Origin of the sequence: Brevibacterium siliguriense, from assembly GCF_900105315.1 — a bacterium.
GTDB lineage: Bacteria > Actinomycetota > Actinomycetes > Actinomycetales > Brevibacteriaceae > Brevibacterium > Brevibacterium siliguriense.
The window spans coordinates 2,700,833-2,758,503 of record NZ_LT629766.1 but is presented as its reverse complement, the minus strand read 5'-3'; the positions used below and the strand labels follow the sequence as shown (position 1 = coordinate 2,758,503).

The window sequence follows — 57,671 nt, the reverse complement described above, 5'->3', positions numbered from 1 at the left end:
GTCTCCGCTGTTGCCTGACCTGACTCTTTGGTGACGACGACTTCGAGGAGGTTGACCCCGGATTCCTCCAGCCACAGCTTCGACCAGCTCTCCAGATCGCGGCCCGAGGTGGCCTCGAGTTCGCTGAGGAGATCGGAGAGTTCGGTGTTCGACCATGCATGCTTGTCGAAGTAGCTCTTGAGGCCGGAGAAGAATTCGTCGCGACCGACCCAGGCGACGAGCTGCTTGAGCACCGAGGCACCCTTCGCGTAGGTGATTCCGTCGAAGTTGACCTCGACATCGGCGAGGTCCTCAATCGGAGCGACGATCGGGTGTGTGCTCGGCAGCTGATCCTGACGGTACGCCCAGGATTTCTCGATTGTGGCGAACGTCGTCCACGCATCGGCGAACTCCGTCGCCTCAGCTGTTGCCAGCGTCGACATGAACTCGGCGAATGATTCGTTGAGCCACAGATCGTTCCACCAGCGCATGGTCACGAGGTCACCGAACCACATATGAGCCAGCTCGTGGAGGACCGTGACCGTCCGGCGCTCGACCAGAGCCTCGGTGGGACGGGAGCGGAACACATAGTTCTCGAGGATCGTCACAGCTCCGGCATTCTCCATCGCGCCGGCGTTGAACTCGGGGACGAAGAGCTGATCGTATTTCTCGAACGGGTAGGAGACGCCGAATTCGCGTTCGAAGAACTCGAAACCGGCCTTCGTGATCCGGAACAGCTTCTCCGCATCGAGGTGCTCGAGCAGCGAGGCACGGCAGTACAGACCTAGGGGCACGACCGACCCGTCGGAGGACGTCAGCTGCGAATGCACGGATTCATAGGGACCGGCGATGATCGCGGTGATGTACGACGAGATCGGCGTGGTGGGAGCGAACTGCCACACGGCCATGCCCGGTTGTGGAGCCTCTCCGAGCTCGGCGAAGGTCTCCTTCGGATCGCTCGGCGTCGGAGTGGGGGAGTTCGAGACGACGGTCCACTTCTCCGGTGCCACGACGGTGAAGGAGTACGGAGACTTGATATCCGGCTGTTCGAAGACGGGGAAGACCCGGCGCGCATCGGGGACCTCGAACTGGGAGTAGAGGTAGACCTCGTCATCGATCGGGTCGACGAAACGGTGCAGGCCCTCACCGGTATTCATATAGGAGAAATGGGCGTCGACGATGAGTTCGTTCTCAGCGGCGAGGCCGGGAAGGGTGATGCGAGCCGGTGCGACCACCTCTGCGAGGTCGAGGTCGGTGCCGTTGAGACGGACGCGCTCGACGCTGGCGGTGATGGCGTCGATGAATGTCGTCGAATCCGCAGCTGCAGTGAAGCGGATGCGTGAGCGGACGCGGAAACTCTCACCAACTCCTGTGAGGATCAGGGTGTGCTCGTAGCTCGAGACGTCCACGTTTGCTGAACGTTCGCGTGCTTCGTCGCGGGTGAGATTGTGTTGCGGCACAGTGAGGTGACCTTCGCTTCGGGAACCGGGTGTACTCGGTCATTCTTTCATGGACATGCGTTCCTGGTGCGATATCGGCAGCACTGATCGGAATTCGACCGCTGTCCCCGCGTTCGGCAGGTATTGGTAGATTGAGCATCGACACCGAGGGCGCCCGACACGGTGCCCGCAACCGGATGAAAGAGGAGAGACAGTGAGCAGAGAAACACTCGACCTGTGGTTCGACACGGCCTGCCCGTGGGCTTGGATGACCTCCCGCTGGGGACTCGAAGTGGCCAAGGTCCGCAACGTCGACGTGAAGTTCCATCCGATGAGCCTGAACTTCCTCAACCGGGACAAGGACATTTCCGAGGACTACCGCGCACTGATGAACCGGGCCCTGGCCCCGATGCGCATCGTGACCGCGGCGATCGCCGAACACGGGGATGACGTCGCCGAGCCGCTCTACACCGCGATCGGCACTCGCATCCACCCGGGCGGAGAGAACGACTTCGAGAAGGCTGTGTCCGAGGCCCTCGCCGAGGTGGGACTGCCTGCCGATCTCATGAAGTACGGCGAGACCGACGACTATGACGCACAGCTTCAGGCTTCTCACGACGAGGCTCTGTCGCTGGTCGGCGACGATGTCGGCACACCGATCTGCCGCGTTGCCGGAACCGCATTCTTCGGTCCTGTCGTCACTCCCGCTCCGAAGGGAGAGGACGCCGGACGGCTCTTCGACGGAGTCCTCGCAGTCGCCTCGACGCCCGGATTCTTCGAACTCAAGCGCACGCGCGACCAGGGCCCGAACTTCGACTGAGACTCAACGGTCCGCACAGTCAGCGGACTCGACCGACCCACGCTCCACACGGAAAGGCAGACATATGAAGGTTCACCTCGGCACCGACCACGCCGGATTCGAATTCAAGGAGGTGCTCAAGTCTCATCTCGAGTCGGCCGGGCACGAAGTCGTCGACCACGGCGCTCATGAATTCGATGCTCTTGATGACTACCCGGCGTTCTGCATCGCTGCGGCACAGGCCGTCGTCGATGATCAGTCCGCTGGAGTTGAAGCGCTCGGCGTCGTGATCGGCGGATCAGGCAACGGCGAGCAGATGGCCGCGAACCTGGTCAAGGGCGCACGCACCGCACTGGCCTGGAACTCGGAGATCTCGAAACTCGCACGTCAGCACAACAACGCTCAGATCGTGGCTGTCGGTGCCCGTCAGCACCCCGAAGCAGAAGCGATCGCCATCGTCGATGCATTCCTGGCCGAGCCCTTCTCCGGCGATGAGCGCCACGAACGACGCATCAAGATCATGGCCGACTTTGAGGAGCAGGGCCAGCAGGCTCTGTGAGAGGGAGAACACTGTGAAGAGGTGGACACTGTGAAGATCCACGGCGCCGTGCTGCGGGAGATGAAGCGGCCGAGGCCCTTCGCCGGTTCGCAGCCGATCTCGATCGAGACTCTCGAGCTCGATGAGCCGGGCCCAGGTGAGGTGCTCATCCGGATGACGGCCGCCGGGGTCTGCCACTCGGATCTCTCCGTCGTTGACGGAAGCCGTCCCCGCCCGCTGCCGATGCTGCTCGGTCATGAAGGGGCGGGAGTCGTCGAGAAGCTCGGCGACGGTGTCGATGACCTCGAGATCGGCCAGCAGGTTGTCACAGTGTTCCTTCCTCGCTGCGGGGAGTGTGCGAACTGCCGAACCGACGGCAAACTGCCCTGCACTCCGGGCAGTGCGACGAACGGTGCCGGAACCCTGCCGTTCGACGGTCATAAGGTGCGTCTCCACGACGACTCCGGCGCCGAGGTGCTCCACCACCTCGGCGCGTCCGTGTTCTCAACTCATGCGGTTCTCAACCGCGCATCCGTCGTTCCCGTCGACGAGGATGTCCCCGCCTCCATCGCCGCTGTGCTCGGCTGCGCCGTGCTCACCGGTGGGGGAGCGGTCCTCAATGCCGGACGTCCCGGGCCGGAAGACGAAGTGATGATCGTAGGCCTCGGCGGGGTGGGAATGGCTGCACTCATCACCGCGCTGTCCATCGAAACTGCCGGAGTCATCGGCGTCGACGCGAACCCGGACAAACTCGTGCGGGCGAAGGAACTCGGTGCCGTCGAAGTCTTCACTCCCGAACAGCTGGGGGAGAGGAAGGCCCCGGTCGTCATCGAGTGCGTGGGGCATCCCCGTGCCTTCGAGACCGCGTTCAGGGCCACCGCCGTCGGCGGGACGACCGTGACTGTGGGACTTCCCGCACCGGATGCGCAGTCGAGCATCACCCCGGTGACCCTGACCGCCGAGGCGCGGACCGTGATCGGCTCATATCTCGGGTCCGCGGTGCCGAGCCGAGACATCCCCGTCTACGCCCGACTGTGGCGGGAGGGCAAACTGCCCGTCGAGGAGCTCATCTCCGACACGATCACACTGAGTGAGCTCAACGAGGCATTCGACGCCCTTTCCGACGGAACGGTCATTCGCCAGGTCATCGACTTCGAGGCGTAAGCAGGTGGCCGTGGTCGATCTGACGTAGGTGGAACGACAAAGCCGCTCGGACCAAGTGGTCCGAGCGGCTGAAGTCTGTCGGGATGACAGGATTTGAACCTGCGACCCTCTGTTCCCAAAACAGATGCGCTACCAAGCTGCGCCACATCCCGCGACGGCTCCTATCTAACCACAGGCGGGTCGGGACTTGCACCTTGCAAATCGAGCAAAGCCGCTAATGCGACGCACCTCACAGTGTGATCCGGCGGGTGACGCAGGTCACCGTATGTCGATTTGGAGGTCGAGGAAGTTCTCGACTATAGTCGAACTCGCAACACGGGGATGTAGCTCAATGGTAGAGCCTCAGTCTTCCAAACTGATGGTGCGGGTTCGATTCCCGTCATCCCCTCCACAAGCCGGTCTGACCCGAAGGTCAGGCCGGCTTTCTCGTGCCCGGACAGGTAGGATCCTCCTCATGACCACCGCCGTTCGGCCGCTGCAGGGCTCGCCCCGCGAGGTGCACGGAGCACCGCGCTGCCCAGCCGACGAGCGATTCTCACCGGTGCCGCCGTCGGGATCGGTGCGATCGGTTTCGGTTCGGCGATCACCGCAGCCCTCGCCGAGGCGGCCCGACCCGACCCGGTCCGCTCCGTCACATCCGCCTACACTTCCTCAGACCTGCGCGAAGCCGTCGATGCCGAAACCGCGCAGAGACTGCCCCGGCAGTCTCGAGTGATGTCGGGCCTCGCCGATCCTGGCCCGGAGCGGAGGCAGCAGGAGTTCCTTGACGCCTGTGAACCCTGGCTCAGGGCACTGCCGGCCGACCGTCGGGATCTGGCGATCTCTGCTCTGCTCGACCTGTGGGTGCTCAGCGACGAACTGCCTGCCACGGTCGCCGGATGGTCCGGCCCGTGGCGGTATGTCTGGCCCCGCGACGCTGCCTTCTCCGCAATCGCTCTGGCTCGAATCGGTCGGCCGGACTTGGCGTGGAGCCAGCTTCTCTTCCTTCAGTCCGCGCAGGCGGTCGACGGCTCATTCGCCGCCCGCGTCGACCCATCATCCGGCATGGCGCCGGATGACCGCGAATCGCAGTTCGACTCCCTCGGTCTCGTCCTCTGGGCGATCTCCGACGTCAATGCGGTATCCGCAGCGACAGCAGGGTCGTTCGACCTCGGTGCCCTTGACGATCTGCTGCGACGGACCACGCGGCGTCTCTTAGACCTCACCGCTCTCGGTCACCGTCTGCCTCCCGTCGGCCCGGACTATTGGGAGGTCGGAGAATCGCAGGTCTCGCTCGGTTTGGCCGGTCCGACCCTGGTCGGGATGAACTCGCTCACAGCACTGACGAAGGCGGATCCGGAACTGTGGGGCCGCCTCGGCGGTGATCCGGAAGCCGTCCGGCGTGCGGCGGATGACTATCGTGCGACGTTCACTCGGACCTTCGAGGCCAATGGGATGCAGCGTTACCCGACCTCGGGCGGGTGCGATTCGGCGATCGCCTACCTGCCCGCCGCCGGACTCGTGCCTAATGCGGCGGACGGGATCTACGCACTCGAACCTGAGCTCCTCGGCGAGGTCTGGAACCGTCTCGAACAGCCGGCAGGAGGGATCAAACCCGGGCATGGGTGGATCATCGACCGCTCCAGCTGGACCCCGTCGACCTCGCTCATGGGACTCGGTTTCGCCCGACTCGGGCAGGTGGAGAAGGCCGAGTCGATCCTCGACTGGCTCTCCGCGCACCGCACCAGCGCCGGTTCGCTGCCGGAGAAGATCAGCGCCGAGGGCGCCCCGGTCTCAGTGGCCCCGCTGTCGTGGACGGCGGCCAACGTCATCATCACCCTCGACGAGCTCTATGTGCACCGCGGTGGAGCGGGTTCGTGAAATCACCCTGTTTCGCGTAACGGGCGGGGTTTCGCGTAACATAGGTGATTGCGTCTTGCGGACGTGCGCGAACTATTCGTGGACTTTCGCTCCCTTAAGGTCACGAGATGACCGATCAGGCTGTGAGATGGCCGTTTGCGGTCACGAACCCGGATGATCAGGTCGGAGATGACCGAAAATGCATGACTGTCGAATTTGAAAGGTCACACTGTGAAGAGCTCCGTCGAGCAACTCGACCCCACCCGGGTCAAGATCAGCGTGGAAGTCCCATACGCCGAACTCAAACCGAGCGTCGACGAGGCATACAAAACCATCGGTGCCCAGGTCACCGTCCCCGGTTTCCGTAAGGGCAAGGTCCCCGCGCGCATCATCGATCAGCGCATCGGCCGTCCGGCCGTGATCCAGGAAGCGGTCAACAACGGTCTTGATGACTTCTACCGCAACGCGGTCGAAGAGCACGACCTCAAGCCGATGGGCCAGCCCGAGGTCGAGATCTCAGAAGTTCCCGGTCTCGACGGAACCGAAGACGGTGATCTGGGCTTCACCGTCGAGGTTGACGTGCGTCCCGAGGTCGAACTGCCTGCCTACGACACAATCAACATCGAAGTCGACCCCATCGAGGTCACCGATGCCGATGTGGATGCCGAGCTCGAGCAGCTGCGCACCCGCTTCGGAACCCTGGTCGCCGTCGATCGCCCCGCCGCCAAGGATGACTTCGTCACCCTCGACCTCGTCGCCACCATCGGTGACGAAGAGATCGACACCGCTTCCGACATCTCGTACCAGGTCGGTGCTGGAACCATGCTCGAAGGCATGGACGAGGCCCTCGACGGACTCTCCGCCGGTGAGACCACGACCTTCGAGACCACCTTCGCAGGCGGCGAGCACGCAGGCGAGCAGGGCACCGTGAAGATCACCCTGGGCGCTGTCAAGGAACGCGAACTGCCCGAGGCCGACGACGACTTCGCTCAGCTGGCCAGCGAGTTCGACACGATCGACGAGCTGCGTGAGGACCTGCGCGAGCAGGCCGGCAAGTCCAAGGAGACCGAGCAGGGCGTGCAGGCACGCGACAAGGTCCTCGAGCACCTCATCGAGACCCTCGACGTCCCGGTCCCGGCCAAGATCGTCACCGACGAGGTCGAGCGTCACCTCGAATCCGAGAATCGTTCGGATGATGACGAGCACCGCAAGGAGGTCACCGAGGAGACCGAGCGCAACCTGCGCACCCAGTTCATCCTCGATGCCGTCTCCGAAGCCGAGAACGTCGAGGTCAGCCAGCCCGAACTCATCGAGTACCTGATATCCGCTTCGCAGCAGTACGGGATGAACCCCAACGAGTTCGCCCAGATGCTCGACAGCTCCGGCCAGGTCAACGCCCTCGTCGGAGAGGTCTCGCGCCGCAAGGCCCTGGCCGCCGTCCTCGCGGGTGCCACGGTCAAGGACACCGCCGGAAACGTCGTCGACATGGAGGCCTTCACCTCGGCCGGGGACGACGCCGAGGATGCCGACGCTGACGCGCAGAGCGCGGATGCCGCAGACGAAGCACCTGCAGAGGCTGCCGAAGAGAACTGAGGGAGCCCCGCCTCGGCGGTGGAATCCTGATGAGACGGTGGGTACGGATCACGATCCGTACCCACCGTCTTCGCATCTGTGCAGGTGCCGATCACGCTGATGGCGAACACGGGCCTCGCCGCGGACTAAAACCCGGGGGAGAGCGGTTAGAGTCCATAGCAAGCCATCCACAGAACACAGGAGTGAAACGTGAGCGCATACGACATGACAGCTCCCGTCGGCCTCGACGCCGGTGGGGGAATGGGTCTGGACGACCACATCTTCAATCGTCTTCTCAAGGAGCGCATCATCTGGCTCGGTTCGGAGGTGCGTGACGACAACGCCAACGCCATCTGCGCGCAGATGATGCTGCTTGCCGCCGAGGACCCCGAAGCGGACATCTCGCTCTACATCAACTCGCCCGGCGGATCCGTCACCGCCGGTATGGCCATCTACGACACGATGCAGTACATCAAGCCCGATGTCTCGACCGTGGCCATGGGCATGGCCGCCTCGATGGGTCAGTTCCTGCTGTCCTCGGGCACCCCGGGCAAGCGCTACGCGACCCCGCACGCCCGCATCCTCATGCACCAGCCGCTGGGCGGCATCGGCGGTACGGCCACGGACATCAAGATCCAGGCCGAACTGATCCTGCACATGAAGAAGCAGATGGCGGAACTGACCGCTCAGCAGACCGGCAAGTCGCTCGAGCAGATCCTCAAGGACAACGACCGCGACCACTGGTTCACCGCCGAAGAAGCGCTCGAATACGGCTTCATCGACAAGATGGTCACCCGCGCGTCCGACGTCGAGAACAACTGAGCAGGAGTGAGGGAAGTATGAATTCAATGAACTTTATGCCGGGTTCCACGGCGTCGAACATGCCGCAGTCGCGTTACGTCATGCCGCAGTTCGAAGAGCGCACACCTTACGGCTTCAAACGCCAGGACCCCTACACCAAGCTCTTCGACGACCGTGTTGTGTTCCTCGGTGCGCAGGTCGATGACACGTCGGCCGACGATGTCATGGCTCAGCTGCTGGTCCTCGAATCGCAGGACCCGGACCGCGACATCACTCTCTACATCAACTCGCCCGGTGGTTCCTTCACCGCGATGACCGCCATCTACGACACGATGCAGTACATCAAGCCGGAGATCCAGACCGTCTGCCTCGGTCAGGCCGCCTCCGCCGCCGCCGTGCTGCTGGCTGCGGGAACTCCCGGCAAACGTCTGGCTCTGCCGAACGCGCGTGTGCTCATCCACCAGCCCGCAATGCAGGGACAGGGGCAGGGACAGGCCTCTGACCTGGAGATCCAGGCTGCCGAGGTGCTGCGGATGCGCGAATGGCTCGAAGGCACTCTGGCCAAGCACTCGAACAAGGAGGCCACGCAGGTCTCGAACGACATCGAGCGTGACCTCTTCCTCACGGCCGAGCAGGCCAAGGACTACGGTCTCGTCGACCAGGTGCTCTCTTCGCGCAAGAACGCGAACTGATCACCGCTCGGAAGGCTGGGAAACACCGAGAACGGGTTCGTACGATTGCGATCGTGCGGACCCGTTCTCCGTTCCTTCCTCCGACACACCGGGACGTGGCTGGGGGCTCGTGTCCGCCACGTATGGGAAGCTATTGAGGTACAGGAAACACGAGCGGTAGAGTTGGGGCCAAGCGTCCTGGCGAAAGGTTGTGACAGTGGCTCGCAGTGCGGACGGAGCAGACCTGCTCAAATGCAACTTCTGTGGGAAGTCTCAGAAGCAGGTTCGGAAACTCATCGCCGGACCTGGTGTTTACATCTGCGATGAATGCATCGGATTGTGCAATGAGATCATCGAAGAGGAGCTCAGCGAATCCAGTCCGGAGCAGGCCGAACTCGAGCTGCCCAAACCACGCGAGATCTTCGACTTCCTTCAGGAGTACGTGGTCGGTCAGGAACCGGCGAAGAAGGCACTGTCGGTAGCCGTCTACAACCACTACAAGCGCATCCGGTCCCTGCAGTCAGGTGACGAGAAGACACTCGGTGCCAGCGACTCCGAGGTCGAGATCGCGAAGTCGAACATTCTGCTCGTCGGCCCCACCGGTTCGGGAAAGACCTACCTCGCTCAGTCGCTGGCCAAGCGGCTCAACGTCCCCTTCGCCGTCGCCGACGCCACTGCGCTGACCGAAGCCGGCTACGTCGGCGAGGACGTCGAGAATATCCTGCTCAAGCTCATCCAGGCTGCGGACTTCGACATCCAGCGTGCCGAGCACGGAATCATCTACATCGACGAGATCGACAAGATCGCCCGCAAGTCGGAGAACCCGTCGATCACTCGTGACGTGTCCGGTGAGGGCGTGCAGCAGGCACTTCTGAAGATCCTCGAAGGCACTCAGGCTTCGGTTCCACCTCAGGGTGGACGCAAGCACCCGCACCAGGACTTCCTGCAGATCGACACGACCAACGTGCTCTTCATCGTCGCCGGCGCCTTCGCCGGAATGGAGGAGATCGTGGCCGGTCGCAAGGGCAAGCACGGCATCGGATTCGGTGCCCTTCTGCAGTCGAAGAACGACGAAGAGGACCTCTACGCGGACATCCTCCCGGAAGATCTGCTCAAGTTCGGTCTCATCCCCGAATTCATCGGTCGCTTGCCGGTGCTGGCCACCGTGTCGAACCTCGACCGGGCCGCGCTCATGTCGATCCTCACCGAACCGAAGAACGCACTGGTCAAGCAGTACCAGCGGATGTTCGAGTTCGACAATGTGTCCCTGACATTCGAGACCGAAGCACTCGAGGCCATCGCCGATCTCGCTCTGCTGCGCGGCACCGGCGCTCGCGGTCTGCGTTCGATCATGGAAGAGGTCCTGCAGCCGGTCATGTTCGATGTGCCCTCACGTGAGGACATCGCCGAGGTGGTCGTGACCAAGGACGTCGTCGAATCCAATGTCGCCCCGACCCTCGTGCCGAAGTCACGGAACAGGACGAATAAGAAGTCTGCCTGAGTCTCTGACACATGGGGCTCCTGGCTGACACGCGTCCACTGCGCTATGCGCCCTTCCGGCGACTGTGGGCAGCCAATATCGTCACCGTCATCGGTGCGCAGATGACGGTTGTGGCGATTCCCGCCCAGATCTTCCACATCACCGGGTCCTCCGGCTATGTCGGACTCGCCGGTGCGTTCGGTCTGGTTCCGCTCATCGTCTTCGGGCTGTGGGGCGGGTCGTTGGCTGATGTCATCGATCGGCGCAAGCTGCTCGTGATCTCGACTGTGGGGCTGATCGTCACGAGCGCGATACTCGCACTCATTGCGGTGCTGAGTGTCGACAACGTCTGGTTGCTGCTGTCGGTGTTTTCGATGCAGCAGGCGTTCTTCGGTCTCAATCAGCCTGCGAAGGGTGCTCTGATACCCTCGATCGTTCCGCTTGAGCTCCTGCCTGCGGCGAATTCGCTGAACATGACCGTGCTGACCTTGGGTGCAGTGATCGGGCCCATCTTCGGCGGAGCGCTCATCCCGCTGTTCGGGTACCAGCTGCTCTACGTCATCGACGCCGTGTTCCTGTTCGCCACGCTCTACGCGGTGATTCGACTGCCGTCGCTGCTGCCGCAGAAGCAGCCCGATACCCGGTCGGGTTTCAAAGGCATCGTCGACGGATTCCGGTATCTGAGGACGAACACCGTCGTCATGGTCTCATTGCTGGTCGATATCATCGCGATGGTATTCGGTATGCCTCGGGCACTGTTCCCGCAGATCGCAGCCGAAACCTTCGACGGACCGCCCGAAGGCGGAATCGTCTTCTCCCTGCTCTTCGCCGCACTGGCCGGCGGCAGCGCATTGGCCGGAATCTTCTCGGGCTGGGTCTCACGTGTGCAACGTCAGGGCTTGGCCGTCATCGTCGCCATTGCCATCTGGGGCGCGGCGATGACGGTCTTCGGAGTCTCTCTCGAGCTCGCACGCGGCTTCTGGCTGACGGCGCTCGTCTTCGCACTAGCTGCCCTCGCAGTCGGCGGGGGAGCCGATATCGTCTCCGGCGCTTTTCGGCAGACGATGCTGCAAGAGGCCGCCACCGATGCGATGCGCGGTCGGATGCAGGGAGTGTTCATCGTCGTCGTGGCCGGAGGGCCACGAGTTGCGGACGTCCTCCACGGCTCCGTCGCGGCGGTCACGGACACCTCGGTCGCCTCGGCGGGTGGAGGCATCGTCGTCATCCTCCTCGTGCTCGCCTGCGCCGTGATCTTTCCGACGTTCCGGAGATACCGAGTCGAGCGAGGCGACCGTGAGCACACCATCCCCACGCCCTGATTCGGCGGGAACGCCGGACAGGCGCTCAGGCCCCCGGATCAGCGTAAGTCGACGCCCTCGAGGACCTGCTCCATCGCAGCCAGAATTCCCGGCCACCCGGATCCCATGCCCTTGAAAGCCTGGAGGCCCAGCTGAGTGTCGACGTCGAGTCCGGAATGAGCTAAGAAGAGTCGGGTCCCCGTGTCTTCGGGGCCAAGCGTCCACGCCAGCGTCGAATCCAGGCTGCCTTCGGCGAACGTATAGGCGATGAGGCGCTGCGGATCGACCTTCGTGACCGTGCACGGCTGCTTCCCGAAACTGCCCATGTCGAGAGTGAAGGAATGTCCGACGACAGGAGCGATGTCACCTGCAGCCCACCATCGGGCCATAAGATCCGGTTCGGTGAGTGCTCGCCAGACGGTGGCCGGGGAGTGAGAGAGGAACTGGTCGACTTCGATGGTGCGTTCGTCGGTCATGATCTGTGTCCTAATCTGTGTCGAGATCGTCTGCGGATTCCGATTCTTCGAGCTCATCAAGCGTCTTGGACAGATCGCCGAGGCGGTCGCGCCAGTAGCGTTCGAAGGGACTGAGCCATTCTGCGAGTTCGGCGAACGGAGCCGCTTCGAGGTGGTAGATGCGCCTCTGTCCCTTATGCTCCTCGCGGACCAAACCTGTGTGTCGGAGGATTCTCAGATGCCCGGAGACCGCCGGACGGCTGAGCTCGAACAGTGCTGTCAGTTCGGAGACCGATCGTGGCTTGGTGCGGACCGCTTCGAGGATCGACCGCCGGGTGCTGTTGGCAACGGCCGAGAAGACATCGGAATTCACAGGGCCGACCTTATGTCGGTTTTCTTCGACATATCAAGAGATTCCGACATATCTGAGGTCCCATCATCTACGGGAGATGCTTATACGAACTTCGGGCCCGGGCAGATTGGCGGAGGCGACAACACCCCCGGCTCGCCGCAGTCGCGGCGGGTCGGGGGTGTATCGGAGTTGTCTGCCGACTCGGTGTTGGCACGCCGAAATCGAGAATTGTCAGTGCGTCAGCTGGTCGTCGCCGAGTAGACGGCGTTCTCTGCGGGCTGGACGACGACGAAGCCGGGGCCGTGGAAGGCCAGCTGCACGGACTCCCCGGAACCGCGGCCGAAGAACGTGCCGACGCTGACATCGGTCTTGATCTGCGGAGCCAATGCCGAGGACCAGCACACGGCGGCCTGCGGGTCGACGAAGGTCGGCTGTTGCGAGCAGTCGAGGACCATGGGCTCACCCTTGCAGCAGATGGCTGCGGTGCCATGTCCTGCGAGTTCGAGGTTGAACAGTCCCGAACCGCTGACCATTGCGCCGACGCCGCCCTTGATGCGCTTGATCTCCCAGCTGAGAGCGTCGTCGAAGGCAAGCAGATTCGCAGTGTTGACTGTCAGCGCGTCTTGCGGTCCCTCGAGCGCCATCATGAAGATGTTCGAGGCTTCCCGGGCGAAGAACACCTCACCGTGTCCCTCGACGCGCATGACATTGCCGCCCTCACCGGTGGCTGCTTTCTTCATGAACTGGCCGACCGACTTCGACCCCTGGTGGGTGAAATGGACATCGCCCTGGTAAGCGACCATGGCACCCTTGGTGGCGATCATCGGAGCGTTCGGCGTGACCACCGAACGCAGCATCTTGTTCGACTGGAGGGTCCACCGCTCCTGGTTCTGGACCTCGGCGTTGCGCTTGGAAAAAAGTTCGCTTCTCACGGTTTGGGGGCCTTTCATTCGGGGCGGATGTCGGTGCTTCTTCAATGGTCGAGAACCATATTACGGGGGAGGGGCCGCAGAACCGGGGCAATTCGTGTTTCCGATCCGGAACATGCGCAGAGCCCCACGGCATCCGCTGCTCCGACTCTGCGAAGGAACGGCTGCCGTGGGGCTCTGCAGGCTCTGATTTCGTTTCGAGCCGACCCGCAGGCCAGGCTCGAGTTGTGCTCAGTCCTGTTCGACGAAGCTGATCGCGGCGATGGTGATCTCTTCGCCGGCCTCCTCGGTCGTCAGGGACTTGATGCGGCCAGCGGCCGTGAGGTCGCCTTCTGCCGCCTTGATCGCAGAGACGACGGGAGCCGGTGCCTGAATGGTCACCGAAGCGACCTCGGTCTTCTGAGAGACCTTGGCCTCGGTCTTCGTACGGCGGATCTCGGTGAGTGCGGCAGCCACAGAAGCCAGCAGCTCGGGGTCGACGGACGATCCCGGGTGGCTCAGTGCCTCATCGGCCGGCCACGACGCACGGTGGACCGAACCGGTGCGCCACCAGGACCAGACCTCTTCGGTGACGAATGGAGTGAACGGCGCGAACAGTCGCAGCAGCACGTCCAGGGCAGTGGCCAGGGTGACGTGGGCCGAGAGCTGGTCGTCGGAGCCCGACGAACCGTACGAACGGTCCTTGACCAGCTCGACGTAGTCGTCGGTGAACTCCCAGAAGAAGCTTTCGGTCACGCGCAGGGCATGAGCGTAGTCGTAGGCGGCCATATGAGTTCCGGCCTGTTCGACGACATCGGCCAGCTTCGCCAGAAGAGCCCGGTCGAGATCGTGCGTGACGGCACCGAGCTGACCGATGAGACCTGAGTGCACGCCCTGAGCCAGAGCGAACTTCGAAGCGTTGAGCAGCTTCATCGCCAGACGGCGACCGATCTGCATCTGCGTGACGTCATAGGCGGTGTCGGCGCCGAGTTTCGCACTGGCAGCCCAGTAGCGGACCGCGTCGGGACCGAATCCCGGCTTCGCCTCGCCGAGGATGTCGGAGGGCACAACCACGTTCCCCTTCGACTTCGACATCTTCTTCCGGTCCGGATCGAGGATCCAGCCCGAGAGTCCGGCGTGCTTCCAGGGGGCCGCATCGTTGAGTGAGTTCGCCCGGACGACGGTAGAGAACAGCCAGGTGCGGATGATGTCGTGTCCCTGCGGGCGCAGGTCGAACGGGAAGACCTTGTCGAAGAACTCCTCATCGCGCGACCAGCCGCCGAGCAGCTGCGGAGTCAACGACGACGTCGCCCAGGTGTCGAGCACGTCCGGGTCCGCCGTGAAGCCCCCGGGCACATCCCGTTGGTCATCGTTGAAGCCGGCAGGGGCTTCGGCGATGGGGTCACAGGGCAGCGATTCCGGAACGATCGGATTCTCGTAGTCGGGCTGTCCATCGGCGTCGAGGCGGTACCACAGCGGAATCGGGACTCCGAAGAAACGCTGACGGGAGACCAGCCAGTCGCCGTTGAGATTCTCCACCCAGTTCTCGTAGCGGGAGCGCATATAGGCCGGGTGCCATTCGATCTCACGACCGCGGGCGATGAGAGCATCCCGCAGCTCGGCCGAACGGCCGCCGTTGCGGATGTACCACTGACGGCTGGTGACGACCTCGAGAGGCTTGTCGCCCTTCTCGTAGAACGGGACGGGGTGAGTGATCGGCTCGATCTCACCGATGAGGTCACCGGAGTCGATGAGCATCTGCGCAATGTCCTTGCGGGCGGAGAACGTGGTCTTCCCAGCCAGCGCCTCATAGTTGGCTTTCGCGTCGGGCTTGGGCGATTCGGCGATCCACTCGGGCACCTCGAGGTTGAGGCGTCCGCCGCGGTTGATGACCGCGCGGGTCGGCAGATCCAGCTCGCGCCACCAGGTGACGTCGGTGAGGTCGCCGAAGGTGCAGACCATGGCGATGCCCGTGCCCTTATCGGACTTCGCTAGCTCGTGAGCGCGGACTTCGACGCTGACGCCGAAGAGCGGCGAGACAACGTTGGTGCCGAACAGGGAGGCATAGCGTTCGTCATCGGGGTGGGCGACGAGCGCCACGACAGCGGGAATGAGCTCCGGGCGCGAAGTGAGGATGATGATGGGCTCCGCCGAGGTGTCGGCCAGGCCATCGGCACCCTCGGGGAAGAACTTCACCTTGTGATAGGCGCCTTCACGCTCACGATCCTCGAGTTCGGCCTGAGCGACCGCGGTGCCGAAGGTCACGTCCCACATGGTCGGGGCGTCCTGCGAATAGGCGTGTCCGTTCTTGAGATCGGTGAGGAAGGCCCGCTGACTCACTGCACGCGAATCGTCATCGATCGTGCGGTATGTGTACTTCCAATCCACCGACAGTCCGGTGGAGCGGAAGAGATCCTCGAACACCTTCTCGTCCTCGGCCGAAAGCTTCTCGCACAGCTCGATGAAGTTCTGGCGGGAGATCTTGACGAAGTCACGCGAATTCTTCGGCGCCTTCTCCGGCGGCTGGAAATCCGGGTCGTAATGCTGGCTCGGATCGCAGGTGACGCCATAGTAGTTCTGCACCCGCCGCTCGGTGGGTAGGCCGTTGTCGTCCCAGCCCAGCGGGTAGAACACGTTCTTGCCGGTCATCCGCTGGTAGCGGGCGATGATGTCGGTCTGCGTGTATGAGAACACGTGCCCCACGTGCAGCGACCCCGAGGCGGTCGGCGGGGGAGTGTCGATCGAGTAGACCTGCTTGCGATCGGTATCGACGTCGAAGGCGTAGACGTTCTGCTCGCTCCACGCGGCGTCCCATTTGTCCTGCAGGCCCTCGAGGGCCGGCTTGTCGGGCAGGTTCACTGACTCGTGCGTCGAGTCCGAAAAGGCAGGTGTGTTCATAGTTGCTGATTTTCTCACCCGGTTCGCGATCGGCCAAACCGGTTCACGCCCGCTGCCAGGCAGAACCTCCACGGGGCGAGAAGGCAGCGCAGCTGCTTCGGCTCGCCCCCGCCGATCCCGTGGGTCGGCTCACACACTGAAGACGGAAGGAGACGGCATCGTCGCAGGCAATGAGAATATGGACCCATGGCCCCTCTGGACCGAATTCCGACTGAGAACCCGCCGCCCACATCGACCGCGTGGATGAATCCGGCACGGGCGATCGCGATCATCGCCGTCGTCGCCATCCATTCCCTGGGCACCGTCGTCGAAGAGAACTTCGCGGGAATGGGTCCTGACTGGTGGGTGGCCAATGCCATCGACTCCGCCTGCCGCTGGTCGGTGCCGGTATTCATCATGATCTCCGGCGCTTTGGCCCTCGACCCCGAGCGGGGGAGCAAACCGCGGAATTTCCTGTCCAAACGGGTCTGGCGAATCGGCATCCCCCTCGTGTTCTGGACCATCGTCTATGTGCTCTTCCGGCGCTTCTACCTGCAGCCGGACGACGATTCCTGGAATCCGGGCATCGCGATCCTCACAGGATCGCCCTTCGTTCAGCTCTACTTCCTCTACGTCCTCGCCGGGCTGACCCTGCTCACCCCGTTCTTCCGGCTCCTCAGCGTCCACGGTTCGCGCCGACTGCAGTGGGGGACAGGCCTGATCTTCCTCGGCATCGGCATGACCGACCAATGGGTGTCGATGATCTTCGACGTCGGCGAAGCCAATATCGCCACCCGGTTCCTGCCGATGGCCGGCTTCTACATCCTCGGCTGGGTGCTGCGCGATATCGTCCTCTCCGTCCGCGGCGCACTGCTGGCCTGGGCGACGCTGATAGCCGCGATCGCCGGAACCGCCGTCTGGGCCGGCTTGGGACCCGGTGAGCAGCCATGGCTGTTCCCGTACGAGTACCTCGCCCCGGGAGTCGTCATCGCCTCCATGGCCGCCTATCTCCTCCTGCACTTCCACCTGCGCGAAGGCTTTGGACTGCTCCACCGCTTCTATCCCTATTCGTTCGGCGTATTCCTTCTCCACCCGCTTCTGCTCTACCCGGTGCGCAACGCCATGGGACTGCCGAACACCGTCCCCGGCGTCTTCCTCCATGCCGTCATCATGCCGATCGCCTATGCGATCGTCTGCGCCGCGATCACCTGGACGGCTGTGAAGATCCCCGGCTTCCGCACCGTCTTCGGCGAGGGCGGTCCCCGCAATCCTCATTCCCGAACGAGAACGTCGAGAGCCCCGGTCGACGGCGGCCCCGATCGATCCGACTCGGAGCACACCGATCGGGGGCGATCTCGGCGCAGCGGACGCCGCACCCGGACGGGATTCGACTCCGTAGACTGAAAACCGAACGGGGAGGTCTCGCGACCGCCATCCCGACTCGTCATTCCGACAGACCAGCAGACTCGACAGAGGAGAACTCAGATGGAAACTCTCAGAGCAGTAGTCACAGGAGCCAGCTCCGGAATCGGCGCCGCCACCGTCCGACAGCTGCGCGAGCAGGGCTGGGACGTCGTGGCCGTTGCCCGCCGTGAGGACAAGCTCAAGGCTCTCGCCGAGGAGACCGGAGCCGACTACATCGTCGCCGACCTCACCGATGACGCCGCCGTGGCATCCATGGCAGACCAGGTGCTCGCCGGGGGAGTCGTCCACTCCCTCGTAGCCAATGCCGGTGCCGCCTTCGGAACCGACACCGTTGCCGAGGCGTCTGTCGACGGATGGCGCGATATGTTCGATATCAACGTCCTCGGAGTCCTGCGCGTCGTCAAGGCCCTGCTGCCGGCCCTCATCGACTCCGGTCGCGGGGACATCGTCGTCATGTCCTCGACGGCCGGCCATCAGGCCTATGAAGGCGGCGGAGGCTACGTCGCCGCGAAGCACGGCACTCACTCGATGGCTGCGACCCTGCGACTCGAACTCGCTGGTGAACCCGTGCGGGTCATCGAGATCGCCCCCGGAATGGTCGCCACAGACGAATTCACGGTCAAGCGCGTCGGAGGAGACGAGGAGAAGGCCGCGAGGGTCTACGAAGGCGTCGAGAACCCGCTGACCGCGGACGACGTCGCCGACGCCGTCGTGTACACGCTGACCCGACCCCATCACTTCAACGTCGACCTCATGGTCATCCGACCCATCGCTCAGGCCGCCCAGCACAAGGTCGCCCGCAACCGGGGACTGTGAGCACTCACGGCTCCTGCCCGGGGCCGCCTCGGCGAATGGATCGCAATGTCCTGCCGGGTGGTCTCGGGCGGAGTCGTCGGTATACGATTGTCATGCGTCGATCCGGCCATCACCGGGGAGCATCCGGAAGAACGGAACCTAAGTTGCAAGCGCTGCGTTCTCAGTAGAACCGGACGGGTGGACCCGTCATCGTCTAAGTCAATGAGCGATCCGCTGATCGACCGGCACCGGTCGGAGAGCGGATAAGCGAGGTGGTACCGCGGCAGACTGTCGTCCTCGTGACAGTGACCGCAGTGACCCAGAAGGACGCTCATGACTCAGCCTCTCTATCCCAAGGTTTCGACCTCGACGTTCGGACTCTCCAACTCCCCGAACTTCCCCGCCATCGAAGACGCTGTGCTGCGCTACTGGCAGGAAGACGACACCTTCAAGGCCTCGATCGCTCAGCGCGACCCCGGCGAGAACGGCGAGAACGAATTCGTCTTCTACGACGGTCCGCCCTTCGCCAACGGCCTGCCCCACTACGGTCACCTGCTCACCGGTTACGTCAAGGACGTCGTCCCGCGCTTCCAGACGATGCGGGGCAAGAAGGTCGACCGTCGGTTCGGCTGGGACACCCACGGTCTGCCGGCCGAGCTCGAAGCCGAACGCCAGCTGGGCATCACCGACAAGTCCGAGATCGGCCGTATGGGTCTGGCCGCCTTCAACGACGCCTGCCGCTCCTCGGTGCTGCGCTACACCCAGGAATGGGAAGAATACGTGACCCGGCAGGGCCGTTGGGTCGACTTCGACAATGACTACAAGACGCTCAATGTCGAATACATGGAAAGCGTCATCTGGGCGTTCAAGCAGCTCTGGGACAAGGGCCTCGTCTACGAGGGCTACCGCGTGCTCCCGTACTGCTGGAAGGATGAGACGCCGCTGTCGAACCATGAGCTGCGCATGGACGACGACGTGTACAAGATGCGTCAGGATCCGGCGGTGACCATCGGCTACAAGCTCAAGGACTCCGACGAGTCGGTCCTCATCTGGACCACGACCCCGTGGACGGTGCCCTCGAACCAGGCAGTGGCCGTCAACCCGGAGATCCCGCTGGTCGCCGTGGTGCCCGGCGAGGACGGGGCCGAAGAGCTCCAGGGCAAGACCCTCATCCTCGCCGAGGCGCGCCTGGGTGCCTATGCTCGTGAACTCGGTGCCGAACCGCAGGTTCTTCGCACCTTCCCCGGCAGCGAACTCGTCGGTGCCGCCTACGAACCTCCGTTCCCCTACTTCGAGGGGCGGCAGGAGGAGTTCGGCGAGAAGATGCACACGATCCTCGCCGCGGACTTCGTCACCGTCGAAGACGGCACCGGCATCGTCCACCAGTCGCCGGCCTTCGGTGAAGAGGATAAGGAGCTCACCGACTCCTACGGAATCACCGCCGCCCGTCCCGTCGACGACGCCGGTCGCTTCGATACGACCGTGCCCGACTACGCGGGCCAGCAGGTCTTCGACGCGAACAAGGCGATCATCAAAGACCTGCGCAACCACACCGGCCCCCTGGACGGTCGGGCCGCGCAGCTGGTGCGTCACGAATCCTACGAACACTCCTACCCGCATTGCTGGCGCTGCCGGAACCCGCTGATCTACCGTGCGGTGTCCTCCTGGTTCGTCCGCGTCACCGAGTTCAAGGACCGCATGGTCGAACTCAACGAGCAGATCAATTGGGTGCCCGACAACGTCAAGCACGGACAGTTCGGCAAATGGCTCGAGAACGCCCGTGACTGGTCGATCTCGCGCAACCGCTTCTGGGGTTCGCCGATCCCCGTCTGGATCTCATCTGACCCGGCCTACCCGCGCACCGACGTGTACGGGTCGCTTGCCGAGATCGAAGCGGACTTCGGTCGACTGCCGCGCAACGACTCCGGTGAGGTCGACCTCCACCGTCCCTGGGTCGACGACCTGACCCGCCCGAATCCGGACGACCCCACCGGACAGTCGGTGATGCAGCGCATCCCCGAGATCTTCGACGTGTGGTTCGACTCCGGATCGATGAGCTACGCCCAGGTGCACTACCCGTTCGAGAACTCCGAATGGTTCGACAACCACTTCCCGGCCGACTTCATCGTCGAATACGTGGGGCAGACACGGGGCTGGTTCTACCTGCTGCATGTGCTGGCCACCGCGATCTTCGACCGTCCCGCATTCACGAACTGCATCTCACACGGCATCGTGCTGGGCTCCGACGGGCAGAAGATGTCGAAGTCCCTGCGCAACTACCCCGATGTCAACGAGGTCTTCAATCGCGACGGCTCGGATGCCATGCGCTGGTTCCTCATGGCCTCGTCGATCTTGCGCGGCGGCAACCTCGTCGTCACCGAACAGGGCATCCGCGACGGTGTCCGCCAAGTCGTGCTCCCGCTGTGGAACACGTGGCAGTTCTTCGCCACCTACTCCAACGCCGCCGACGGCCACGCGGGGGAGAAGACCGGCTACCAGGCACAGACCCGCTATGACTCGTCTCAGGTCCTCGACCGCTACCTGCTGGCCAAGACCCATGACCTCATCACCGAATTCGGTGAGGCGATGGACGGTCTGGACATCTGGGCGGCCTGCGAACTCGTCCGCAGCTACCTCGACATGCTCACGAACTGGTACGTGCGCCGCTCGCGCCGCCGGTTCTGGGACGGCGGTGCCAACACACACGAGTCATTCGACGTGTTCTTCACCTGCCTCGAAGCTTTCTGCCGGGTGGCGGCACCTCTGCTGCCGTTCACGGTCGAAGAGATCTACCGCGGACTGACCGGTGAGCGATCGGTGCATTTGGCCGACTATCCGGACGCCGCTGCGTTCCCCGCCGACGCCGACCTCGTTGCGGCCATGGACCTGACCCGCGATATCTGCTCTACGGCATCCTCGGTGCGCAAGGCCAACCAGCTTCGTGTGCGCCTGCCGCTATCACAGCTGACTGTCGCCACCGATACGGAGTTGAGCTCCGATTTCACTGAGATCATCGCCGATGAGCTCAACGTGCGTTCCGTCGAGGTCCTCGACGTCGCCGAGGCGGCGGCCGCCGGATTCTCCCTGTCCCAGAATCTCGTCGTCAACGCTCGGGCCGCAGGTCCGCGTCTGGGCAAGCAGGTCCAGCAGGTCATCAAGGCCTCGAAGTCCGGCGACTGGACCGTCACCGACGGCACCGTCGTCAGCGGTGGAATCGAACTCGTCGAAGGCGAATTCACCCTCGAATCCGTCGCCGAATCCGGCACGGACGGAATGGAGCTCGCTGCCCTCGACTCCGGCTTCCTTGCCCTCGACACGCGGGTCACACCGGAACTCGAGGCCGAAGGCATGGCCCGCGACGCCGTGCGAGCCATCCAGGGCATCCGCAAACAGCTCGACCTCGACATCTCCGATCGGATCGCCGTGACCATCGAAGCCAGCACCGAGGTGACCGCTGCGCTCGAGCCTCACACCGACCTCATCGCCGGTGAGACCTTGACGATCGCTCTGACCTTCGGACCGGTCGATGCCGACTCCGAGGTCTTCAGCCCGGAAGAGCTGCCCGGCGGCACCCGTCTGGCGGTGAAGCCGGCATGAGCGACGACAACACCCCAGCCGAGGATCCGGCGGCCGAAGCTGAGGAGCTGCTGGCCGCTGTCGAAGGTCCGCAGATCGCGGAAGAGGCGGAGCCGGAACCTCTGCCCGAACCAGTCGTCGATGAGGCCGCTCGGGCCGAACTCGCGCGCGTGTACGCCCTGCTGCTGGCTCGGGCGGGGGAGACGCAGGTCGAACTGCGCCTCGATGCGACCCGGCGGGCTTGTGAGGTCCTCGGCGACATCCACACCGCTGCCCCGACGATCACGATCACGGGCACGAACGGGAAGACCTCGACGGCGCGGATGATCGATTCGCTCATCACCGCTCACGAACTCCGGGTTGGCCGGTTCACCAGTCCGCACCTGCATTCGGTGACCGAACGGATCTCGGTGGACGGGGCACCCGTATCCGCACATACCTTCGTGCGCATCTATGACGAGATCGCCCCGTACCTCGAGATCGTCGACACCCAGCTCGAAGCCGAAGGCCGCGCGAAGCTGACTTATTTCGAAGCACTGACCGTCCTGGCCTTCGCCGTGTTCGCCGATGCCCCGGTCGATGTCGTCGTCACGGAGGTCGGCATGGGCGGAGCATGGGATTCGACGAACGTCGCCGACGCCCAGGTGTGCGTGTTCACGAAGATCGGTCTCGACCATCAGCTGTTCCTCGGCGACACCATCGAGGAGATCGCCGCAACGAAGGCCGGAATCCTCGACCGCAGCGTTGAGGACAGCCCGGCTCCGGAGCCGGTCGCCGTGTCTGCCGTCCAGGACGAGGCTGCCCAGGCCGTCCTCGACGAGGAAGCAGCCCGACGAGGGGTTCCGCTGGCCACCGAGGAACGCGATTTCCGCCTCCTCGACCGGCAGCGGGCCGTCGACGGTCAGCTCATCACCGTTCAGGGCCGCAGAGACGTCTACTCCGACCTCTTCCTGCCTCTGCACGGAGTCCATCAGGCCCACAATGCCGCTGTCGCGATCGTCGCGGCCGAGGCCTTCCTCGGTGCCGAGGACAAGCCGCTCGACCAGGAGACCGTGGCCGAGGGGCTGGCCCGCGTGACATCACCGGGTCGCGCCGAACTCGTGCGGACCGGCCCCAGCGTTGTCGTCGACGGAGCCCACAACTCGGATGCCGCACATGTGCTCGCCGAGACCCTCACCGAGGCGTTCGACTTCGACTATGTCGTCATGGTGTTGGCGATGCTGGCCGACAAGGACAGCGACGGCGTCATCGAAGAGCTCCACCGCAGCGCCGATGTGTTCGTCGTCAGCGAGAATCTCAATTCCCGTGCGCTGCCGGTCGACGACCTCGCCGAGGCGGCCCGGGAGTGGGTGGACGAGGATTCCGTCATCGTCGCCTCCGACCTCAATGCCGCCCTGATGAAGGCCATCGACCTGGCCAACAGCGTCGACGCGAAGAGCCCGGGGATCGTCGTCACCGGTTCCATCTACACCGTGGCCGAGGCCCGCCTGCTGCTGGGACGAGGGGAGGAGCGATGAAGTCGAAGTACCCCGTTCTGTGCGGATCGATCCTCATCTGCGAACTCGTCGTCGTCTACTTCGCAGTGCTCACGACCTTCGGACTGTCGGTGAAATCTGCCCAGACCCTGACCTTGACGCAGCTGCTCATCGGCGCCTCCGTCGTCGCCGTGCTGGCGATCGTCGCAGTCGTCCTGCTGCCCCGACGGATCGGGCAGAAACGTCCCGGCGTGATCCTCGGCTGGGTCGTCCAGGTGCTGCTGCTGGCTTCAGGCTTCGTGCTCACCTCGATGTTCTTCGTCGCAGCGCTCTTCATCGCCCTGTGGGCCGTGGCCGTCTACTGGTCGGCCCGCATCGATCGTGAGGTCGCAGCGCGCGACTGAACCTCATCATTGCCCAGGCGGGACCGCCTCGGCGCCCGGGTAGACTGTGGACCGACGTCCACACGAAATTGGAAGGACCGGAATGGAACGTACGCTCATTGTCATCAAGCCCGACGGAGTCGCTCGCGGACTCGTCGGACAGATTGTGGCCCGAATCGAAGCCAAGGGCTACGCGATCGACGCCCTGGATCTCCGTTCGGCCACCGCCGCCGAACTGGCAGCCCACTACGCCGAGCACGAAGGCAAGCCGTTCTACCAGCCGCTCGTCGACTTCATGTCCGAAGGGCCGATCGTCTCGATCATCGCCTCCGGACAGGGTGTCATCCCCGGCTTCCGGTCTCTGGCCGGTGCCACCGACCCGACGGCTGCGGCTCCGGGCACGATCCGCGGCGACCTCGGCCGCGACTGGGGTGAGAAGGTGCAGAAGAATCTCGTCCACGGATCCGATTCCACCGAATCGGCCGAACGCGAGATCGGAATCTGGTACCCGGCCGAAGACTGACGGCCGACACCAGATCGAGAACGATCGATCGACGACCGAGTCGCGCCGATCGAATCAGTGAGGGCGCTCCACCAGAAGGTGGGGCGCCCTCACTGTATGTACGCAGTCAGAGCTCAGAACAGGTTGGAGAAGAATGCCCAGAACTGCACGACGATGCACGCGAGGATGATGAGCAGCCACAGCACCGACAGAACGATGTTCTCCTTGGCCAGGACCCGGGCCACGGCATTGCCGGCGGCTTTCCGGCCGAATGCTCCGGTGAGAAGATTGCGGGCTGTGACGGCCATGAACATCGGAATCGTCACGGTCCACACGATGATGCACCACGGGCAGCCGACGCCGATCTTATAGATGGAGACGTAGAACAGGAACATCACCAGCGCCACTCCGCAGGCCAACCCGATGTTCAGCCCAACCATCACCCAGCGGGGCAGGCGAGTTCCGGACAGGATGAGCACCCCGAGCAGCAGCGGGAAGACGAATGCCGCGATGCCCATGAGCTGATTGGGGAAGCCCAGAAGCTCGGCCTCGGCATGCTCCATGACCGAACCACATGAGAAGAACGGGTTGAGGTCGCAGGAGAGCACGACGTCCGGATTCGCCAGTTTCTCGTACTTCTCCGCCGACAGCGAGAACGAAGCCAGGAAGCCGATGACGGAGGCGATGATGAGGAAGATGCCGAACGGCACCGATCTGAGCACCCACGACGAAGTGGTATCAGCGGTCTCGAGATCATCGGAGTGAGTCAGTGTGGTGTTCACTCCTCAAGAATGCCTGGCCGCGTCCCGTGCGGCAAACCCCGCACCCCACGAAACCTCAGAGCAAGTCACTTCTGTGACATAATGGTCGGACGGATACCTGTTCTCACACCGAGCAGGAGAAGTGCCTCCACCGAGTCGAGGGTATGACCTCGCAGGTCGACAACAAGATGAGGCAGTGCGGAAGGCCTACGCGCTGAGCGCGAGCCGGACGTGCCATCCACTGGTTTCGGTCCATTGCGGACCATGCAAGGATCCGAAGATCCGTATGGTGTGGACGGCGTCTTCGGACTGGGAGATACGATGAACGATACGTCGAACGACGGCACGGAGTCGACAGATCCGACCGAAGGCATTCTCGCGGACCTCGCGAATCTGCAGCAGTCGGCAAGTGCCAAGAACGCCGAACACGAGGACGTCGACGACAGCGTGCGCGCACGCCTCGACGACATCGCCGAGGCGGCCGAATCGCTGCGCATCGGCGACGCCGATGGCGACGAAGAAGAGGAAGAGGAACCCGCCCCTCGCAGAGGCGGCCCGAAATCGGCTGCCGATGCCGTAGCCAATCGGGGACTCGTCTTCGAGGAGTTCGTCCGCGGAGACTCGGACGACGACGATGATTCCGATGACAACGATGACTCCGATGACGAGCCGACGACTGCGGAGACCGCGCCGAGTTTCGACCCTCGCAATCCCTTCGCCGCGCCGGCACCGGCGGCCGCCGCACCCGAACCCCGAACGGCCCCTGCAGTGCCATATGACGGCGGACTGATCTTCCAGGTCCCGAAGGCCGAACACGCCGAGGTCGTCAAGGTCGAGGACGACTCCGACGATTGGGACGATTCCGACGACACCGATGACGACGCCTCGACCTCACAGGAGAACAGGCATAACGACAGCGACGAGGACGAGAGCTCGAACGGTCCGCGCCGTCGCCGAGGCGGTCGCGGTCGTCGCTCGCGCAACCGCGGCGACTCCCACGACGATTCCTCGGACTCCGCCGATGACTCGAGAGATTCCGCGGACGACTCCTCGGACTCCGCCGACAACCAGGATTCGAAGCCGTCGAAGCGCGGTTCACGATCGAACAACAGCGGTTCGAAGCAGAGTTCCGACTCGGACTCCGAGGACTCACACTCGAAATCGGATAGCAAGTCGTCCGATCACAAAGACTCCGACGACTCGGATTCCGACGACGGTGATGACGATTCCGACAGCGGTTCACGCCGTCGCCGCCGTCGCCGATCCCGCACCCGCAGCACCGACCGCGACGAGGTCACCTCGCTCAAGGGTTCGACCCGTCTCGAAGCCAAGCGTCAGCGGCGCAAGGAGGGCCGCGAAGCCGGACGCCGTCGCCCCATCATCACCGAAGCAGAATTCCTCGCGCGGCGCGAGTCCGTCGAGCGCACCATGCTGGTGCGTGAGAGCGGCGACCAGACACAGCTCGTCGTCGTCGAAGACGGAATCGCCGTCGAGCACTACCTCAAGGAGAACCGCCAGCAGTCCTCTCTCATCGGCAACGTGTACCTGGGCAAGGTCCAGAACGTGCTGCCGAGCATGGAAGCGGCATTCATCGACATCGGCAAGGGCCGCAACGCCGTGCTCTATGCCGGTGAAGTCAACTGGGACGCACTCGGCGTGGACGGCAAGGCGCGCCGCATCGAAACCGCGCTGAGCCCCGGCGATGCCGTGCTCGTGCAGGTGACAAAGGATCCGATCGGACACAAGGGTGCGCGGCTGACCAGCCAGATCTCTCTGCCCGGACGGTTCCTCGTCTACGTGCCCGGCAATTCGATGACCGGAATCTCGCGGAAGCTGCCCGATAACGAACGTGCCCGTCTGAAGAAGCTGCTCAAGCAGCTCGTCGGCGATTCGAACGGCGTCATCGTGCGCACCGCCGCCGAGGGTGCCACTGATACCGACCTCTCGCGCGATGTCGAACGTCTCGCCAAGCGGTGGGAGACGATCGAGAAGAAATCCAAGTCGACGAAGGTGCTGGCTCCCCAGCTGCTCTACAGCGAGCCCGACATGATCGTGCGCATCATCCGCGACGTCTTCAACGAGGACTTCAGCTCCCTTGTCATCGACGGCGACAGCGCATGGAACACGATTCACGAGTACGTCGAATCAGTGGCCCCTGACCTGCTCGATCGCGTCCACAGCTATGACGAGGACGAGGACATCTTCGACCACTACAGGATCGAGGAGCAGGTCCAGAAGGCACTCCAGCGCACCGTGAATCTGCCTTCGGGTGGTTCCCTCGTCATCGACCGCACCGAAGCGATGACGGTCGTCGACGTCAACACCGGCAAGTTCACCGGCTCCGGAGGCAATCTCGAGGAGACGGTGACCCGCAACAACCTCGAGGCCGCCGAGGAGGTCATCCGGCAGATCCGTCTGCGTGACATCGGCGGAATCATCGTCGTCGACTTCATCGACATGGTGCTGGAATCCAACCGTGATCTCGTGGTGCGCCGCCTCGTCGAATGTCTGGGCCGTGACCGGACGAAGCATCAGGTCGCCGAGGTGACGTCGCTTGGCCTCGTGCAGATGACGCGCAAGCGCATCGGCACCGGACTCGCCGAATCTCTCGTCAGCGCCGGTGAGGACCTCACCGGTCGGGGACTGCTGCTGCCAGGATCGGAAGAAGACGGCTCGAAGGCGTACCGCGGCAACCGCTCGTCGAACCACGACAACCGCCGTAACCGCAAGCGTCGGGGCGACTCCGGCTCGAAGTCCAAGCACAACGAGGCCGAGTCGACGGAGGAGACCGTATCGTCGGACGCTTCCCGGTCGGCCGTCGCCGCGATCGCGAAGGCCACCCTGAAGAAGGACGAGGCCGAATCGGCCGAGTCGAAGCCTGAGACTCAGTCTCAGAGTGCCGACTCCGAGGCCAACGACGAGAACGGCAAGTCCAGGTCGCGTTCCCGCAACGGACGGCGCCGTTCCCGCTCGAACCGGAACGACGATTCGCAGACGGAGACGCCCGACGAGAAGTCGAGTGGCGATGAGCACGCACCGGATGCCGAACGGAAGCCTGCAGCGGAAACGAAGCCTGCGGCCGAAGAGCCGAAGGACCTGCCGCTGATGATCGGCGCGAACAGCGAAACGAAGGTCGCTGCCGCAGCACCAGTCAAGAAGGCCCCGGCGAAGAAGAGCGAGCCGGAGAAGAAGGCTCCTGCACCTAAGCAGGAACAGCTGCCTGCCTCGTTCGTCATTATCGGTGAGGACTGAGCGCCACACTCTCGCTGAGACACGACTGCGCCCCGCCGACGTCAACCGTCGGCGGGGCGCAGTCGTACGGGGCCGTCCTCGCTCCGGACAGTCAGCCTGCTGACTGCTGATTGCGGGTGGTGCTGATGGTCGGCTGCGCCGCCTGATCCCCGCAGAGGACGATCATCAGGTTCGACACGAGATCGCTTCGTTCGGACTGTCCGAGCCTGACGATCTGTCGCCCTTCGATCTCCTCGATCGCGGTCTCCACCATGCCGACAGCTCCTTCGACGATGAGCTGACGGGCAGCGACGACTGCCGTGGCCTGCTGACGCTGGAGCATGGCACGGGCGATCTCCGGAGCATAGGCCAATTGGGTGATGCGGGATTCGATGACCGTGACGCCCGCGGCCATCACTCGGGCTGCCACCTCGTCGGAGAGCCGCGAGGTGATCTCATCGGCATTGTCACGCAGCGACATTCGGCGAGGATCCGAGGAATCGTAGGCATATGAGTTCGCGATGTGGCGGACGGCGGTCTCCGCCTGGATCGCGACGAACTCTTCGAAGTCATCGACCTCGAACATCGCCTGCGCAGTGTCCCTGACCTGCCATACGACCACTGCGCCGATCTCGATCGGATTGCCGTCGAGGTCGTTGACCTTCAGCGTCGACGTCTCATGATTGCGGATCCGCGTCGAGATCTGATCCTTCGTGAAGAAGGGATTGACGAACCGCAGACCCGACTGCCGGACGGTTCCGACGTACTTCCCGTAGAGCTGCAGGACGACGGCATGTCCGGGCGCCACCGAGGTGCACCCCTTGAACAGGAACATCGAGGCGATGAAGCACAGGACGGCGACGATGAAGAGGACCACTCCGATAACGACCTGGGCGAAGGTCATGACGAAGCCGACGATGCCCAGAAGCACAGCGACGAGCAGCAAGACGATGGCGCCGACGATGGCGAAGTAGCCCGAGACCCCGCCTGCCGGCTTCTCGCGGGCCTTTTCGCCATCGGGGGAGACGATGCGGGTGGGGGCTGGGTTCGGTCGACCAGGGCCGGGGGAGCCTTGGGCCGAGTGAGGCGTCTGCGGTGCAGAGCGTCGAGGCCCGTTGTCCGATGCCTGCGACGGAGCCGGCCCGGAACCGGAGTTCGGCCTTGGGCCCGAACCGGAATTCTGTCCGGCGGTACGACGGTTCTGCGGTGCCGGGGGCAGGGGCGAGCCTTCGCCGTGGTGCGGCGGAGCGCCTGTGTTCGCCTGAGCTCCGGCAGGCGGACCATACTGTGCTGTCGATTCCGAACCGCCGATCGACCCGGACTGAGCGCCCTGAGACCCGTAGTGACCATTGGGATTCGTCACTGCCTCCGCCCCGGGATACGCGGCGGGTCGGCTGTGACCGGTCTGGATATGTGTGCTCGGATCACCGCTGGGGACCGGGCCGCGATCGGGGTTCGGATTCGACGATCGGTTCGGTGGCTGACCTGGCTGCTGAGGGTTCTGAGTCATGCATTCAGTCTAGGTCAGGTAATGAGACGCGAATCTCAAAATCTCATCGAACGCGCTATTTGGTAACGGTTCGATAACTGAACTCGTCCCACAACGTGGAACGCTTGAATGTGACCCAGGTCTCAGTATCTTTTCACACTATGAATAATCTTCATATCTCAGCAGCGCCGGTCTCGCCGGTCGACGATGCCATCAACTCTTGGTTCGACCCGATCGCGACATGGTTCGGCAGCATGATCTTCTTTCCGATCACCATCGGAGCGATCTCGTTTCCCTTCGTCGTCCTGTGGCTGATCTTCGCGGCAGCGGTCTTCACCGTCTACTTCGGCTTCATCCAGGCTCGAGGGGCGAAGCTGTCTCTCGAGATCATCCGCGGAAAGTTCTCCTCGAAGTCCGACCCGGGTGAGGTCACCCATTTCCAAGCACTTGCCTCTGCTCTGTCGGGCACCGTGGGCCTCGGCAACATCGCCGGTGTCGGCGTAGCCATCGCTCTCGGCGGCCCCGGAGCGACCTTCTGGATGATCGTCGCCGGCCTCCTCGGCATGTGCACGAAGTTCGTCGAATGCACCCTGGGGGTGAAGTACCGTGAGATCGACGAGAACGGAGTCGTCCACGGCGGGCCGTTCAAGTACCTCCCCGTTGCGTTCCGACGCTTCTCGAGACCTGTGGCGACCGCTCTGACCGGACTCTTCGCCATCGCGATCCTCATCTTCGGTGTCGTCGGCGGCGGCATGTTCCAGGCCAATCAGACGTTCGCCCAGGTCCGCACCGCCACCGGTGGCGATGACGGCTTCCTGGCCGGCCCCTTTGCCTCACTCGTATTCGGACTCATCTTCGCGGGGCTCGTGGCCCTGGTGATCCTCGGCGGCATCCGCTCGATCGCAAAGGTCACCGACAAGCTCGTCCCTGGAATGGCCATCTTCTACGTCGTCTCATGCCTTCTCGTCCTCGGACTCAACTACGCGAACATCCCGAACGCCATCGGCGAGATCTTCGCCGGAGCCTTCAACCCGCAGGGAGTGGCCGGCGGCATCGTCGGTGTCATGATCATCGGCTTCCAACGTTCGGCGTTCTCCAACGAGGCAGGTATCGGCTCCGCGGCCATCGCCCACTCCGCAGTCAGGACCCGTCGCCCCATCTCCGAAGGATTCGTCGCCCTGCTCGAGCCCTTCATCGACACGGTGATCGTCTGCACCATGACCGCGCTGACGATCATCGTCGCCAACCAGGCCTCCTACCGCAACGACCTCGGTGAAGGTGAGATCGGCGGTGTCGCTCTCGCCTCGGACGCCTTCTCCACCGTCGCCTCGTGGTACCCGATCCTGCTGGCCATCGCCGTTGCCCTCTTCGCGTTCTCCACTCTCATCACATGGGCGTACTACGGCGAACGGGCGTGGAGCTATCTGTTCGGACGCTCGAAAGCCACGATCATGATCTTCCGCACGCTCGTCTGCCTCTTCGTCGTCGTCGGCTGCATCGCCAGCTTCTCCAAGGTCGTCGAATTCGCGGATGCAGCCCTGTTCATGTGCGCCTTCATCAACATCCTCGGCCTCTACATGCTCATGCCGGTGGTCAAGAAGGAGATGAAGAAGTACCTCGCAGACCGCAAGGCGGGCACCCTCAACGACCCGGACACCGTCGACGCCGTCCCGGTCGAAGAACCCGCCTGAGACTCTATCTCTTCCTCGCGATGAGGGGGACAGCCACGATCAGGGATGCCTGTGCGCCGCGTCCGAATGGGCGGGGCGCACAGGCATGTCCGGCCATCGATAGACTGGGGGAGTGGATGAGAACAGAGACGACAGAATACGCGCAGTCGACCGGCTGCAGGAGCTTCGGGGCAGCATCGACAATATCGATGCCTCCCTCGTCCATCTCCTCGCCGAGCGCTTCAAACTCACCGAGCGCGTCGGCGAACTCAAAGCCGATCACGGACTTCCTCCGGCCGACGAGTCCCGGGAAGCCAGGCAGGTTGCCAGGCTGCGGGAGCTCGCCGAGGAGTCCCACCTGGACCCGGAGTTCGCAGAGAAGTTCCTCGCGTTCATCGTCGCCGAGGTGATCCGCCGCCACGAACGCATCGCGGAGTCACGCGAAAGCTGAGAGAGCTGCGGAGCTCCCATGCTGTGCCTATCATCGAGAGATGGCTCACAATGAGCAGATCGACCGCTCGCGCATAGGTGATGGGTTTGCCGATGCTGTGTGCTCTCGACTAGAATCGATCGTCGGTGCGCGTGACGCGCCACGGCTGGTGATTCCTCTCAATGGGATGCCTGTGGGACTTGTTCTGCGGCAGCCAAGGGACAACCGCCGTTCGTTTGTTTTCAACAGAAAGAGGGTTCGACCATGGTCTATGCCATCGTCCGCGCCGGAGGCCACCAGGAAAAGGTGAGCGTCGGCGACATCATCACAGTCAACCGAATGAAGGCGAAGGCTGGAGACAGCGTCGAGCTCGATGCCGTACTTCTTGTCGACGGCGAGACGGTCACGACCGATCCCGACGCTCTGTCGAAGGTCTCGGTCACCGCTGAGGTCGCCGGTGAGCTCCGCGGTCCCAAGATTGTGATCCAGAAGTACAAGAACAAGACCGGGTACAAGAAGCGTCAGGGCCACCGCCAGGACCTCACCCGCCTGAAGATCACGAACATCAAGTAAGAGGAGACTTCTCACATGGCAAGCAAAAAGGGAGTCAGCTCGACCCGCAACGGTCGCGACTCGAACCCACAGTACCTCGGCGTGAAGCGCTTCGGCGGCCAGGCCGTCAAGGCTGGCGAGATCATCGTCCGCCAGCGCGGAACCAAGTTCCACCCCGGAGCCAATGTCGGCCGTGGAGGAGACGATACTCTCTTCGCTCTGACCGCCGGCGCCGTGGAATTCGGCACCCGCAACGGTCGTAAGATCGTCAACATCGTCGGAGCCTGATCCTCTCCGGATCCGATCCGTCGTCAATATGATCTCTCCCTGATGAAGGGAGCATGAAGGGTGAGTCGAACGACTCACCCTTCATCTGATATAAGGACATTATGGCCACCGAGTTCGTAGACCGTGTCACCGTTCACCTCGCCGCAGGCGCAGGTGGGAACGGGTGTGCCTCGATCAGGCGTGAGAAGTTCAAACCGCTCGGCGGACCCGATGGCGCCGACGGGGGCAACGGCGGGAACATCATCTTCCGAGTCGACCGCCAGACCACGACCCTGCTTCCCCTGCACCACCGTCCGCATGTGCGTGCCGACGACGGCGGGATCGGCAAGGGCGATCTGCGCCACGGCGCCGATGGAAGAGATCTCATCGTCGACGTTCCCGAGGGAACAGTGGTGAAGAGCACCAACGGCGACGTCATCGCCGACCTCGTCGAAGACGGAACCGAATTCACGGCAGCTGCCGGAGGCCGCGGCGGTCTCGGCAACGCCGCGCTGGCGTCGACGAAGCGCAAGGCCCCCGGCTTCGCACTTCTCGGGGAACCCGGGCAGACCGTCAGCCTCGTGCTCGAACTCAAGACGATCGCCGATATCGCCCTTGTGGGCTACCCGTCGGCGGGCAAGTCGAGCCTCATCGCCGCTCTCTCCGCTGCGAAGCCGAAGATCGCCGACTATCCGTTCACGACGCTCGTGCCGAACCTCGGAGTCGTCCAGGCAGGGGACACCCGCTACACTGTCGCCGACGTCCCCGGACTCATTCCCGGCGCATCTGAGGGCAAGGGACTCGGCCTCGAGTTCCTCCGCCACGTCGAACGCTGCGCAGGTCTCGTCCACGTCATCGACATGGCCACATGGGAGCCCGGACGCGATCCCGTCTCCGACCTCACGATCATCGAATCCGAACTCGCGGCCTACGCAGTCGACCTCGACGATGGAAGCGGACTCCTTCCGCTGTCCGAGCGCCCGAAGCTCGTGGCACTGAACAAGGTCGATATCCCCGACGGCCGCGACCTCACCGACATCGTCCGTCCCGACCTCGAAGCCGCCGGATACCGGGTCTTCGAGATCTCCGCTGTCAGCCACGCCGGTCTGCGGGAACTCTCGTTCGCCATGGCCGAACTCGTGCTGGCCGAACGGGAACGCCGCGCCGAGGTCGAAGCGACACCGCAGCGCATCGTCATCCGTCCGAAGGCCGTCGACGATCGCGGATTCGAAGTCCATTCCGAAGGCTCCTCGGACGGACCGCTGTTCCGAGTCCTCGGCGACAAGCCCCGACGTTGGGTACAGCAGACCGATTTCGGCAACGACGAAGCCGTCGGCTACCTCGCTGACCGGCTCGAACACCTCGGTGTCGAGGAGGCTCTGTTCAAGGCGGGAGCCAAACCCGGCGACACGATCGTCGTCGGCGGAGACGACGGTGTCGTCTTCGACTGGGACCCCACGGCGGTCGGTGGTGCCGAACTGCTGGGCTCCCGCGGATCGGACGCCCGCCTCGAAGAGGAATCGCGCGCCACACGCAAGGAGCGCAAGGCCGCCTATCACGAGAAGATGGACGCGAAGGCCGCGACTCGGGCCGAGTTCGAACAGGAACGTCTGGCCGAACGAGCGAACCGTGAGAGCAGCTACCGGTCATCTGCGACAGAGTCTGCTGAGGGGGCCGGCGAGGAGTGAGCGCGGCAGTTCAGGCGGACTCATCCGCAGCGTCGTCGCGTGACGATATCGCGCATGCCCGCCGTATCGTCGTCAAGGTCGGTTCGTCCTCGCTGACGACGATCGACGGGGGACTCGACGAAGCCAAACTGATCGCCCTGACCGACGTCATCGGCGCCCACCGATCGGCCGGACACGAAGTCATCCTCGTATCCTCCGGCGCGATCGCGGCGGGCCTGGAGCCGATGGGGTTGAAGAAGCGCCCTCGCGACCTGGCCAGCCAGCAGGCTGCCGCCGGGGTCGGACAGGGGCTGCTGATGGCCGCATACACGCGAGCCCTGGGGCGCTACGACCTCGTGCCCGGTCAGGTTCTACTCAGCGCCGATGATCTGATCCGGCGTACCCGGTACAAGAACGCCCAGCGTGCCATCGACAAACTCCTGGCCCTGGGCACCTTGCCCATCGTCAATGAGAACGACGCGGTGGCCACCGAGGAGATCCGCTTCGGAGACAACGACCGCCTCGCCGCTCTCGTCGCTCACTTGGCTCACGCCGATGCGCTCGTGCTTCTGTCCGATGTGGACGCGCTCTACTCCGGGCCCCCGGACCAGCCCGGCTCGCGGCTGATCGACCGCGTACACGGTCCCGGCTACCTCGACGATCTCGCCATCGGCGGTGTGGGGACGGCAGGGACCGGCACCGGAGGAATGGCCACGAAGGTCGACGCCGCCATCATGGTCGCCGATTCGGGGATCCCGGCAGTGCTGACCTCGGCATCGCAGGCCGCTTCGGCGCTGGCAGGGGAGCGAGTGGGTACGTACTTCGCGGTCACCCACAAGCGCCGGGGCACTCGACTGCTGTGGCTGCGCCATCTGGCTCGGACCTTCGGAACGGTCACGATCGACCGAGGGGCCGAAACCGCCGTGCTTTCCCGCGGGACTTCTCTGCTCGCAGCTGGGGTCACCGCCTGCAGCGGGAACTTCGAAGCGGGCGACCCGGTCGAGATCCGCAATCTCGACGATGAGGTCATTGCGCGCGGTATGACGAACTTCTCCTCGGACGAGCTGCCGCTGATGTTCCGATCCACGACCGAGGAACTTGGCACCCGTCTGGGAAATGACTACCGTAAAGAGGTCATCCATCGAAACGATCTCGTTCTCACACAGGTGAGCGGGGGGAGATAGCCCATGACAGCAGCAGCCGAGATCCACCCGAAGACCGTGCGCGGAGTCACCCGCATCGTGCGCAACGCCAAGGCCGCCTCGAGTCTGTTGGCGACGGCCTCGACCGCGGAGAAGAACGCAGCGCTCGGTGCCATCGCCGAAGCGCTGCGCAGCAACACCGACCGCATCGTCAAAGCCAACGACGCGGACATCGCCGCCGGCACCGAGAACGGGATGAGCGACGCTCTGCTCGACCGTCTCCGCCTCGACTCCGATCGCATCGCAGCGATCGCCGATTCCGTCGAAGACGTCATCGACCTCGCGGATCCCGTCGGCAATGTCGTCGTCGGCCGTACTCTGCCCAACGGCATCCGCCTCACCCAGAACCGCGTGCCCATGGGTGTGATCGGCGCGATCTACGAAGCCCGTCCGAACGTCACCGTCGACATCGCCGTCCTCGCCCTGAAATCCGGCAACTCCTCCGTCCTGCGCGGAGGTTCGGCTGCTCAGAACTCGAATACGGAGATCATCTCCATCCTCCGTCGGGCTGTCGAATCAGCGGGATTGCCGGCCGACTCGATCAGCGGCATCGACCAATACGGACGCGAAGGCGCACATGTGCTCATGCACGCTCGCGACTACGTCGACCTGCTCATTCCCCGAGGCGGCGCCGACCTGATCAACATGGTCGTGCAGGAATCTATCGTGCCCGTCATCGAAACCGGTGTGGGCAATGTGCACATGTTCATCGACTCGACAGCCACGGTGAAGACCTCCGTCGACCTCGTCCTCAACTCGAAGACGCACCGCCCCAGTGTGTGCAACTCGCTCGAGACCCTGCTCGTCCATGAGAAGGCCGCGAAACGCGTGCTGCCGAAGATCCTCGAACGCCTCGACGGCGCCGGAGTCATCGTCCACGCCGACTCGGACGTCTCAGCGCTGGCGCCCGCGGGGATGAAGGTCCGGCGGGTGTCGCGACGTGACTGGGCCAAGGAGTACCTGGGCCTGGAGATCGCGATCAAACTCGTCTCCGGGATCGAAGAGGCCATCGACCACATCCGCGCATACAGCTCTGGTCACACCGAGGTGATCGTGACGAAGGACCTCGACAATGCGGACACCTTCGTCACCGCCATCGACGCAGCGGCGGTGGGAGTCAACGTCTCCACACGATTCACCGATGGGGGAGAGTTGGGCTTCGGCGCAGAGGTGGGCATCTCCACTCAGAAGCTGCATGCCCGCGGTCCCATGGGGCTCGAGCAGCTGACGACCACGAAGTGGGTGATGATGGGCAACGGACAGGTCCGTTCCTGAATTCGAATCGGCTCCGAGACTCCACGATCCGGGCACGAACCGCCCGACCAGGGGAGACCTCGGATATGTAAGAAGTCATGTCGATGCCGGATTCCCCGGTCGTTCATGAGAAAATGAGAAGGTAATGACCCCGAGGCGCTTCGTGCGCGTCGGATCACTGAGTAAGGAGAAATGACGTGAACGCAGCCATTATGGCCGCCGCAGCCGAAGGTGGGGAGCACGCAGCCCACGTCGAGCTGCCGATGGATCCGATCTGGTACGGACTCATCACCCTGGCGATCTTCATCACGATGGGCCTTGTGTCTCGGTCGTGGAAGGGCATCTCGCACCGCCACTGATATGGCAGAGCACAGACGCAGAGTCGGTGTCATGGGTGGCACCTTCGACCCCGTCCACAACGGCCACCTCGTCGCAGCGAGTGAGGTTCAGGCGACCTTCGACCTCGACGAGGTGGTTTTCGTCCCCACGGGGCGGCCGTATCAGAAGGACGTCGAAGAGGTCAGCAGCGCCGAACACCGGTATCTGATGACAGTCATCGCCACGGCGTCGAACCCGCGATTCACCGTCTCCCGAGCCGACGTCGATCGCCCGGGTCCGACCTACACGATCGATACGCTGCGCGACCTCACCCGCAGCTACGGTCCCGATACCGAGTTGTTCTTCATCACCGGCGCGGACGCTTTGGCTCAGATCTTGACATGGAAGAATGTAGATGAGCTGTTTTCCCTGGCGCACTTCGTCGGGGTCAGCCGGCCCGGTCACGAACTCCACGGTGAGGGACTGCCGGTCGATCGGCTGAGTCTCGTGCAGATCCCTGCGCTGGCGATATCGTCCACGGATTGCAGACAACGGGTGATGGATGGTGCACCCGTCTGGTACCTCGTACCGGACGGCGTAGTGCAGTACATCGCGAAATACGAGTTGTACAGGAGTGAGAATGGCTGAGGAGCAGTTCACGTCACGTCGAGCACGGCGAGAAGCCGAGAGACTGGCGGCGGAACAGGCGTTCGAAGCAGGAGAGGTTCCTGAGCAGCCGAAGGAGGCTCCGAACTCCCGCGCCGGACTCCTCAGTCCGCTGCCACCGAAGAAGCCCGACGCGAAACCCGCTGCCGAGGGCAGCGATGACACTGCGTCGCGCATCGACCCCGATCCGTCGCCGCGGACCAGCCACGAACGCGGTGCCCTGGCATCGGACCACCCGCAGGAATCGCGCCCACCGGTACAGGCCGAGGACCGACTCGACCCGACACGTGCACCGTTGCCGCACTTCCAGACGCGCGCTGAGAAGAAGCGGTACCTGCGCGAAAACGGACTGTCGCTGTACGGCGATCTGTCCACCGGCGCACTGCCCGTTGTGGCAGATGAGAAGGAGCTGGCCGAACGCCGGGCCGCAGCCGAGGGCCGACTGACCGGACCGATTCCCGAGGTCTCGGATTCAGGATCCGCGGACTCGCAGCCAGAATGGGCGAAGCCGGAATCGGACACCAACGATGCAGAAGCCCCAGCGGGGACTCCGGACGAGTCGTCGTCCGGCTCGAAGGCGGATGCGAAGTCCGTCGGGACCGAGCAAGAGTCCTATGACACTGCTGGTTTCGGTGGAGCCTCCGAAGAGGTCGCTGCCCGCGACTTCGAAGCCCCTGTCACCTCTGACTCCGCACCGCGCCCCACCACCTTGGACGGCGAACCCTATGACGCGCTGTCGATGCCGTATTCGGCCCTCGACGGGGACGCTCCGGCACTCGGCACCAAGACCGAGCAAGACCAGTCTGCTGACAAAGAGACGCCTGCCGACCGCACCGACAGCGTTCAGCCTGTCGGCCAGGACGAGGGCGAGAAGCCCTCAGCCTCGGCAGATGAAGACAAGGCTGCCGGCGAGGCTGACAAAGGTGCGCCTGCCGACCGGGTCGAGAACACAGGGCTTTCCGACAGAGCTGGGAACACCGACTCCGCAGACGAACCCGAGCCCACCTCCCGGTCGCGTCGGATGCCGATCGTGCAGCCGCCCTCGACTTCCGGTGTCCGCGTCGTCACCGCCGCATCGGCACAGACCCCCGCGGCCGACGGAACCCGCAAGAGCGATGCTCGTGGTCCGCAGTCGCCGGAATTCGGTCGTACAGACGAGGCCCCATCCGGCTCGGGCGCCACTGGCGCCGGTGAGTCGGCCGGTGAGGCAGGTTCCGATGACGCGGCACGTGCCCTGGCTGCGAACCCGGAGACCAGGCCGATGGACGCAGTGCCTGAGACCTGGTCGCTGCCGAACGCCGATTACGAAGACGAAGAGACCGTGAACCCTCCCGGCTCACGCATCCGCGCCAGCTCGGTGACCGGACAGGACGGGCAGATCCTCATGGGCGAAGAGCCGTCGAAAATGCCCTATATCGTCCTCGGCGTCGCCGCATTCTTCGCCTTGGCCCTCATCGTCGTCGCCCTCGTCATGTTCCTCTGAGCATCACCGGGTTCCCACCACCTCCACAACCGCATCCATGCGAAAGGATCTTGTGAGCGAGATCGCCGAATCCACCCAGCTGCTTCGAACCGCGGCCAAAGCCGCGGACGAGAAGCTCGGAACCGACATCATCGGTCTCGATGTGAGCTCGACGCTTTACATCACCGACGCATTCCTCATCGTCTCCGCCGACAACGAACGCCAGATCGGTGCGGTCATCGATGCGATCGAACAAGAGGTGCAGCTTGTTCACGACCGCACCCCGCTGCGCCGTGAAGGCCGGGGAGGGGACTGGGTGCTGCTCGACTTCGGAGAGATCGTCGTCCACGTCTTCTCCGCTGAACAGCGCGAATACTATGCACTCGAGCGACTTTGGAAGGACGTCCCGGTCATCGATCTGCAGCTGCCTGAATCTGGCTCGGACGCATGACGAAGACCGTTCTGTTCTGGCGTCACGGACAGACGGACTTCAACGTCGCCGGCCGCTTCCAGGGACAGTCCGACGTCCCCCTCAACGACACCGGCCGGACACAGGCTGAACTGGCCGCCCGCCGCCTCGCCGAACTCGGACCAGAACTCATCGTCTCCTCCGACCTCTCGCGCGCCGCTGCGACGGCCGACAGCCTGGCGGCGCTCGTCGGTCTCGATCCCGTTCGCGACGAACGGCTGCGCGAGACCGCCTTCGGCGAATGGGAAGGCTCCACCCGCGCCGAGGTGGCCGAAACCTGGCCCGAGGAACTCGCCGAATGGGCCTCCGGTGCCGATATCGCACCGCCCGGCGGGGAGTCCCGCTCCCAATCGGGCAGTCGAGTCGCAGGCGCGATCACCGACATCATCCAGTCCGCCGAGGCGTCGACGATCGCGATCGTCGCCCACGGTGCTGTGCTGCGCGGCGCTGCCGAGATCCTGATGGAGATGAACGGGACCGGGCGCCTCGGCGTCCTTGGCAACTGCGGTCACGGAGAGTTCGGATTCACCGGCGACAACTGGATCCTGCGCAGCTGGTGCACACATTCCCGCTGAGCCGGTCGTCCGCGTCCCTGCGGACTCAGCCGTCTGACATCCTCGCCCCCTGCGGTATCATCCGTCGGACTCTCGGTTCGCCGCGACCGACCTGATGAGCTCGACCAGCGACTCTGCCGACTTCGTCCAGTCGAAGACCTGTGATTGCCGCTGACCTGCCGCGGACTGCTCCGCCCATCTGCCCGCATCCGTGAGACGGGTGATCGCCTCCGCGACCGACTGCGGATCCTCCGGGTCGAAGTATTCGGCCGCCTCGGCGGCGATCTCCCGGAAGATCGGGATATCCGAAACGGCGACAGGCACTCCCTGAGCCATCGCCTCGATGACGGGCAGACCGAAGCCTTCCTCCCGTGAAGCCGTGACCAGGGCCGTCGATTCCTCCAACAGGCGCGCATACACCTCATCGCTGATGCCACGGTGGAAGACGACCTTGGCCCGGCCGGGGATGAGAGCCCGCAGCTGAGCTTCCCGGCGTCCATCAATGCGGCTGGCGATGTGCAGAGTCCACCCCGGCAGGTGCTCGAGAGCGCGGATCAGGGCCTCGACGTTCTTGTACGGCAGGAAAGCGCCCATGTAGATGAGGGTATTCGCATCGTGCCGGTTCACGGTCCGTGCAGCGGTGGCGGGCACCTCGGCGGCATTGGACACCACCTGTACCGGACGGTCTGTCAGTCGGTGGGCGGCGATGAGGTCCTTCGTGGTCTCGGACACCGCCGCCACGGCATCGGCACGGTTGAGCAGCAGCCGCTGAGGGGCGAAGCTCAGGTGATACGCCCGCCACAGCAGGCGGATCGGCAGCGGCAGGTCGCTGGGCGGCTTCGGATGGGAGTAGTAGATGAGGTCGTGGACGGTCAGGATGAGTCCGTAGCGGCGACCGAACGAGCCCATCGTCTGCATCGTCGAGAACACGACATCGGCGCCCAGCGCGTTGAGCTTTCCGGCAACGGTAACCTCGGCAGGGGAGGTCGGATCGTTCAGCTCAATCCAGGAACAGTCGGGAAGCAGCGCCAGCTGGGCCTGATCGCTGATGATCACGGTCACGTCGATCTCGGTGCCTTCGACGGCTGTCAGCAGTGCCGAGAGCAGACACGAACCGTACCGTGAGATCCCGTCGTGATGGGTCGTGCGAGTGAAGCGTGCGTCGTAGAAGACCGACAGCCTCGGGGACAGGTGAAGGCTATTTGTGCTTTTGCTCATGGAACTCCGAGTCGATAGTCTGAATCTTCGAAAGTCTGTGTCTGTCTGTGCGCGCATTCTGCGATGAAGGATCAGTGAGTGAAGGAAACATCACCTGTGCCCGAGGCCATTGAGGCCCGCTCATGATCCTAACTCTGATCGCCCTGGCTGCACTCGTCGTTCTCACTCCATTCATCACCCGATTCGCCGGCCGGGAGAGCGGCTGGCCGCTCGCCGTCGCCTATCTGGGCGTGGCGGCGCTGTACACCCCCATCGCCGCTGAGGTGATGGCCGGGAAGAACCCGGAAGTGTCCTATCCGTGGATTCCGAGCCTCGGTGTGGAACTGGCTCTGCGAGCCGACGGCATCGGCGTCGTATTCACCTATATCGCCCTGATCATCGGGGCGATCGTGTTCATCTATTCGACCCGCTACCTCAGCCCCGGACGCAACACGAGCTTCTACTGGCTGATGGTGATCTTCACCTTCTCCATGGTCGCGCTCGTGCTCACCAACGATGTTCTCGTGCTGTTCGTGTGTTGGGAACTGACGTCCCTGGCGTCGTTCTTCCTCATCGCCCGGTCGGGATCTCCCGGACAGGCACCGGCCCTGCGGACGATGTTCTTCACCTTCATCGGCGGCCTCAGCCTCCTGGTGGCCACCGGAGTGATCATCGCCGTGACCGGGACGACGAACCTCGCCGAAGCCATCAGCTCCCCGGTGTGGGCGGGCCAGCCGGAGGTCACGACGCTCGTGGCTCTGCTCGTCGGCGTCGCAGCCATGACGAAGTCCGCTCAGTTCCCCTTCCACCCGTGGCTGCCCGATGCGATGGCAGCCGCCACGCCGGTCTCGGCCTATCTGCATGCTGCCGCGGTCGTCAAAGCCGGCATCTTCCTCATGCTCCGGTTCTCTCCGACGTTCCACGCCACACCCGCATGGAACGTCCTGCTCGTGACGGCGGGCCTCCTCACCGCCTGCCTGGGCGGCTGGTTCGCACTCAACCAGCATGACGTGAAGAAGCTCATGGCCTATTCGACGGTGTCCCAGCTGGGTCTCATCACCGCCGTCATCGGCGTGGGCACAGAAGCCGCGATCGCCGCCGCCACCCTCCACGTCATGGCGCATGCACTGTTCAAGTCCGGTCTGTTCATGATGGTCGGAGTCGTCGACCACCTCGCCGGCACCCGCGACCTGGCACGGATCCCGAAACTCATGCGCAACGCCCCTGCGGCGTTCACGGTGATGATCATCGGCTGTGCGTCCATGGCCGGGATCCCGCCGCTGTTGGGGTTCGTGTCCAAGGAAGCTCTGTTCACTGCGCTCGGGGAGACCCCGGGCGGGCCTTGGGTCGGTTGGGCGACTCTGCTCGTCGCAGTCGGCGCGTCGGTGCTCACCTTCGCCTACTGTGCGAAGACCGTGTGGGGCAGCTTCATCGACGGTCGCGAACCCGAACCGCGTCGCATCCACCGGGGTTCGCCCATCATGCTCATCGCAGCGGCCTTGCCGATCCTCGCCTCGATTCCGCTGAGCTTCGTCCTCTTCCTCTTCGACACTCCGCTCGACCACGTGGTGCGGGCAGCGGTGCCGAGCTCCTCGGAGCCGGTCCACCTGGCCCTGTGGCACGGAGTCAACATCGAACTGGCCGCCTCGGCGCTCATCATCGCCATCGGCGTCCTCATCATCTTCCGCCGCTCACGCGTCTTCGTCTTCTTCCACAAGGCCACACTGCCGTTCGACGGAGCCGATGTCATCGACGCGCTGACGGCGGGGCTGAAGAGATTGGGCCACGGCCTCTCCGCCTTCGTCCGCCCGACGAACTCCGGGCCTTACCTCGCACTGTCTCTGGGCGGGCTGAGCGTCCTCGCCATCGGTGCGATTCCGATCGTCTTCGCCGATCTGCCCCCGCTGCAGAACAACCTGAGCCGTCCCGTGGACGTCATCCTGCTCATCCTCATCACCGTGGCGGTGCTCGTCCTGTGCACCTCGCATTCGCGACTGACCACGGTGGTGGCGCTGTCTGCCATCGGAATCCTCGCCACCGTGCAGATCCTGGCTCTCGGCGCCCCCGACGTCACCCTGACCCAGCTGCTCGTCGAAGCGATGACCATCATCGTCATCATGCTCGTACTCCAGAAGCTGCCCCGGTCGTTCTGGAGGTACCCGAAGCGCAAGCAGACTCCGCGGCTGACCCTGGCGATCATCGTCGGCGCGAGCGTCGCGGGACTGACTCTGGCGCTCAACGGCCGTCGGGAACGATCCGCCCTCGGCCAGTACTACCTCGACAATGCTCCGGACATCAGCGGCGGTAAGAACATCGTCAACACGATCCTCGTCGAATTCCGTGCCCTCGACACACTCGGTGAGCTGACCGTTCTCGGCATGGCCGGAATCGCGATCGTCGCGGTGATGTCGACGGTCAAGGACACGTTCATCGACCCGCCGGCCGAGAACATCCCGGAGCCACCCAGGCCCCCATGGGTGTCGATCCGGCCCAAGGGCACCACCGCGTACCGTGCCGTCCACGAGGCGTGGCCGAATGTCATCCCGCTGCAGCTGACTCTGAAGGTCCTCGGCCCGCTGCTGGCAGTGAGCTCACTGCTGATCTTCTGGCGCGGTCACAACTCGCCGGGAGGCGGATTCATCGCCGCCCTCGTCGGTTCAGCCGTCATCGGCCTGGCTTACCTGTCCACGCCGAAGGATCGGGCGATCGGCCCGCCGCGGGCGCCCCTGCACCTCATCGGCTCCGGAGTCGCCACGGCAGTGGTCACGGGAATCATCGGGCTCCTGTTCGCCGGTTCGTTCCTCCAGCCGCTGCACACCGAGTTCGCCGGTCAGCACTGGACGACATCGATGCTCTTCGATGTCGGCGTCTACTTGGCGGTCCTCGGCCTCATGCTGCTCTCGTTCAACATCCTCGGCGTCTCGGACTCCGCAGCCACGCCGGCCGGCGACGATGTGCTCACCAACGGAATCATCCGGCGCGACGTCGAACGCACCCGAGAACGGGCCGATGAACTGCTATACGGTGAGCTGACAGGGCCGATGGAAGCCATCCGCGGTGAGCGTCCCGAACGCAGCCGTCGCCGCGGAACCGAAGCATCCGCGGAAGCGAAGGTGCGCGCGAACTCGACGCATATCCTCCGTGGGGACCCTCCGGCCGACGGAGACGAGGAGGAAGCATGATCCTGGCACTGACGATCGGTGTCCTCACCGCCGGCGGCGTCTACCTCATGATGCAGCGCTCCATGGTCCGCGGAGTCTTCGGGCTCACCCTCATCTCCCACGCTGCGAACTTCATCCTGCTGTCGGCAGGAGTCGGCGCGTGGAGAGGCGAACCACTGGCCGGACGCGGAGACCTCTCCGAGGCGGCCGACCCGCTGCCTCAGGCCTTCGTCCTCACCGCCATCGTCATCACCTTGGCGGTGACGATCTTCATGCTCGCTCTGGCCGTGCTCGGCCATGATGACGACCAGAAACGCAATCCCGAGACGGGGGAGGAGCGCGACTCATGAACTCCGCACTGCTCCTCCTTCTCATCGGCATCCCGCTCCTGGCCTCCGCATTGAGCGTGCTCATCACCTCACGCACCTTCGACCGTCTGCTCCTGCTTGCGGTTCCGGTGCTGGTCGGCGGCAGCGGCATCGCGCTCCTCGCGGTTCACGCCTCGACCCCGGTGATCGCCCACTCGGTCGGCGACTACGTTCCCGGCCTGGCGATCGTGTTCGTCTCCGACACGTTCACCGCACTTATGCTCGTGCTCACTTCGCTCGTGGCGTTCGTCAGCAGTCTGTTCCTCGTCTCCACAGGAGAGGACCAGTACCGGTTCGTCCCGGCACTCATCCTGATGATGCTCACCGGTGTCTACGGTGCGCTCCTGACCGGTGATCTGTTCAACTTCTTCGTCTTCGTCGAAGTGATGATGCTGCCCGCCTATGCGCTCATCGCCGTCACCGGCACCTGGCGCAGGCTCGGCATCGGACGACTCTATGTGATGGTCAACCTGCTGACTTCGACGATGCTGCTCATCGGGGTCGGATTCGTCTACGGCGCCACCGGCACGGTCAATCTCGCCGTGCTGGCAGATCAGGGACGCCCGACAGGCCAAGCCGCGATCGCTCTGGGCGTGGTGCTGCTGTCGCTGTTCATCAAGGCCGGCGGCGCGCCCTTCCACGGGTGGCTCGTCCGCAGCTATCCGAACACCTCGGCGGGCATGATGTCTCTGTTCTCCGGGCTGCACTCGAAGGTCGGGCTCTACGCCATCTACCGCATCTACACCACCGTCTACGGTGAACCTGCCGCGTGGTCAACCGTCATCCTCATCGTTGCGGTGGCGAGCATCCTCATCGGTGCGATCTCCGGATTCGGGCAGGTGCGAGTGCGCAACGTGCTCGGATTCCAGATGACAGCCGGCGTTGGTCACATCCTCCTCGGCGTCACCCTGCTGACCTCGGCGGCCCTCGGCGCCGGTGCGTTCTACATGATGCACCATATGATCACGATGTCCGGTCTGCTGCTCATCATGGGAGCGGTCGAACAGACCTACGGCTCCGGTTCGTTCCGCAAGATCTCCGGGCTCGCCTCACGCGAGCGGTGGGCGACCATCCTCATGGTCCTCGGACTCTTCTCCCTGGTCGGTCTTCCGCCGACTTCGGGACTGTGGGGCAAGGTCGGCCTCATCAGGGCCTCGACGGGGGCCAGCGGCGGCTTCGGATGGGTCCTTGTCGCAGCCATCGTGGCGGGCGCGCTGATCAGCCTTCTGGCGCTTCAGCGCACCTGGCGCAACACCTTCTGGGGACCGCCGATGCAGACCTACCGCCCGGACTCGGCGGAGACCGGGCGTGCTCCGGCAGAACCGATCCTGCGCACCGTGCGCATCCCTGCGCGTCTGCTGGTGCCCGCCACGGTCATGATCGGACTCTCCGTGGCACTCTTCTGCTTCCCGGAGCCTCTGCTCGACCTCACGCACCGGGCCGCCGAGGGTCTGCTCGACCACAGCGACTACATCGAGGCGGTGATGGCACCGTGATGCGCCTCATCCACGGAATCTCCTACGTCGGATTCATCGTCTGGGCGGTCATCACGGGGTCAGCGACCGTCGTCTCCCGTCTCTTCCGCACCGACTACGCGCAGCCGATGATCGTCGAACTGCCGATGCGCTGCGCCACCGACCTCGAAGTCACGCTCTTCGCGTCATCGATCACCATCACACCCGGCACCCTGGTCACAGCGATCGCCGCCGGAACATCGACGACCCCACCTGTGATCTTCGTCCACGCCCTGTTCGAGGAGTCGGAGGAATCCGCCCTCGACGGGCTCATCGATATGGAGTCGCGTCTGCTGGCCATGACCCGCGGACGGGCACCGGGACCACACGCCGATCCGCAGGGAGGACTCTCATGATCGTCATCGCCGGCATCTGCGCGGTCATCCTCGCCGCCGCCATCATCATCGGACTCATCCGCGTGCTCACCGCACGCGATCAGGGCTCACGCGCGGTGGTCTCGGACCTCATCTACTTCTCGGCCATCGCGATCGTCACGATGCTCGGCATCGCAGTGTCCTCGTCGATCGTCCTCGACGTGATCTTCCTGTCTTCCATGGTGGGGATCCTCGCCACGATCGCTCTGTCCCGCATCCTCACGAGGGGGCACCGCTGATGAGTGAAGCACTGGCCACGACCCTCGTTGGGATCTTCGGAATCACGGGATCCCTGCTGCTGCTCGGCTCAGCATTGGCGATGTTCCGGGTCCGCGACGCCCTGTCCCGGATCAACGTGTTCTCTCCGGCCACAGGGCTGGGCATGCCGTTCATCGTCATCGCCGCTTTCATCTTCGATCTCTATTCGTCCGGATTCTCCTGGGTCTCATTGATCATGGCCGTTATCGCCGTGCTGTGTCTGATCATCGTGTCCTCAGTCGCCAGCAACACCCTTGCCCGGTCGGCGGTGCTGTCCGGTCAGCCGGTGTTCCGGAAGACGTCACCGAATCGGCTGGCAGCGCCGCCGGAGGGCGTCGTCGACGTCGACCCCGACGCACAGGACACCTGAGTCGACGTTCCCTGAGGACGTCGGTTTCAGGCGCGCCGGTCCGTCACTGTCGCCGCGGTGGGACGCTCAGTCTCGTGGTCACGTCGTTCAGTCCCGTCCGGTTGTGCGCATCGTGATGTTGATCCTGCCACCGCCGAGGAGGTCCAGGCGTCCGGCATCCGGTGCGGTTCCCGGTTGGATCGACTTCACCCCGTGATAGGCGAAGCGCGCAGGACCGCCGAAGACGAAGGCATCGCCCGAGGCCAGCCGCAGATCGTCGAAGGGCCGATTGCGGGTCTCGGTGTTCCCGAACCGGAAGAGGCACGTATCGCCCAATGACAGGGACACGACCGGGGCAGGATCGAATTCGTCCTTGTCCTGGTGCATGCCCATCTTCGCGTGTTCGTCGTAGTAGTTCACGAGCGCCACGTCCGGGTGGTAGCCGGCAGGGTCGAATCCCCACGCCGAGGCGGTTCCCGGGGCGAAATCTGCGCTGTCCTCGACGAACTTGACCGCGGACTCCAGCACCTGGCGGCCCAGGCGGGTCATCCAGTCGGGGAAGGGCAGCACCAATTTGTCGTTGACGTCGACGGCGCGACGATCATAGCGACCGGGCTGCCAATGCCAGCCCAGACCGATCGTCGTCACACTCATCGGATGGCCCGCGATCGTCGTGGCATGCGGTGGAACCGGACCGGACTGCCACTGCGCATAGCGGGCGATGATCCACTGCTGCGCCTCGGCCGAAAGGAAGCCTGGCACCCAGACTGCACCGGGGGCGACGATTCTCGGTCGGCGGTCGAAGGCCTCATCGGCGAAGAGCGAATCCATGTCTACCAGGATGCCAGAGCCGGGACAGAAACCGCGGGGCCGGTGACGTTCGGATCACCGACCCCGCGGAGGAGTCACGGTTCTAGGGCTGAGCGGTCCGACTCAGCGGCCGTCGGACTCGGAACCAGTCCGTTTCAGAGTTCGCCGACAGGCACCTGTTCGTAGGCGAGGCGATCGGCAGTGACTTCCTTGCCGATGAGAGCGCGGAGCTCGTCGCCGTACTCCCAGACATTGACGTTCATGGCCGCGGTGACCTTGCCGTCACGGTGCCAGAACACGATGAATTCGCCGCTGGACTTGTCGCCGCGGATGATGACGTCGTCCTCGGGACCGCCGCGACCGACGTATTCCATTCCGAGGTCGAACTGGTCGGTGTAGAAGTAGGGCTGCCAATCGTAGGTCTTGGTTCCGCCGCTGATCGTCGAGGCCGCGACCTCGGCCTGGCGCACAGAGTTGTCCCAGTGCTCCACGCGCAGACGTTCGCCGCGCAGAGTGTTCTGCGCATTGGCGATATCGCCGATCGCCAGCACGTTGCCGTCGGAGGTCCGCATCTGATCGTCGACGACTACGCCGTTCTCGGTCGTCAATTCCGCCGAGGCGGCCAGATCGATGGCGGGATCGGCACCGATTCCGACCACTACGAGATCGGCGGGGACGCTTCCGGCAGACGTTTCGACGGCCTCGACAGCGGAGTCACCGGTGAACGCGGTCGTGTTCGCGTTCTTGAGGAAATTCACTCCGTTCTTGCGGTGCAGATTCTCGAAATATTCTCCGAGTTCGTGTCCGAGGACGGCAGAGAGCGGGGGTGCGTCGGTGTTGAGGATGACAGTGACATCGCAGCCGTTGGACTTCGCCGCTGCCGCGACTTCCAGGCCGATCCAACCGCCGCCGATGATCGCGACCTTCTTGCCGTCGCCGAACTGGGAGCGGATGGCCACTGCATCTCCGGCATCGCGGAGAGTGTGGATATTGCCCAGCTGAGCGCCGGGGACGTCGAGTGTGCGGGGCACCGCTCCGGTTGCGAGGATCGCCTGACCGTAGGACAGCTCCTGACCGTCGTCGAGGGTGACTTTCTGCGCATTCGCGTCGAGGGCGGTCACCGAGGTGCCGAAGTATGTCGACACGTCGTGAGCGGAGTACCAGTCTTCACCTCGGAGAGCCGAATCTGCGGGATCCGAACCCTCGATCATCACCTTCTTCGACAGGTCCGGTCGGTAGTACGGAGCCGCGGGGTCGGCACCGACGAGCGCGATCTTCGCTGTGTACCCGGCGTCGCGCAGCGATTCGACCACTGTGCCTCCTGCCAGGCCTGCGCCGATGACGACTGTTCCGAATTCTTCTGCCATTGTCGGTCCTTTCGTAGAGGGGGACTCTTTGTCGACTGTACTCGGGGAAACCAACGGTGACCAGGGAATCCGGACGAGCTCGACCCCCGGTGGGAGTAGGGATCGGTCATTGCGAGGGCCGTTTTGGTCAGCGCTCCGGTCAAGGCGTAAACTTATGTCCTGCAAGGGGCTATAGCTCAGTTGGTAGAGCGTCTCGTTCGCAATGAGAAGGTCAGGGGTTCGATTCCCCTTAGCTCCACAATTGTCCTTGCCGCACTGGACGGTGCCGGTCTGACTGGCCGTGCGTCCTCCGTCAAACGGCAAGGATCCATGTCACCGGAAGAGTCGGCCCAACGATGAAGGTTCAGACAGGCATCATGTCCGGACTCCTCGGAGCCGCCGGGATCACACATTTCATTCGGCCAAGGCCCTTCGACTCGATCGTCCCTCCTCGGCTGGGGAATCCGCGCTTCTGGACCTACGCCAGCGGCATGGCCGAAGTCGGCTGTGCCGCGCTGCTTGCGGTGCCTGCCACTCGGAGACTCAGAGGCATAGCCTCAGCGGCGCTGATGGTCGGGGTCTTCCCCGCCAATATCTACACCGTGGTCAGACATCGACACGAGCCAAGAGCCCGTGCCATCACGATCGCTCGGCTGCCGCTCCAGATCCCACTTGTATGGATGTCGGCGAGCGCCGCCTCAGACACGCACCCCCCGCCGATAGTGAATCGGCGATCGGGCACTCTAGTCGGCATCTGAGGCGTACTCACTTCCACGGTCGATACCGAGGGTTGCGACCAGATCTGCGTGCAGTTCGAACCAGACTCGGTGACAAGAATCCTGGTCGGTCTTGTCAATCAGATCAGACTCACCGGACGTGGCCCTGCTCAGTGCGGAATCCAATCGGGGCGAATAGCCGTCGAACCTTGAGAGAACTGCAGTGAGGCGCTCGATCTGCGGACCGAGGAGTCGACTGAGGGCGGCGAGTTCATCGAGAATGCATGTGTCCCAGTCGTCGTCGGTATGGTCGTGGGGTGCCCCTATATTTATTCGTAGGCCCCGGACGGGGTCTGGTCGCTGGTCCTGGTATGGCTGATTTGCCCTGTCATGAATGATCCGGGGGGCGCCAGGAATCCAGGACGCGCGTTGACTGCTAATAGGGGCTCGGCCCAGCTTCGTCTGAAGTCTCGTCGTAACGTGGGTGCCAGCATCGGGTGTCATGACAAACCTGCGGCCACTGGTTTGGATGGTCGAGGAGGACTGTCATGAACACCCAATACGACGTCTGGCTCGGCCTCGACGTCGGCAAAACATCTCATCACGATTGCGGACTGGGGCCGGCAGGTGAGCGGGTCTTCGACCACGAACTCCCGCAGGATGAAGCAGCACTCCCGGACGTGATCACGACCCTGCAGGACGAGCACGGTCATGTGCTCGTCATCGTCGATCAACCGAACACGATCGGTGCGCTACCCGTCGCGGTCGCCCGGGATGGTGGAGCCGATATCGCCTACCTGCCCGGGTTGGCGATGCGCAAAGCAGCCGATCTGTATCCGGGGCAGGCGAAGACCGATGCCCGGGATGCGTTCATCATCGCCGACACTGCGCGTACGATGCCGCACACGCTACGCTCGGTGGATCGGGAGTCGGATGTGCTGGCCAATCTCAAGGTGTTGGCTGGCACCGACGAGGACCTGGCCCATGACATCACCAGAGCGATCAACCGGCTGCGGTCCCTACTGCTCCAGATCCACCCAGCGTTGGAACGTGTCTTCAAAGGCACCGTGCTGACCAGGAGCATCGTGTTAGATCTGCTGATCCGGTACCGGGGTCCGGCCGGGCTGCGTGGGGCGGGGAAGTCGGGGGTGAAGTGGTGGGCGAAGAACCACACCCGCAAGGACCCCTCGGTCTTGATTGATGCGATCTTCGATGCGTTGGCCGAGCAGACGGTGACCGTGCCCGGCACGGAGGCGTCGGAGTCGGTGGTGCCGCGGCATGCTGCCCGTATCAAGGCGTTGAAGGCTGAACGGGCCGAGATCGAGGCTGAAGCGGAGGAGTTGGCTGATTCGCTCCCTCTTCTTCAGGTCTTAACATCCATGCCGGGAGTCGGCGTTAAGACCGCGTCCCAGATCCTCCTGGCAGCCGGTGATTTCTCCGCGTTTAAGACCGCCGGGCATCTGGCTGCGTATGCCGGAATCGCCCCGGTGACCAGGCGGTCGGGGACATCGATTCGCAGGAGTGTTCCCGTCCCGGGCGGGCAACAAACGGTTGAAGAACGCGTTGTTCCACTCGGCGTGGGTGGCGTCGTGTCATGATCCGTTGTCGAAGGCCTACTACGACCGGAAACGGGCCGAGGGTAAACGGCATAACGCGGCGGTGATGTGCCTGGCTCTTCGCCGACCCGCTCCTGCTGGGAACTTATCCCGATCTCAGTGGCTTGGAGGTCGGAATGCCGATTGCAGACGGCGATATGGACCTCATCTCCGCTCCGAACGCGGTCTACGGCTTCAACTACTACAACCCCACCACTGTCCGAGCCTCTGAGGGGCCCGCACCGTTCGAGATGGTGCCCACTCCCGGAGCGCCCTTGACCGGGTTCGGCTCGCTGTGGCCGATTCGCCCGGATACGATGCGAGACTTCCTCATGGACATCGCGCAGCGCTATGGGTCGGCGTTGCCGCCGATCATCTTCACCGAAAACGGAGCTTCGTTCCCGGAACCGGATACCACGGAAACGGAGATCCGAGATTCCGAGCGGATCGACTATCTGCGCGACCACCTCGGCGCGGTGATCGAAGCGAAGGCCGCAGGTGTGCGCATCGACGGGTACACCGTCAGCCCTTCACCTCACCGAGGCGGCCCTGCCGTTCGAGCACCAGTCTCGGTCGGGCGGATGGTGTGGTTCACTCTCGCCTGGCTGGCGATCTGGACGGTTCAGCTGGCACCGATCCAACTCCTGCTGCCGCTGCAGCTCGACACTCAGTGCGGGCACTGGATCGACGGAGTCGTCTGGTCCAGACTCGTGTTCTGTGCTGGAGGTCTGGCCGGGATCATCGCCGTGCCTATGGCCGGACGGTTCTCCGACCGCCCGCGGTCCCGCTTCGGCAGGCGTCGTACCTAGGCAATCGGGGGATCGGTGCTTGCCGCGCTCGGCCTCGTGCTCACCGGCAGGGCAGAGGGGCCGCTGTTGGTCGGTGCCACCTGGCTGGTCACTTCGGTGGGAGTGTCCGTGGCATCGTCAGCACTCTCACCGCGATCCTGCTTTCCGATCCGCCGCTGCCGCACGAGGCCGTGCTAGAGTTCCCCGCCGCCGATGCCGAGAACAGTCTGCTCATCCTCATCGTCATCTACATCGTCTTCGTGGTGGCCGCCTCGGTCCTCGTCGGCATGGTCACGGACAGACGAGGCAGCAGACGCCTCTGGACAGCCGTTTCGGCACTCGTTCAAGCCTGTTCGGGAATCATCATCCTCATCAGCCCGAACTTCACGACGACAGCGGTGGCTGCCGGAGTGATGGGAGCCGGATTCGTTGCCCTGGTCGGCGGCTTCTGGCTGCTGTTCGCTGCGGGCTCCACAACCGGATTGAAGAACTCAGGCGCCGCGATCAGACGTCTGCTCCGGTGTGTGAGCGGGCGTGCTTGGGCGTCGTGATCGGGCGCGTGCCAGGTCACGACAGTCCGAGGAGCTTTCCGCTCTTCGACAGTTCCGGGTCCGTGCATGAGGACAGGTCGAAGCAGCAAGGACGACGTTTGCCTGATTCGAGCTTCGAGATCGCGACCTCGACACGGCGAGCGCGCGTATCGGCGTTCTTCGTCGCCTTGATCCAGCGCACCCATTCCCAGCGGGCCATCGGCGTCAGGCCGGACCACACGTCATCGAGGTCGCCGGCAGCATCGAGTGCTGTGCAGAGGTCCGAGGGAACCGTCACCTCGGGCCAGGTCTTCGTTGGAGTCAGGCCGACCTCGACCTCCGCTCCTTCATTCTTCCCGAGCTTCGCCCACTGGTCATCATCAAGGCTGATCCAATGGCCGCGAAGACCGTCGGGTTCGATGACAGTGCTGAAATCGGTGCCATCGAGGGTGCCGTCGACGGCGACCTGTCCGCGGGAGGGCAGCTGATCGCTGGCTTCCTGAGGCAGGCGCAGGATCGGGCGGTCGCCCAGCACCTCGGTGTTCGCAGTGAACGTGACGTCTGCAGTCGTGGTGGTCATGGTGACTCCTCGTAGATCGGATGCTCGAGGCGAGACATCCGGCTTGGACTGAAGCGATGTCATTCAGAATAGCCCCCTGAGCCCGGCATGACTTCTCGATTCCTGACGAGTTCATACACTGCGTGAGCCAAGCGGACCGGCAGATCTCATCACTGCCGGTCCGCTTGGGGCTCCGATTGATCAGCTGCCTGCGCAACCGAGGGTGAAGGTTCAGCCGATCGAGCGACCGACCCATTCCGGGTGTTGCGTGTCGATCTGTGCGAGCCTCTCCGCTACGACATCCGGGAAGGGCACGACTCGGTCCGAGGTCTGATCGACATGGAGGGCCATGATCTCCTCGGTGGACACGAGCCGATCCCCGACGTACATCTCATAGGCCAGGTGCAGCTTCTTCTCTCCGGTGCTGACGAGATGCGGGACGACGGTGAGTCGGTCGCCGAGTGCCGCCTCGTCGAGGTAGCGGACATGGGATTCGACAGTGTAAAGGGATGCCTTCTCCGATTCCCTGTAGGCGGCATCGAGGCCGAGCTGATCCATCACCTGGTCGGTCGCGAAGCCGAAGACGAGGACGTAGAAGGCTTCGGACATGTGCCCGTTGTAATCGATCCACTCGGGCACGACCTCGGTGCTGAACGTGCTCAGTGCTGACGTCGAGGCGGTCGCCGACATCTGCGCGTCGGACGAATGGGCAGGCGTGGCAGTGGGGGAGGGCTGGTGCCCCGCAGCACCGTCCGCAGACGGAACATCACCAGGGGCCTCCGGAGTGGTGGCCAACTGGTCGGTGAGGCGACGCAGAGCGATGATTCCGGCATCACGGTGGGCCACGAGGTCGGCAATGGAGCGTCCATCGGCCTCGATATCGCAGCCGGCTACGACGTCATCTCGCAGCTGCTGGCTGAGCTCCGGGGCGGTCAGGCGCGTCCACGGCGACTTCAGCGAGGGACCGAAATGGTCGAGCATATGCGCCATTCCGCCCTCACCGCCGGCAAGGTGGAAGGTGAGCATCGGTCCCTGGAACGGCCACCGCAGACCGGGGCCGTCGGTGATCGAGCGGTCGATCTGCTCGACCGTGGCCTCACCCTGCTCGACCATGTACAGAGCCTCCCGCCACTGCGCCTCCTGCAGCCGGTTGGCGATGAATCCGGGGACCTCACGGTCCATGCGGATGACGGACTTGCCGATTCGGGTGAAGAAGTCTGCGGCCCAGTCAACAGCGGCAGCCGAGGTGGACTGACCGCCGACGACCTCGACCAAGGGGATGAGGTAGGGCGGATTGAACGGGTGGCCGACGACGAGTCGTTCGGGGTGAGTCGCCTCGGTGGCCATTTCGGTCATGCTGTAACCCGAAGTCGACGAGCTGATGACGATATTCGGCGGGCAGGCTTCGTCGATCTGAGCAAGGAGGCCGCGCTTGAGCGCGAGATCTTCGGGAGCAGACTCCTGGACGAACCCAGTGCCGGCGACCGCCTCGTCGAGGTCGGTGTGGATCGACCACGCGGTCCGGTCGGCTCCGACGACCATGTCGAGTTCTGCCAGGGCCGGCCATGCCGCATCGAGGAGACGAGCGAACTTCTCACCGGCGTCCGGAGCCGGATCCCAGATCTTCACCCGGTACCCCTGAGCGAGGAAGTACGCGGCCCAACCGCCGCCGATCGTTCCGGCGCCGACGCATGTGATCGTGTCGATCGCATCGAAAGCGGGGAATGCAGAGGTGGAGTCGTTCACAGATCGCCTCCTGCGATGGTCGGTGTCTGCACGCGCAGATCGAGGATCTCGCGGGCCTCTTCGGGAGTGGCCACGGACGAGCCGAGGTTGGTGATGATCTCGACGGCGCGAGCGGTGAGGTCCGCGTTCGTGGCCTTGACGCCCTTGGACATGTAGAGGTTGTCCTCGAGTCCGACGCGGGCGTGACCGCCCGCGAGCACGGAGTGGGCCACCCATGGGAGCTGGTTGGCACCGATGGCGAAGGATGTGAACTGTGCGCCCTTGGGCAGCATGTTCACCATCGCTGCCAGCAGACCCGGATCGGCGGGAGCACCGTAGGGGATGCCCATGCACAGCTGGTACAGCGGCGGGGCGTCGATGAGCCCCTCTTCGACGAGGACGTTGGCGAACCACAGGTTTCCGGTGTCGAAGATCTCCATCTCGGGACGCACGCCCAGGGTCTGGATGCGCTTCGACCCCTCGCGGAGCATGTCCGGGGTCGAGACGTAGAGGTTCGACCCTTCGCCGAAGTTGAGGCTGCCGCAGTCGATCGTGCAGATCTCGGGCAGCAGCTCCTCGACGTGGGGGAGTCGGTCGAGGGCGTTGATGAGGTCCGTGCCCGGCATCGTGGTCAGCGGATCCTGCGGGTCGACGACGAGGTCACCGCCCATTCCGGCAGTGAGGTTGATGACCGGATCGACGTCGGAGGCACGGATGCGGCGGACGACTTCGCGGTAGTAGGCGACCTCTCGTGAACCCTGCTTCGTCTCGAGGTCGCGGACGTGGATGTGGACGACCGACGCCCCGGCCCGGGCGGCCGCGATGGCATCGTTCGCGATCTCTTCGGGGCTGACGGGAACGTGTTCGCTCTTGCCGGTGGTGTCTCCGGCTCCTGTGACGGCACAGGTGAGGATGACCTTGCGATTCATGATGACTCCTTCAGTCGATCGGTGGATGTATCGGTTGTGCGTTCTGTTGTGGTCGTCGCCGCCGCTGCCGGGTGCATGACGGCACGGTCGAGGTAGGAGCGCAGCCGCAGTGAGAGGGTCTCGGTGTCCATCACTCCGGTGAGCACCTTGATGCCGAGGCCGTCGAGCAGCGAAGTGAGCTCATCGGCCATGGCACGCGGATCACCGGGTTGGAAGCAGCCGGTGCGCTGACCGTCTTCGATCGTCGTCTGGACGGTGCGCGACCAACGTTCGTAGCTGGGTGGATAGTTCGTCAATGTCGAGCCATCGAGAGCCATGCGGGCCCACGTCTGCAGCCAGATCGACCATTCGCCACGTTCCGTGCGCCCCAGCGGGGACTGCAGCTTCAGCAGACGTTCGAGCCTCTGTGCGGGGTCCGTGATGTCATCGAGCCACGCGATCTGACGGTCGAAGGCGAGCTTGACCGAGTAGTCAAGGGCGGCGTCGAAGAGCTCGGATTTGTTCGCGAAGTAGTAGAGGATGCTCGGCGCAGAGACGCCGGAAGCCTCCGCGATATCGGCGATGCGCACGGCGTCGAAGCCGTACCGGCCGAACAGCGTCCAGGCCGCCTCGGCGATGCTGCGCTTGGGAGTCGCTTCCTCGTCGTCATTTGCAGCGGTCGCCGTGTTCGGGGGAGGAGCGGAGACCTGTGACTCGTCGCCCAGCAGCCACCGGACGGTCACGCCGGTGGCGGTGGCCACGCCGAGGAGCTCATCGGCGGTGAACCTGCGACGACCGGACAGCGCCTTGGACAGTTTCGTCTCGTCGATGCCGATCGCCTCGGCGATCTTGCGCTGCTTGAGTCCCGACCGCCCGATGGCATCCCGGGCGCGGAGCCCGGTGGCTTCCGGACTCCGGACGTCCGTGACATGGCCGTGATCCGCGGCATCGGTCGGTTGTGCACCACTCATGAGGATGAAACTACCCCAGCACCGAGACCGTTCGCAAGTAAATATGAATAGAAGTCAAAACTTGCGACCTATCGTTTTGGAAAGCAGTTCGCGCCGATCCGAGACGTCCGACCCACCACAAATCGGCCCTATGAGGTTACTCTCGTTATCGGTGGGCGATCCCCATCACCATCGACCGCGCC

The 57,671-nt window shown here is 64.0% G+C and carries 50 protein-coding genes, 3 tRNA genes and 1 pseudogene (1 of these 54 cut by a window edge); 39 read left to right on the top strand and 15 right to left on the bottom strand.

Annotation, left to right across the window (positions count from 1 at the left end; all coding sequences use genetic code 11):
- A protein-coding gene (gene pepN / locus BLU88_RS12285; protein ID WP_092014289.1) for an aminopeptidase N crosses the window boundary here: on the bottom strand, window positions 1–1,439 show its 5' portion. The gene continues 1,240 nt to the left of window position 1, outside the view; 1,439 of the gene's 2,679 nt are visible here — the first part of the coding sequence; it begins with the start codon at window positions 1,437–1,439; its stop codon lies off the left edge, out of view.
- A 193-nt stretch (window positions 1,440–1,632) separates the two neighbouring features.
- On the opposite strand from pepN, the gene BLU88_RS12280 reads away from it, so the two are divergent.
- The 3 genes from BLU88_RS12280 (at window position 1,633) to BLU88_RS12270 (ending at window position 3,919) form a co-directional block, all read left to right on the top strand.
- Complete coding sequence (locus BLU88_RS12280) at window positions 1,633–2,238, top strand: mycothiol-dependent nitroreductase Rv2466c family protein (protein ID WP_092014287.1); 606 nt, start codon at window positions 1,633–1,635, stop codon at window positions 2,236–2,238.
- A 64-nt stretch (window positions 2,239–2,302) separates the two neighbouring features.
- Complete coding sequence (locus tag BLU88_RS12275; RefSeq protein ID WP_092014284.1) at window positions 2,303–2,776, top strand: ribose-5-phosphate isomerase; 474 nt, start codon at window positions 2,303–2,305, stop codon at window positions 2,774–2,776.
- 30 nt (window positions 2,777–2,806) lie between these two features.
- Entirely contained in the window at window positions 2,807–3,919 is a 1,113-nt protein-coding gene (locus BLU88_RS12270; RefSeq protein WP_092014281.1) for an alcohol dehydrogenase catalytic domain-containing protein, read from the top strand.
- Between the two features lie 78 nt (window positions 3,920–3,997).
- Here the strand turns inward: BLU88_RS12270 and BLU88_RS12265 are convergent.
- Window positions 3,998–4,071: transfer RNA gene (locus BLU88_RS12265), tRNA-Pro, on the bottom strand.
- Between the two features lie 165 nt (window positions 4,072–4,236).
- Between BLU88_RS12265 and BLU88_RS12260 the strand changes: the two genes are divergently transcribed.
- The 7 genes from BLU88_RS12260 (at window position 4,237) to BLU88_RS12230 (ending at window position 11,601) form a co-directional block, all read left to right on the top strand.
- A tRNA-Gly gene (locus BLU88_RS12260) sits at window positions 4,237–4,310 on the top strand.
- Window positions 4,311–4,633: 323 nt separating this feature from the next.
- On the top strand, window positions 4,634–5,779 hold the full coding sequence (locus tag BLU88_RS12255) for a glycoside hydrolase family 15 protein (protein ID WP_092014279.1): 1,146 nt from the start codon (window positions 4,634–4,636) through the stop codon (window positions 5,777–5,779).
- Window positions 5,780–5,989: 210 nt separating this feature from the next.
- Entirely contained in the window at window positions 5,990–7,351 is a 1,362-nt protein-coding gene (tig, locus tag BLU88_RS12250; protein ID WP_092014277.1) for a trigger factor, read from the top strand.
- Window positions 7,352–7,555: 204 nt separating this feature from the next.
- Window positions 7,556–8,152 (top strand): ATP-dependent Clp protease proteolytic subunit, encoded by a 597-nt coding sequence (locus BLU88_RS12245; protein WP_039210730.1) that lies wholly within the window; start codon window positions 7,556–7,558, stop codon window positions 8,150–8,152.
- 26 nt (window positions 8,153–8,178) lie between these two features.
- On the top strand, window positions 8,179–8,823 hold the full coding sequence (locus tag BLU88_RS12240; protein WP_092014274.1) for an ATP-dependent Clp protease proteolytic subunit: 645 nt from the start codon (window positions 8,179–8,181) through the stop codon (window positions 8,821–8,823).
- Window positions 8,824–9,019: 196 nt separating this feature from the next.
- Window positions 9,020–10,303: an ATP-dependent Clp protease ATP-binding subunit ClpX gene (gene clpX, locus BLU88_RS12235; RefSeq protein ID WP_092014271.1), complete on the top strand. Its 1,284-nt coding sequence runs from the start codon at window positions 9,020–9,022 to the stop codon at window positions 10,301–10,303.
- 11 nt (window positions 10,304–10,314) lie between these two features.
- Window positions 10,315–11,601: an MFS transporter gene (locus BLU88_RS12230; protein WP_092014268.1), complete on the top strand. Its 1,287-nt coding sequence runs from the start codon at window positions 10,315–10,317 to the stop codon at window positions 11,599–11,601.
- Between the two features lie 38 nt (window positions 11,602–11,639).
- Here BLU88_RS12230 and BLU88_RS12225 read toward each other — a convergent pair whose 3' ends face one another.
- The 4 genes from BLU88_RS12225 to valS form a co-directional block, all read right to left on the bottom strand.
- Window positions 11,640–12,056, bottom strand: a complete 417-nt coding sequence (locus tag BLU88_RS12225; RefSeq protein WP_092014265.1) for an SRPBCC family protein — start codon at window positions 12,054–12,056, stop codon at window positions 11,640–11,642.
- A gap of 10 nt (window positions 12,057–12,066) precedes the next feature.
- Entirely contained in the window at window positions 12,067–12,408 is a 342-nt protein-coding gene (locus BLU88_RS12220; protein ID WP_092014262.1) for an ArsR/SmtB family transcription factor, read from the bottom strand.
- Window positions 12,409–12,626: 218 nt separating this feature from the next.
- Complete coding sequence (locus tag BLU88_RS12215) at window positions 12,627–13,319, bottom strand: AIM24 family protein (RefSeq protein WP_092014259.1); 693 nt, start codon at window positions 13,317–13,319, stop codon at window positions 12,627–12,629.
- Between the two features lie 228 nt (window positions 13,320–13,547).
- Complete coding sequence (valS, locus tag BLU88_RS12210; protein ID WP_092014256.1) at window positions 13,548–16,193, bottom strand: valine--tRNA ligase; 2,646 nt, start codon at window positions 16,191–16,193, stop codon at window positions 13,548–13,550.
- Between the two features lie 186 nt (window positions 16,194–16,379).
- Here valS and BLU88_RS12205 point away from each other — a divergent pair, with 186 nt between their 5' ends.
- The 6 genes from BLU88_RS12205 (at window position 16,380) to ndk (ending at window position 24,349) form a co-directional block, all read left to right on the top strand.
- Window positions 16,380–17,576, top strand: a complete 1,197-nt coding sequence (locus BLU88_RS12205) for an acyltransferase (protein ID WP_092014253.1) — start codon at window positions 16,380–16,382, stop codon at window positions 17,574–17,576.
- Between the two features lie 81 nt (window positions 17,577–17,657).
- A complete protein-coding gene (locus BLU88_RS12200; protein ID WP_092014250.1) occupies window positions 17,658–18,413 on the top strand; it encodes an SDR family oxidoreductase in 756 nt (251 codons plus the stop codon).
- 312 nt (window positions 18,414–18,725) lie between these two features.
- Window positions 18,726–21,989, top strand: a complete 3,264-nt coding sequence (gene ileS, locus BLU88_RS12195) for an isoleucine--tRNA ligase (RefSeq protein ID WP_092014247.1) — start codon at window positions 18,726–18,728, stop codon at window positions 21,987–21,989.
- Window positions 21,986–23,485 carry a bifunctional folylpolyglutamate synthase/dihydrofolate synthase gene (locus tag BLU88_RS12190; protein WP_092014244.1) on the top strand — a complete coding sequence of 500 codons (1,500 nt, stop codon included), beginning with the start codon at window positions 21,986–21,988 and terminating at the stop codon, window positions 23,483–23,485. The genes ileS and BLU88_RS12190 overlap by 4 nt, the downstream gene beginning before the upstream one ends.
- Window positions 23,482–23,847 (top strand): DUF4233 domain-containing protein, encoded by a 366-nt coding sequence (locus BLU88_RS12185; protein ID WP_092014241.1) that lies wholly within the window; start codon window positions 23,482–23,484, stop codon window positions 23,845–23,847. The genes BLU88_RS12190 and BLU88_RS12185 overlap by 4 nt, the downstream gene beginning before the upstream one ends.
- Window positions 23,848–23,929: 82 nt before the next feature.
- On the top strand, window positions 23,930–24,349 hold the full coding sequence (gene ndk, locus BLU88_RS12180; RefSeq protein WP_092014238.1) for a nucleoside-diphosphate kinase: 420 nt from the start codon (window positions 23,930–23,932) through the stop codon (window positions 24,347–24,349).
- 113 nt (window positions 24,350–24,462) lie between these two features.
- Here the strand turns inward: ndk and BLU88_RS12175 are convergent, their stop codons facing one another.
- Window positions 24,463–25,110: a vitamin K epoxide reductase family protein gene (locus tag BLU88_RS12175; protein WP_092014235.1), complete on the bottom strand. Its 648-nt coding sequence runs from the start codon at window positions 25,108–25,110 to the stop codon at window positions 24,463–24,465.
- A gap of 300 nt (window positions 25,111–25,410) precedes the next feature.
- Between BLU88_RS12175 and BLU88_RS12170 the strand changes: the two genes are divergently transcribed.
- Complete coding sequence (locus BLU88_RS12170) at window positions 25,411–28,341, top strand: Rne/Rng family ribonuclease (RefSeq protein WP_231939392.1); 2,931 nt, start codon at window positions 25,411–25,413, stop codon at window positions 28,339–28,341.
- Window positions 28,342–28,432: 91 nt separating this feature from the next.
- Here the strand turns inward: BLU88_RS12170 and BLU88_RS12165 are convergent, their stop codons facing one another.
- Window positions 28,433–29,830 (bottom strand): SPFH domain-containing protein, encoded by a 1,398-nt coding sequence (locus BLU88_RS12165; protein ID WP_231939391.1) that lies wholly within the window; start codon window positions 29,828–29,830, stop codon window positions 28,433–28,435.
- A 140-nt stretch (window positions 29,831–29,970) separates the two neighbouring features.
- Between BLU88_RS12165 and BLU88_RS12160 the strand changes: the two genes are divergently transcribed.
- From BLU88_RS12160 to BLU88_RS12110, 12 genes are all read left to right on the top strand, one after another.
- Window positions 29,971–31,500 carry an alanine/glycine:cation symporter family protein gene (locus tag BLU88_RS12160; protein ID WP_092014229.1) on the top strand — a complete coding sequence of 510 codons (1,530 nt, stop codon included), beginning with the start codon at window positions 29,971–29,973 and terminating at the stop codon, window positions 31,498–31,500.
- A 112-nt stretch (window positions 31,501–31,612) separates the two neighbouring features.
- Window positions 31,613–31,930 carry a chorismate mutase gene (locus BLU88_RS12155; RefSeq protein ID WP_092014226.1) on the top strand — a complete coding sequence of 106 codons (318 nt, stop codon included), beginning with the start codon at window positions 31,613–31,615 and terminating at the stop codon, window positions 31,928–31,930.
- Between the two features lie 243 nt (window positions 31,931–32,173).
- Window positions 32,174–32,482, top strand: coding sequence for a 50S ribosomal protein L21 (rplU, locus tag BLU88_RS12150; RefSeq protein WP_092014223.1), 309 nt, complete (start codon window positions 32,174–32,176; stop codon window positions 32,480–32,482).
- A 15-nt stretch (window positions 32,483–32,497) separates the two neighbouring features.
- On the top strand, window positions 32,498–32,749 hold the full coding sequence (gene rpmA / locus BLU88_RS12145; RefSeq protein ID WP_025776788.1) for a 50S ribosomal protein L27: 252 nt from the start codon (window positions 32,498–32,500) through the stop codon (window positions 32,747–32,749).
- Between the two features lie 101 nt (window positions 32,750–32,850).
- Window positions 32,851–34,416: a GTPase ObgE gene (gene obgE / locus BLU88_RS12140; protein ID WP_092014220.1), complete on the top strand. Its 1,566-nt coding sequence runs from the start codon at window positions 32,851–32,853 to the stop codon at window positions 34,414–34,416.
- Window positions 34,413–35,579 carry a glutamate 5-kinase gene (proB, locus tag BLU88_RS12135; RefSeq protein WP_092014217.1) on the top strand — a complete coding sequence of 389 codons (1,167 nt, stop codon included), beginning with the start codon at window positions 34,413–34,415 and terminating at the stop codon, window positions 35,577–35,579. Before obgE ends, proB begins: the two co-directional genes overlap by 4 nt.
- Window positions 35,580–35,582: 3 nt before the next feature.
- The gene (locus BLU88_RS12130) at window positions 35,583–36,872 is read left to right on the top strand and encodes a glutamate-5-semialdehyde dehydrogenase (RefSeq protein ID WP_092014214.1); all 1,290 of its coding nucleotides are present in this window, start codon (window positions 35,583–35,585) and stop codon (window positions 36,870–36,872) included.
- 176 nt (window positions 36,873–37,048) lie between these two features.
- Entirely contained in the window at window positions 37,049–37,210 is a 162-nt protein-coding gene (locus BLU88_RS18160) for a hypothetical protein (protein ID WP_155807341.1), read from the top strand.
- 1 nt (window position 37,211) lies between these two features.
- On the top strand, window positions 37,212–37,817 hold the full coding sequence (nadD, locus tag BLU88_RS12125) for a nicotinate-nucleotide adenylyltransferase (RefSeq protein WP_092014211.1): 606 nt from the start codon (window positions 37,212–37,214) through the stop codon (window positions 37,815–37,817).
- Window positions 37,810–39,318 carry a hypothetical protein gene (locus tag BLU88_RS12120; protein WP_092014209.1) on the top strand — a complete coding sequence of 503 codons (1,509 nt, stop codon included), beginning with the start codon at window positions 37,810–37,812 and terminating at the stop codon, window positions 39,316–39,318. Before nadD ends, BLU88_RS12120 begins: the two co-directional genes overlap by 8 nt.
- A gap of 52 nt (window positions 39,319–39,370) precedes the next feature.
- Window positions 39,371–39,748 (top strand): ribosome silencing factor, encoded by a 378-nt coding sequence (gene rsfS / locus BLU88_RS12115; protein WP_231939389.1) that lies wholly within the window; start codon window positions 39,371–39,373, stop codon window positions 39,746–39,748.
- Window positions 39,745–40,341 carry a histidine phosphatase family protein gene (locus tag BLU88_RS12110; RefSeq protein ID WP_092014205.1) on the top strand — a complete coding sequence of 199 codons (597 nt, stop codon included), beginning with the start codon at window positions 39,745–39,747 and terminating at the stop codon, window positions 40,339–40,341. Before rsfS ends, BLU88_RS12110 begins: the two co-directional genes overlap by 4 nt.
- Before the next feature lie 57 nt (window positions 40,342–40,398).
- Here BLU88_RS12110 and BLU88_RS12105 read toward each other — a convergent pair whose 3' ends face one another.
- Window positions 40,399–41,538, bottom strand: a complete 1,140-nt coding sequence (locus BLU88_RS12105) for a glycosyltransferase family 4 protein (RefSeq protein ID WP_231939388.1) — start codon at window positions 41,536–41,538, stop codon at window positions 40,399–40,401.
- 122 nt (window positions 41,539–41,660) lie between these two features.
- On the opposite strand from BLU88_RS12105, the gene BLU88_RS12100 reads away from it, so the two are divergent.
- Genes BLU88_RS12100 through BLU88_RS12075 form a run of 6 tightly spaced genes read left to right on the top strand, consistent with a single transcriptional unit; the run spans window position 41,661 to window position 47,562 of the window.
- A complete protein-coding gene (locus tag BLU88_RS12100) occupies window positions 41,661–44,699 on the top strand; it encodes a DUF4040 family protein (RefSeq protein ID WP_092014202.1) in 3,039 nt (1,012 codons plus the stop codon).
- On the top strand, window positions 44,696–45,028 hold the full coding sequence (locus BLU88_RS12095; protein WP_092014199.1) for a sodium:proton antiporter: 333 nt from the start codon (window positions 44,696–44,698) through the stop codon (window positions 45,026–45,028). The genes BLU88_RS12100 and BLU88_RS12095 overlap by 4 nt, the downstream gene beginning before the upstream one ends.
- Window positions 45,025–46,542 carry a monovalent cation/H+ antiporter subunit D family protein gene (locus BLU88_RS12090; protein ID WP_092014193.1) on the top strand — a complete coding sequence of 506 codons (1,518 nt, stop codon included), beginning with the start codon at window positions 45,025–45,027 and terminating at the stop codon, window positions 46,540–46,542. The genes BLU88_RS12095 and BLU88_RS12090 overlap by 4 nt, the downstream gene beginning before the upstream one ends.
- A complete protein-coding gene (locus BLU88_RS12085) occupies window positions 46,542–46,916 on the top strand; it encodes a Na+/H+ antiporter subunit E (protein ID WP_092014190.1) in 375 nt (124 codons plus the stop codon). Before BLU88_RS12090 ends, BLU88_RS12085 begins: the two co-directional genes overlap by 1 nt.
- A complete protein-coding gene (locus BLU88_RS12080) occupies window positions 46,913–47,173 on the top strand; it encodes a monovalent cation/H+ antiporter complex subunit F (RefSeq protein ID WP_092014187.1) in 261 nt (86 codons plus the stop codon). The genes BLU88_RS12085 and BLU88_RS12080 overlap by 4 nt, the downstream gene beginning before the upstream one ends.
- Window positions 47,173–47,562 (top strand): cation:proton antiporter, encoded by a 390-nt coding sequence (locus BLU88_RS12075; protein WP_092014185.1) that lies wholly within the window; start codon window positions 47,173–47,175, stop codon window positions 47,560–47,562. Before BLU88_RS12080 ends, BLU88_RS12075 begins: the two co-directional genes overlap by 1 nt.
- 87 nt (window positions 47,563–47,649) lie before the next feature.
- On the opposite strand, the gene BLU88_RS12070 is transcribed toward BLU88_RS12075, so the two are convergent.
- Window positions 47,650–48,372: an alpha-ketoglutarate-dependent dioxygenase AlkB family protein gene (locus BLU88_RS12070; protein ID WP_092014182.1), complete on the bottom strand. Its 723-nt coding sequence runs from the start codon at window positions 48,370–48,372 to the stop codon at window positions 47,650–47,652.
- A gap of 134 nt (window positions 48,373–48,506) precedes the next feature.
- On the bottom strand, window positions 48,507–49,718 hold the full coding sequence (locus BLU88_RS12065) for an NAD(P)/FAD-dependent oxidoreductase (RefSeq protein ID WP_092014179.1): 1,212 nt from the start codon (window positions 49,716–49,718) through the stop codon (window positions 48,507–48,509).
- A 165-nt stretch (window positions 49,719–49,883) separates the two neighbouring features.
- Between BLU88_RS12065 and BLU88_RS12060 the strand changes: the two genes are divergently transcribed.
- From BLU88_RS12060 to BLU88_RS18390, 4 genes and pseudogenes are all read left to right on the top strand, one after another.
- Window positions 49,884–49,956, top strand: a tRNA-Ala gene (locus tag BLU88_RS12060).
- Window positions 49,957–50,961: 1,005 nt separating this feature from the next.
- A pseudogene (locus tag BLU88_RS12050) lies at window positions 50,962–52,240 on the top strand (IS110 family RNA-guided transposase).
- The gene (locus tag BLU88_RS18745; protein ID WP_231939387.1) at window positions 52,146–52,817 is read left to right on the top strand and encodes a family 1 glycosylhydrolase; all 672 of its coding nucleotides are present in this window, start codon (window positions 52,146–52,148) and stop codon (window positions 52,815–52,817) included. The pseudogene BLU88_RS12050 and the gene BLU88_RS18745 overlap by 95 nt, the downstream one beginning before the upstream one ends.
- Window positions 52,818–52,987: 170 nt before the next feature.
- Window positions 52,988–53,347 carry a hypothetical protein gene (locus BLU88_RS18390; protein WP_197678134.1) on the top strand — a complete coding sequence of 120 codons (360 nt, stop codon included), beginning with the start codon at window positions 52,988–52,990 and terminating at the stop codon, window positions 53,345–53,347.
- 16 nt (window positions 53,348–53,363) lie between these two features.
- Here BLU88_RS18390 and BLU88_RS12035 read toward each other — a convergent pair whose 3' ends face one another.
- From BLU88_RS12035 to BLU88_RS12020, 4 genes are all read right to left on the bottom strand, one after another.
- A complete protein-coding gene (locus BLU88_RS12035; protein ID WP_092014177.1) occupies window positions 53,364–53,906 on the bottom strand; it encodes a YdeI/OmpD-associated family protein in 543 nt (180 codons plus the stop codon).
- Between the two features lie 210 nt (window positions 53,907–54,116).
- Entirely contained in the window at window positions 54,117–55,631 is a 1,515-nt protein-coding gene (locus tag BLU88_RS12030) for a 3-hydroxyacyl-CoA dehydrogenase NAD-binding domain-containing protein (RefSeq protein WP_092014175.1), read from the bottom strand.
- Entirely contained in the window at window positions 55,628–56,539 is a 912-nt protein-coding gene (locus BLU88_RS12025) for a BKACE family enzyme (RefSeq protein WP_092014173.1), read from the bottom strand. The genes BLU88_RS12030 and BLU88_RS12025 overlap by 4 nt, the downstream gene beginning before the upstream one ends.
- On the bottom strand, window positions 56,536–57,489 hold the full coding sequence (locus BLU88_RS12020; RefSeq protein WP_092014171.1) for a TetR family transcriptional regulator C-terminal domain-containing protein: 954 nt from the start codon (window positions 57,487–57,489) through the stop codon (window positions 56,536–56,538). The genes BLU88_RS12025 and BLU88_RS12020 overlap by 4 nt, the downstream gene beginning before the upstream one ends.
- Between the last annotated feature and the right edge of the window lie 182 nt (window positions 57,490–57,671).

Coding starts and splice junctions, on each gene's coding strand:
- BLU88_RS12120 (WP_092014209.1), top strand. CDS start 37,810: ATGGCTGAGGAGCAGTTCACGTCACGTCGAGCACGGCGAGAAGCCGAG.
- BLU88_RS12025 (WP_092014173.1), bottom strand. CDS start 56,539: ATGAATCGCAAGGTCATCCTCACCTGTGCCGTCACAGGAGCCGGAGAC.
- BLU88_RS12230 (WP_092014268.1), top strand. CDS start 10,315: ATGGGGCTCCTGGCTGACACGCGTCCACTGCGCTATGCGCCCTTCCGG.
- BLU88_RS12245 (WP_039210730.1), top strand. CDS start 7,556: ATGACAGCTCCCGTCGGCCTCGACGCCGGTGGGGGAATGGGTCTGGAC.
- ndk (WP_092014238.1), top strand. CDS start 23,930: ATGGAACGTACGCTCATTGTCATCAAGCCCGACGGAGTCGCTCGCGGA.
- BLU88_RS12090 (WP_092014193.1), top strand. CDS start 45,025: ATGAACTCCGCACTGCTCCTCCTTCTCATCGGCATCCCGCTCCTGGCC.
- BLU88_RS12020 (WP_092014171.1), bottom strand. CDS start 57,489: ATGAGTGGTGCACAACCGACCGATGCCGCGGATCACGGCCATGTCACG.
- BLU88_RS12275 (WP_092014284.1), top strand. CDS start 2,303: ATGAAGGTTCACCTCGGCACCGACCACGCCGGATTCGAATTCAAGGAG.
- BLU88_RS12160 (WP_092014229.1), top strand. CDS start 29,971: ATGAATAATCTTCATATCTCAGCAGCGCCGGTCTCGCCGGTCGACGAT.
- BLU88_RS12170 (WP_231939392.1), top strand. CDS start 25,411: ATGAACGATACGTCGAACGACGGCACGGAGTCGACAGATCCGACCGAA.
- BLU88_RS12105 (WP_231939388.1), bottom strand. CDS start 41,538: ATGAGCAAAAGCACAAATAGCCTTCACCTGTCCCCGAGGCTGTCGGTC.
- BLU88_RS12095 (WP_092014199.1), top strand. CDS start 44,696: ATGATCCTGGCACTGACGATCGGTGTCCTCACCGCCGGCGGCGTCTAC.
- BLU88_RS12130 (WP_092014214.1), top strand. CDS start 35,583: ATGACAGCAGCAGCCGAGATCCACCCGAAGACCGTGCGCGGAGTCACC.
- BLU88_RS12205 (WP_092014253.1), top strand. CDS start 16,380: ATGGCCCCTCTGGACCGAATTCCGACTGAGAACCCGCCGCCCACATCG.
- BLU88_RS12085 (WP_092014190.1), top strand. CDS start 46,542: ATGCGCCTCATCCACGGAATCTCCTACGTCGGATTCATCGTCTGGGCG.
- obgE (WP_092014220.1), top strand. CDS start 32,851: ATGGCCACCGAGTTCGTAGACCGTGTCACCGTTCACCTCGCCGCAGGC.
- BLU88_RS12065 (WP_092014179.1), bottom strand. CDS start 49,718: ATGGCAGAAGAATTCGGAACAGTCGTCATCGGCGCAGGCCTGGCAGGA.
- BLU88_RS12240 (WP_092014274.1), top strand. CDS start 8,179: ATGAACTTTATGCCGGGTTCCACGGCGTCGAACATGCCGCAGTCGCGT.
- BLU88_RS12070 (WP_092014182.1), bottom strand. CDS start 48,372: ATGGATTCGCTCTTCGCCGATGAGGCCTTCGACCGCCGACCGAGAATC.
- BLU88_RS12185 (WP_092014241.1), top strand. CDS start 23,482: ATGAAGTCGAAGTACCCCGTTCTGTGCGGATCGATCCTCATCTGCGAA.
- BLU88_RS12075 (WP_092014185.1), top strand. CDS start 47,173: ATGAGTGAAGCACTGGCCACGACCCTCGTTGGGATCTTCGGAATCACG.
- BLU88_RS12165 (WP_231939391.1), bottom strand. CDS start 29,830: ATGACTCAGAACCCTCAGCAGCCAGGTCAGCCACCGAACCGATCGTCG.
- BLU88_RS12100 (WP_092014202.1), top strand. CDS start 41,661: ATGATCCTAACTCTGATCGCCCTGGCTGCACTCGTCGTTCTCACTCCA.
- BLU88_RS18745 (WP_231939387.1), top strand. CDS start 52,146: ATGCCGATTGCAGACGGCGATATGGACCTCATCTCCGCTCCGAACGCG.
- BLU88_RS12225 (WP_092014265.1), bottom strand. CDS start 12,056: ATGACCGACGAACGCACCATCGAAGTCGACCAGTTCCTCTCTCACTCC.
- BLU88_RS12035 (WP_092014177.1), bottom strand. CDS start 53,906: ATGACCACCACGACTGCAGACGTCACGTTCACTGCGAACACCGAGGTG.
- valS (WP_092014256.1), bottom strand. CDS start 16,193: ATGAACACACCTGCCTTTTCGGACTCGACGCACGAGTCAGTGAACCTG.
- BLU88_RS12080 (WP_092014187.1), top strand. CDS start 46,913: ATGATCGTCATCGCCGGCATCTGCGCGGTCATCCTCGCCGCCGCCATC.
- BLU88_RS12190 (WP_092014244.1), top strand. CDS start 21,986: ATGAGCGACGACAACACCCCAGCCGAGGATCCGGCGGCCGAAGCTGAG.
- rplU (WP_092014223.1), top strand. CDS start 32,174: ATGGTCTATGCCATCGTCCGCGCCGGAGGCCACCAGGAAAAGGTGAGC.
- ileS (WP_092014247.1), top strand. CDS start 18,726: ATGACTCAGCCTCTCTATCCCAAGGTTTCGACCTCGACGTTCGGACTC.
- rpmA (WP_025776788.1), top strand. CDS start 32,498: ATGGCAAGCAAAAAGGGAGTCAGCTCGACCCGCAACGGTCGCGACTCG.
- BLU88_RS12110 (WP_092014205.1), top strand. CDS start 39,745: ATGACGAAGACCGTTCTGTTCTGGCGTCACGGACAGACGGACTTCAAC.
- nadD (WP_092014211.1), top strand. CDS start 37,212: ATGGCAGAGCACAGACGCAGAGTCGGTGTCATGGGTGGCACCTTCGAC.
- BLU88_RS12200 (WP_092014250.1), top strand. CDS start 17,658: ATGGAAACTCTCAGAGCAGTAGTCACAGGAGCCAGCTCCGGAATCGGC.
- BLU88_RS12255 (WP_092014279.1), top strand. CDS start 4,634: ATGTCGGGCCTCGCCGATCCTGGCCCGGAGCGGAGGCAGCAGGAGTTC.